The following is a 44,671-nucleotide window of genomic DNA, read 5'->3' as shown; positions in this document are numbered from 1 at the left end:
CGCCGACTGGCGCGTGGTCGCGGCCGCCGCGCACGGACCTGGCATGTACAGCGTCGACCCCGGGCCGTTCAGGGACCTCGCGACCGCCCACCTCGTCTCGGGCGCGCCCGACCTGCTGTCCGACCGCGAGGAGCGACTGCTCGTCGGGAAACTCCTCCAGGCGCGTCCCTGGGACGACTTCGCCGGCGAACTCGGCTACCACTCCACAAGTCAGGCGATGCGTGCGCTCGGGGACGCACTCCGGCCGCTCGTGGACGCGTACGGAACGCCGGCCGCGCAGGCCGAACTGAGCCGCTTCACCGAGTGAGCACCCCGTTTCGGCGGGTCACGGAGCCGGGTCGAGAACCGGAAACCCCGCCGTCGTTCGCCACACTCATGCCCGCGATCGCCGAACGCTCGACCACACAGCCGAATGAACCGCACCAGTTCCGTCGTCGTCGCCGTCGTCGCCAGCACGTTCTTCGTGGGCTTCGGCGGCGGCGTCGTCTTCCCGATTCTGCCGAACCTGGAGCAGGTGCTGGGCATCTCGCCGTTCTTCGTCGGCCTCATCCTCAGCGCGAACCGGTTCACGCGACTGCTCGCGAACGCCCCAGCGGGGTCGCTGGTCGACCGGGTCGGCACGCGGGCCCCACTGATTGCGGGCCTGTTCGTCGAAGCCGTCGCCACGGCCGGCTACGTCGTCGCGTTCAACGCGCCGCTCCCGGAGGCGTGGTTCGTCGGCGCGCGCGTCCTCTGGGGCCTCGGGAGCGCGCTCGTGTTCGCGACCGCGTACACCATCGCCGCGGACGTCAGCGACGAGGGGTCCCGGGGAACGAGCATGGGCGTCGTCCGCGGCGGCATCACGCTCGGCTTCCCCGCCGGCCTGGTGCTGGGTGGCGTCCTCAGCGACCTCTACGGCGTGACGGTGGCATTCGTCGTCGCCGCCGCCTTCGCGCTGCTCGCCAGCGTCATCGCGTACGCGCTGGTCCCCGAGACCCACGTCTCCGAGCAACGCAGCGCCGTGCGGCCGTGGGAACTGGACACCGCCGTGCCGACGCTGACAGTCGGGTTCGTGAACTTCGCGCTGTACTTCGCGTACCTCGGTGCGCTGTTCTCCACGCTCGTGTTGTTCGTCGACCTGATCGACGTCTCGGTCTGGGGGTACGGACCGCAGGGGATGTCCGGGCTACTGATGGCGGTGACGGTGCTGGCGGCCTCGGGATTCATGCTCGGCGGCGGGAGACTCAGCGACGTCCGGAGTTCCCGGCTCCCGACGCTGCTGGTGTTCCTCGCGGTGTCGTTCGCGGGATTCGTGTTGCTGGCCGCGTCGAACTCGCTGGCCCTGCTGGTGGTGGCCTGCGTCTGCATTGGCGCCGGACAAGGCGGCACCAGCGGACCCCTGATGGCGCTGCTGGGCGACTTGACCCCGGACGCGCGGATGGGGCGCGCGATGGGGACGAACAACGTCCTCGGCGACCTCGGCGGCGCCCTCGGCCCGCTCGTCACCCTCCCGCTCATCCGGACTGTCGGGTTCGCGCCGATCTACGTCGCGTGCGCGTTCGTGCCACTGGTCGCCGGCCTGGTGCTCGTCGCGGGCGTCTACGCGAGAACCGGGCGCATCAACCCGAGCACCGAACACCTGGCCGACGATTGAGAACGCGGAATCGTCGCGTGCCGGCCGCGGTCACTCCAGGACCGTGTCTACGAGACCCGCGAGGCGGTTTGCGGTCTCGTCGGTGACGGCGTTCCGGTCGATGACGAACACGCCGCGGACGTTCTTCGAACGGCAGGCGCCCACGATGGAGTCCAGGAGCCGGTAGACGCGGTCGACGTCCGCATACATCAGGAGGATGCTGACGCTGTCGACGAGCACCCAGCCCTCGTCGGGTTTGCTGTGCTGGAACGCGCGCGTGAACTGGATGCTGATGCCCGTGAAGTCCATGGGGCTGACGCGGTCCGCGACCCACATCGGGCCGTCGTAGTCGATCGACGACCCGCTGACGGGGACGACGCCGACGGACCGCGGGTTCTCGCCCTCGGCTTCGATGGCGCGCTGGATCTTCCCGGGGTTGCGGCCGACGGACAGCACTAGGAGGTTGCCGAACGCGGACTCGGGGAGGCGGCCGTAGTCGAATTTCCGGCCCGCAAGCGACACCAGTGCTTGATCTCCCGGATTCAGGTCGTCGAGCGAGGCCGACGGCCCGGTCAATGCGGCGTCGCTGTTCTCACTCATCGCCGAACCCTCCGGCGTCCCCCGAGTCGACGTCGGCGTCGATAGCGACTGTGTCACTGTCGAACTGCATGAAGTCCCTGGCGAACAGCCAGACCGCGACGAAGTGGACCGCCGCGGCGACAGTCAGCACCGCCATGCCAGCGAGATTGAGGAGTTCCGACTCGACGACGCTGCGATAATAGAGATCGGTCATGACCCAGCCGACGACGAACAGGACGGCGCTGGACCCGAGGTACAGTACTGCGCGTCGGTAGACGACCACCTGGAAGCCGCGCACGGCCGGGTAGATGAGCGCGCCGCCCGCGACCACCAGGAGCACGGTCATCGCGGCGTACAGCGCGTCCGCGAGCGTCACGTTCGGACACCTCCGGTGGCGAGGCGAGCGAGCCGGAACGACAGCAGGCTGACCGCGACGACGCCGACTCCGTAGGCACCCGCCTGGACGAGCAGCCAGTCCCCACTGCCGCCGAGGATGCCGATACCCAGCCCGATACTGAACGCCACCTCCATGACGGGCAGCGGCGAGAGCACGCGACCCCACGGCGTCCCCCGGAATCCGTAGGCTGCGAGCAGACTCAGCGGCAGCGCGGCGAACATGAACCCGGCCTGTACGTACACCAGCACGCCGAGGAGGCTCATTCTCTCTCCCCCTCGAAGCCGCCGGAGAAGCGGTCGCCCTGGTGCGGGCGTCGAACGCAGTCCCCCGTCTGGAGGCCGTCGACGGCGAGCCGCCATCCGGCGAGCACGAACGCGAGTGCTGCGGCGACGACGAAGACGGACGCCAGGGCCGGCAGGCCGGCTGTGCCCAAGACGGTGCCGAGTCCGCCAGCCGCGAGTCCGAGCCCCGCGACACCGACGGCGCGCTCGTAGAGAACCACCTCAGGATTACGGAACGCCGTCGCCGTGATGACGGCGCCGGCCAGGGCCACGACAGCGCCCTCGATACCCAGGATAACGAGGTATGCGGCGGTCACACAGACCACCGGCCCGACGTCAGGCGAACGAGTCGCGTCGCAGTACCGACCGATAATACCGCGGCGGCCCCGACGAACGTCACAGTTAGGGACTGTTTGACCGGTTCGGACACCAGCGCGAGGTCGACGAGCACCGCGGCGATGCCGAGGACCACGGTGGCCGTCAGGAGGCCGAAAACTGAAGCGAACGCCGATCCACTGCACCGCTGCGTGCTGACCGCGAACAGCGGGGCAGCCATTGCGAGCCCGACCACACCCACGAGTTCGAGTAACGACGTGCTAACCATGCTACCAATTCACGATGGGGCCGTAAGAAACTTCAGGCGGAAATCCAGGCGTCGCACGGTGACGTGACAGATCCACAAGCGTTCTGGCCCGGGACGTGCCGACCGCTCGCGGCGGTCGCTTCCCGGTTCAGGGGTGAGCGAAGTACGCCACTGACTCCGTGGCGTCGTGGCGGTCGCAGCGCGCGAACCCGACCCGTACGAACTGCACCACGGTATCGGGGTCGACGTCGCCGAAGCCGGGTTCCGCGAACCCGGTGACGTCGCCGTCCATCGTCCGGAGCCGCACGGTCACGTTGTCGTCGGCCGGCACCCACTGGACGACGTCGACGCCCTCCTCGCGCACGACGTCGATGTCCGCGTCGAGGAACGCGAAGCGCTCGCCGTCGTACCGGACCGGCCCGTAGCCCTTCAGCCAGACGCGCTCGCCGACGGCCGGGAGGTCCGACTCCTCGACGAGGACGGCGTCACCGACGGGGATGTGACGTTCGCCGCGGTCCTCGTGCTCGGGATGCACTGCCGGGTGCGCGCTGTCCGGGCCGTCGTCGACGGGAACCTCGATGGCCGCGTACGACTTGTCGGCACCCTCGGCGCGCGCGTCGAAGTCGTCGCGTACGAGGAACTGCCGGGGTGCGTCGTCGTCCACGGCGTCGCGGTTGTTCGCGTACACCGCGGACATCGCGAGGTCGACGTTGCTCGTCGACGTGCCCAGTTCCACCATCGCGTCCACGAGCGCCTGCCCGCGGATGCCGCGGCGCTGGACGCTCGGGAGCGTCGGCGCGCGCGGGTCGTCCCAGCCGTCGAGTTCGCCGGCGTCGATGAGTTCCCGGATGGTCGACGTGGACATCTTCACGTCGTAGTCGTCGACCTGCACGTGCCCCCAGTGGATGACCTCCGGATAGTCCCAGCCGAAGTAGTCGTAGACGAACTGCTGGCGCTTCGCGGAGTCCTGGAGGTCGATGCCGCGGATGATGTGCGTGACGCCCGTCAGGTGGTCGTCGACGCCCGACTGGAAGTCCAGCATCGGCCAGCACCGGTAGTCGCTGGCTTCCTCGCGCGGGTGCGGCGTGTCGATGAGGCGGAACGCCACCCAGTCGCGGAGCGCGGGGTTCTTGTGTTCGATGTCGGTCTTCACGCGCAGCACCATCTCCCCGGGGTCGTACTCGCCGTCCACCATCGCCTCGAACTCCTCGGCGACTGTCTCCGGGTCCTTCTCGCGGTGCGGGCACGCCTCGGCGTCGTTCTTCAGTTCGGAGAACTCCTCGCCCGGACAGCTACACGTGTACGCACCGCCCATCTCGACGAGGTCGCGGGCGTGCTCGTAGTACGTCTCGAGACGGTCGCTCGCGCGGTGGACCGCGGCCGGTTCGAACCCCAGGTACTCGATCTCCTCGAGGATCTCGTCGTACGCCCACAGCAGCGGGCGCTTCGTCTCCGGGTCGGTGTCGTCGAACCGCACGATGAACTCGCCGTCGTACTCCTCGGCGTAGGTGCCGATGACCGCCGGCATCCGCGCGTGGCCGATGTGCCACGGGCCGTTCGGATTCGGCGCACACCGCATCCGGATGTCGTCGTACTCCTCGGCGTTCGGCAGGTCCGGCAACACCTGGTCGTCCTCTTCGCCCTCGGCCTCGAGCTCTTCGACGCGCTCGGGCGCCAGTTCCCCGAGGCGGTCGCGCTGCTCGCCGCGGTCCATCGCGTTCACGTCCTCGATGACCGGCGCGATCACGCCGGGAATCTCGTCGCCGTGCTCTCGGAACTCGGGGTTCTCGCCCATCAGTGGTCCCATGATGGCGCCGACCTGTGCGTCGCTGTCGTGTTTGAGCGCGTTGTACAGCGCCGCCGTCTCGGCTGCGCGGCGCGCGCGCTCGGCGAGTTCGTCGTCCATTCTTGTCCAGTGGTTCGCCCGAGTACGGCAAATCCGTTGGGATTTGCGGCGAGGCCGGGTCGATTCACCCCTGGTACTGAGTACTGACTCTGTGTCTGCACCAACTGATTCCTGATCAGATACCGCCAGGCCACTGACGTGGGGTGGATTACGGCGTCGAGATTCGGGAGTCGTATTCCCGGTCGGCGGACGAGCCTACACGAGAGCAACCAGAACCGCGGCTACCCCGGTTACGCCCGACGCAACTCCGATCCCCTTCGCGACGCGGTCCCCCCAGGTGAGAACACGCTCTGCCGACAGGATCGCCGTGATGCCCGCCATCCACAGGATGTTCATCGATCCGACGACGACCAGGACTGCAAACAGCGCCCAGCAACAACCCACGCAGAAGACGCTGAATCGAAAACTCATCCGCGCTGCCCCGGACACTCCGGGTTGGTGGTACTCCATCAGGAAGCCAAGCGGCGTACGACAGTACTGCAGACACCGACGTTTGTACGGCGAAAGCTGGTAGAGCGACGCCAAAACCAGTGTTCCCCCGAGCAAGAGCATGCCGTGACCGTCGGCAACGACCGCGATCGGCACGGCTGCGTTCACGAGGAGTGGAACGACACCCGTGAGTGCCCAGATCAGGGCGTACGTTCCCAGGAATGCACTAACGCGCGTTGCTTTTTGCAGGTTCGTCGTCCCGTCGAGCGTCCGGTAGTACATTCGGAACAGCGGGACTGTGGAGGGGTACATCATTGCGACCATCATCACTCCCCACATCCCCACGTAGAGGCCCAGACCGGCGAGTCCATTCGAGAGCGCCATCGCCTCCGGGCCACCCGGGTCGGTCATCTGGAGGCCGGGAACTGAACCCGGCATGGGGAGCCAGCGTCGAACGATCGCTACCCACGCGATTACGGCAATTCCGTAGGTGACGATTGCCACGACCGGGATACGTCGGTGGTCGAACTGCCACCTGGCTGGCGTCCGCATGGTGTCTGTCGATCGGGGAATCTTGTCAGGCGTTCACGAGCTCGAAATCGCAGTAGTACGAGTTGTTCTCCGAGACGTCCCACGAGAAGTCGTCGTCGTACGAGACGGTCGCTGCTTCGGATTTCGCTGTTTTCATCTCGAGGCCTGGTCCGAGCGGATGTGGGGTGATTGTCCCTGGTTCGTCGTTGAACCCGTCTTTCGGGGTCGTCTCCATGGTCACGACGTCTCCGACCTCGACCGAGAAGTCCCCATCGTCCCTGTCGAATTCGAAGGGCGCGGTGGCGACCTCTGCAGATTCGACGTGGGTATCGGCGATGACGGCAAAGACGCCGCCAGCGTGGCCCGTGAAAATGTCCTCGATCGCCGCTTGCTGGGTTGCATCCGCCGTCTCGTCGACGAGGAGTGCCAGGTACCACCCCGTGTCTGGGGCGAACATGACGCCCTCGTCGGTGTAGATGAGCATTGCCACCCCGAGGCCGCTCAAATCCACGGTGCCGTACTGTCCTTCCTCGATCTCCCAGGCGAGCGATACCGTGCATACGTCTCCATCGGGGGGTTCGAGCCAGACGCACTGGCATGCAACCTCGCAGTTGCACGCCTCGACGTAGTCCCCCCTGATGTTCCAGTTTTCTGCCATCGGACACACCACGTTCTATGTCAACGTCTACCATACTAACTGTTTCCCCCTCAGACTCTCGTAGCGAGCCTCTACGGCGGATATTCCAGTAAGTAGGCCGTTCCTAGTAGCCCCGTTCGACGAGGTAGTCCGCGACCTGTTCGAGGCGGCGGTGGGCCTCGTTGTCCGGGACAACGTCGAGGTGGGCCTTCGCCTCCGCGACGAGGTCGTCCGCGAGGCCGCGGGCGTACTCGATGCTGCCGGCGTCCTCGAGGACGCTGACGGCCTGTTCGATCTCGTCGTCGGTGACGTGTTCGGGGTCGTCGGCGTCCAGCAGGCCTTCGACGTCGACGCCCTGGCCGCTGGCGTGCAGGGTCACGACCGTCTTCTTGTTCTCCACGAGGTCGCTGCCGCGTTGCTTGCCGAGTTGCTCGCTCGGAACGGTGAGGTCGAGGATGTCGTCGTGGATCTGGAACGCCTGACCGGCTTTCACCCCGTAGTTGTAGAGGGCTTCGACGGTCTCGTCGTCGGCGCCCAGGAGGACGGCGGGAATCGACGCGGCCGCAGCGTACAACACTGCGGTCTTCAACTCCACCATCTCCATGTACTCCTCGGGGACGACGTCGCTGCGGGTCTCGAATTCCACGTCGAGGGCCTGTCCCTCGCAGATGTGGGTGCACGTCTCCGCGAGCGTCTGCATCGCGCCCATGCCGCGTTCCGGCGGCGCGCCCGTCCGGAGCATAATCTCGAACGCCTTCGAGTACAGCGTGTCTCCCGCGAGAATCGCGGTCTCCGTGTCGTACTCGCGGTGGACCGCAGGCACCCCGCGGCGCAGGTCGTCGTCGTCCATGATGTCGTCGTGGATGAGCGTGAACGACTGGATGACCTCGATGGAGACGGCCGCGGACATCACGTCGATCGACTCCCCGGTGAGGTCCGGGAACTCGCGGTAGTCCGTGCTCCCCGGCGGCACGTCCCCTAACGCCTCGGCGGTCAACAACAGCACTGCGGGGCGGAGGCGCTTCCCGCCCGCCTTCAGGAGGTAGCGCGACGCCTCGTAGAGTCGCTCCGGCCGCTTCGAGGGGAGTTCCTCGTCGATGGCCGCGTTGACCTTCTCGCGGCGCTCGCGGACCGCGCCGAGCACCGCCTCTTCGCGAGCGTTCTTCGACATCTACTCGACGAGCTGGATGGTGTTGCCGTTCTGCGTGACGTGGAGGTCACGGCCGACCTTGTAGCCCTGACTCCGGCAGAGGTCGACGTACGGCGCGAAGCCTTTCATGTCCTGGTGGGCGGGGATGACGTGCTGGGGCTGGAGCGCGTCCAGCATCTGGTAGTGGCCTTCCTCGCGGAGGTGGCCGGACACGTGGATGTCGTCGTAGATGCGGGCGCCCTGCATCCGCAGCAGTTGCTCGCTCTGGTAGCGCTGGCCCTCGTTGGTCGGCTCGGGGATGACGCGCGCCGAGAAGATGACTTTGTCGCCGTCCTCGATGTCGTAGGGGGTCTCGCCGCGGCCCATCCGCGTCAGCATCGCGCGGGGTTCGCCCTGGTGGCCCGTGACGATGGGCAGGAAGTTCTCCTTGCCCTCGTTCATCACGCGCTTGAACGCGCGGTCGACGGACTTTCGGTGGCCGAACATCCCGAGGTCGTCCGGGAAGTTCACGCGGCCCATGCGTTCGGCGGTGCCCGAGTACTGCTCCATCGAGCGGCCGAGCAGAATCGGCTCGCGGCCGATGTCCTTCGCGAACTCCACGAGCGAGGACACGCGGGAGACGTGACTGGAGAACGTCGTGGCGACGATGCCGCCGTCGTAGTCCTCGATGCTCCGCATCGCGTCCTTGAGGTGGCGGCGCGCGACGCTCTCGGAGGGCGTACGGCCCTTCCGGCCGGCGTTCGTGCAGTCCTCGATGTAGCAGAGGACGCCGTCGCCCTCGCGGCCGATCTCGCGGAACCGCTGCATGTCGATGGGGTCCTCGAGCACGGGGTCGTGGTCCATGCGCTTGTCGAGGCCGTAGACGACGGCGCCCTCCGGCGTGTGGAGGACGGGGTTGATCGCGTCGATGATGGAGTGCGTGACGTGCACGAACTCGAGTTCGCAGCGGTCGCCGATGGCCATCGTCTCGCCGGCCTCCATCTCCACGAGGTCGTTGTCGACGCCGAACTTCTGCTCGCCCTCGATCTGCCCTTTCACGAGTTCGAGCGTGAACGGACTGGCGACGATGGGCGCGTCGTAGCGGTGGGCGAGCTTCGAGAGCGCGCCGATGTGGTCGAGGTGGCCGTGCGTCGGCACGATGGCCTTCACGTCGCCCTCGAGGTCGGACATGACGCGGTCGTCCGGAATCGCGCCCATGTCGATGAGGTCGAGGCTGTGCATCTTCTCGGTCTCGACGTTGTCGTGAATCAGGACCTGCGAGAGGTTGAGGCCCATGTCGAAGATGACAATGTCGTCACCCGCTCGGACGGCAGTCATCTGCCGGCCGACTTCTTCGTAGCCGCCAATTGTGGCAATTTCGATTTCCATGGTTTTGAGCACTGAAACCCGCTGTGCGGGAATCGTGTCTGAAACAGCCGCGGACTACCGGCGGCGAACCGGGGCGTCTTGCAGCCATCGGTCGCTACCGCGTCGCTGCCCGCGACACTGCTCTTGGACGCCGTACGTCCCGCGGTGTTAAAAACAGCGGGGATATGCACCAGCGGGGGATGACCCCGGCGCGCCGAAACACCCTTGGAGCGGGCGTCTCTGGGGCCAGTATGGCACCCGCCACGTTCCACGTGTACGAGGACCAGTCCGGACAGTACCGATGGCGACTCGTCCACGACAACGGTAACATCATCGCTGACTCCGGGGAGGGGTACGCGTCGAAACAGAAAGCCAAGCAGGGACTCCAGAGCGTCAAGGACAACGCCCCGGACGCCGACGTCGTGGAGGGCAATCCCGGTACCGAATAGGGTCGACCGCTGGCTGCCGCGGTCAGCCCTCGATTCTCGTCCCGGCGTCTTCGCCGGCGAGGAACGCCGCTAGCGCGTCCGGTCCGAAGACGAACGCGGGCGCGCCGAGGTCCAGCAGCGCCCGCACTTTCGCGGCCATCCCGCCCGTGACGTCGGTGGCCGCGCTCTCGCCGAGCGCCGCCGCGACGTCGTCGTAGTCCGTGATTTCGGGGACGACGTCGCCGTCCTCGTCGAAGACGCCGGGGACTGTCGAGCAGATGCCGACGCGGTCCGCGTCGAAGTCGTCCGCGACGTGCGTGACGATTTCGTCGCCGCTGAGGATCGTCGCGCCCTCGCCTGCGTGCGTGATGACATCCCCGTGGAGGACGGGCACGAAGCCCTCGCCGAGCATCGCCTCGAGGGCGTCGGTCGGGAACTGGAGCGTTCCGTCTTCGGTCCGGTGGCTGGCGGAACAGGGGTGGACTGGGACCGCAGGGACGCCGGCGTCGGCGAGCGCGCCGACGACCGCGTCGTTCAGGCGTTCCATCACGCCGGAGATGTCGCGAACCGCAGCGGGGTCCCGCGTGCCGGCCGTGCTGGAGGCGCCGTGCTCGGCCGCGACCGGGTGACCGAAGCTTCCGGCGCCGTGCACCACCACGAGGTCCGAGAGGTCCGCGTCCCCGATGGCAGCGGCCAGGTCCGCGAGCACGTCCTCGGCGACCGTTTCGGGGGCCGACTTGTCGGTGACGACGCTGCCCCCGAGTTTCACGACGACCGTCATTCCTCGCGGACGCCCTCCGTCGCCAGTTCGGCGCTGAACGACTCCTCGCACTCTGGCGACAGCGAGAGCGCTGTCTCCACGCCGTCGCCCTCGTCCAGCGCGACGATGCAGCCACCGCCCCCCGCGCCCGTGAGTTTGGCGCCCAGTGCGCCGCCGTCGCGGGCCGCCCACACGAGGTTGTCCAGCGACCGCGAGGACACGCCGAGCGCGGACAGCAGGCCGTGATTGAAGTTCATCAGCCGCCCCAGCGTCTCGAGGTCGCCGTCGGCCAGCGCCTGTTCGCCCTCCCTGACCAGGTCGCCGATGGCCGCGACGGTGTCGGACGCGAACCCGAACTCGTCGCGGAGCGCGCGCACCCCCGCGACGAGTTCGCCGGTGTCGTGGCTCGCGCCGTCGTACCCGACGACGAACGGCAGGTCCGGCGCCGCCATCGTCTCGCAGTCGTCGCCCTCGACGCGGACCGCACCCCCCATCGCCGAGCAGAACGTGTCCGCCCGCGACGCCTGGCCGTCCTGGACCTCGTGTTCGACCTGGTACGCGCGGTCTGCGACGTCCCTCGGGTCGAGTTCCACGCCGAGTTCCCGGGTCGCGGCGTCGATGCCCGCGACGGCGACGGCCGCGCTCGACCCGAGGCCAGCGCCCAGCGGTATCTCGCTCTCGATCTCCACGTCGAAGCCAGCGTCCGGTCGGTCCGCGGCGTCCCTGGCTTGCGCGAGCGCCTCCTCGACGTACCCCATCGCCGCCTCGATGAGCGGCGTCGGGACGTCGACGTCGGGTTTCCCGTCGCTGGAACTGCCGTACTCGACGGTGAACCCGTCCAGCGACAGGTCGTCGGCGGACACCCTGACGCGGTCGTCGTCGCGCCCCGCGACGGTGACCAGTGCGCGGCGCTCGATGGCGCACGGCACCGCCGGCTCGCCGTAGACGACGGCGTGTTCGCCGAAGAGATAGACCTTCCCCGGCGCACTCGAAGTCGTGGTCATACAGTCGCGTCTGCACCCCGTGGTTACAGAAGTTCCGGAACGTCGACGCTCGACGCACGCTGTGAGGCGTCGATGGGGACTGTCGGCGGCAGTCACGCTGGGTTGGTAGAAACGGCAGTGGGACGAGCCGGTCAGGCGGCGACCTGTCCGGGTGGCTGGGAGTGGCGAGCCCAGTAACTGGTCCGAACTATTTTGATAATTGGTACTTATGGACACGGTAGCATGCATCGACGGAGATTCATTGGCGCGGTGGTCGCGAGCGGCACGGTGGCGCTCGCCGGCTGTTCGGGTGGTGACGGTGACGGTGACGACGGGGAGAACGGCGGCGACGCCACGACGGCCCCCGAGACGACGACCGAAGCGGGGCCGGCGAACCAGGTACGGGCCGTCAACACGTCCTTCGACCCGATTCGACTCGAAGTGGACCCCGGTGCAACGGTCGTCTGGAACAACGAGGACTCCGTCCCCCACACCGTCGTGAGCACGGAGTTCACCGACCAGGCGACGACCTGGGAGTACGACAAGCGAATGACCGCAAGCGGTGGCGGCGGCGAGTTCACTTTCGAGGAGGAAGGGGTCTACGAGTACTTCTGTGACATCCACGGCGAATCATCGATGTGCGGCGCGATTCTCGTCGGCGACGTGTCGCTGGACGCCTCGCTCCCCTGCGAGGAGTAAGCCGGCCGGTAGCGCTGGGCCGTCAGTTCGCTGCCACGCGCGTCCGACTCTCCTGTATCGCGGGACGTGCTTATGTGTCCGGACGGTCAAGCACTCGGCATGCGCCCCGTCATCGACCACGTCCCGTTCGCTGCAAGCGACCTGGACGCCATCGTCGAACGCTTCGAATCCGCGGGGTTCGCCCCGACGTACGGCGGCGAACACCCCGACGCGGGCACCGAGATGGCGGCGCTCGTGCTCCCCGACGGCTCCTACCTCGAACTCGTCGCGCCCACCCGGGAGGACCCCGCGTGGTGGGGCGAGTTCTTCGACTACGCCGACCCGATCGGCGGTCCCAGCGACTGGTGCGTCGAGACCGGGAGCGTCCACGCGGAGTGTCAGCGAGTCATCGACCACGACGTGGAAGTCCACGGGCCGTCGTACGGCAGCCGCGAACGACCCGACGGCACGCTCGTCGAGTGGGACAACGCGTTCCTCGGTCCGCCCGACGAGCACGTGCTGCCGTTCGTCGTCAGCGATCGGACGCCGCGGGAGTTCCGCGTCCCCGACAGCGACCTCTACGGGTCGCCGGTGTCGGGGATCGCGTGGGTGGTCCTCGCGACTGACGACCTGGACACGACCGTCGAGCGCTTCGAGCGCCTCTACCGGTTCCCGTCCCCGGAGTACGACTACGACGACGAGTTCGGCGAACTCGCGCGTTTCCCCGGGCAGGACGTCGTCGTCTGCGAGCCCAGCAACGGGCGCGTCGCGGAGCGCGTCGACGAGTTCGGGCCGTGCCCGGCCGCCGTCCTCCTGACCGCGAACATCGACGACGCCCGCCACCAGCACCCGCTGACCGACGGCCGCGAGTGGTTCGGGCGACGCGTGCGGTGGGTCGACGGCCTCGACGGCTACCTCGGCCTCGCAGAACGGTAGCACAGCGCCGAGAGCGGTCGACCAGACCGGGGTCGGTTTTTTGCCGCGGACAGCCGAACTGGTTCGTGATGGAGGGCGTCCTCTGGTACCTGCTGGCCGGCGCGCGCGGCGGCCCGAACCGCTGTCGCATCCTGCGCGCGCTGTCTGACCGGCCGCGCAACGCCAACCAGCTCGCCGAGGACCTCGACCTCGACTACACGACCGTCCGCCACCACCTCGACTTGCTCCTCGAGCACGACCTCGTGGACGCCGAGGGCGACGGCTACGGGACGGTGTACCTGCTCTCGGACCGCGTCGAGGACGACTGGGAGACCGTGGAGGGCGTCATCCAGGAGGTGAACTGAATGCAGGGCTACGCTACCCACGCGCGTTCGCACGGAGGGACAGGCAGATGACGGTCTGGTTCGACGTCACTCGCGTCGTCACAGCGCTGAACCTCGTTGTCGTGCTCTCACTGAGCGCCGTCTGGGTGCGCAACTACCGCCGGTATCGCTCCCGATACCTGCTGGGATTCCTCGCATTCGGCGGGTTCCTGCTGGGGCAGAACGCGTACGCGTTCAACCTCTACGTCCTGGACCCGACGACCAGCGGCTGGTTCGCGGAGATTCCGCCGCGGTACAACTTCGCCATCGCAGTCCTCACCGTCCTGGAGTTCGCGGCGCTGGCGGCGCTCGCGTGGGTGACCCGGCAGTAAGCCACAGAACTCCGGAACGTGTAGATTTTGGAGAGATTCTGGCGAGTTTTCGGAAAATCACTTTCTCGGAGCCGATCGCACGTGCAGACGGGATGCACCGCAGACGCTTTCTCGCCGCCACCGCGGGCCTGGTCGCGCTCGCCGGCTGCACGACCGGCTCCGACGGCGGCCAACAGGACACGACCACCGATGCCACGAAGACCACGGCGCAAGCGGGGACGACGGCGGAGTCGGAGACCACGGAGGCGACCGAATCGGATGCGACAACCACCGAGGCGATGGCCGACGGCCCCACCGTCGCTGTCGGGTCGACCGACGAGCACGGCGACGTCCTCGTGGACAGCGAGGGCATGAGTCTCTACCTGTTCACGCAGGACGAGGAGGGCACCTCGACGTGTTACGGGGACTGCGAGGACGCCTGGCCGCCGCTGACCGTCGAGGGCGACCCGTCCGCCGGCAGCGACGTCACCGCGTCGCTCGGAACCGCGGAACGCGACGACGGGTCGATGCAGGTGACCGCCGAGGGCTGGCCGCTGTACTACTACGCCGCCGACAGCGAACCCGGCGACACCGAGGGTCAGGGCGTCGGCGACGTCTGGTTCCTCCTGACGCCGGACGGCACACAGGTCGAGGGCGGGGAGGGGTCGGCGACGACGACGACGGACGACGGCAGTGGTGGCGGCGGCTACTGACGCTCGATTTCAGCGCCCGGTGTCCGTCGGCGACGCGCTCCCGCTCGGCCGCCCGACCCAGCGGTCGGGAAGCGACTCGCTACGCGTCGAGTCCCGTACACCCACAGGAAAGTACAGCGTCGAAGTCGAAAGGCCGGGTTAGAGGCCGTCCTCGAAGTCCTCGAGGGCGTACGTCGGCTCCGCGCCGCGGCGGTCCAGCGTCTCGTTGGCCAGCAGCCAGTAGACGACGGACAGCGCGCGACGCCCCTTGTTGTTCGTCGGGACGACGAGGTCGACGTTGCTCGTCTGGTTGTTCGAGTCGCACATCGCGATCACGGGAATGCCGACCGTGATGGCTTCCTTGACGGCCTGCGCGTCACCGATGGGGTCGGTGACCACGAGGACGTCCGGCTCGATGTAGCCGTCGTACTGCGGGTTCGTCAGCGTCCCCGGGATGAACCGGCCGGTCCGGGCGCGCGCGCCGACCGCGTCCGCGAACTTCTCCGCGGGGAAGCGGCCGTACTGGCGGCTGGACGTGACCAGGATCTGCTCGGGGTCGTAGTTCGCAAGGAAGTTCGCGGCCGTGCGGATGCGCTCGTCCGTCTTCGAGACGTCGAGCACGTACAGGCCGTCGGTGCGGACGCGGTGGATGAACCGGTCCATGTCGTTGGTCTTCTGCTGGGTACCGATGTGGACACCGGCACCGAGGTAGTCGTCGACCGGAATCAGGAGGTCGGCCTCGTCGGCGGACATGACGTCCTCCGTCGCCGTCTCCTCGGGGTCCGGCTCTTCAGCAGGCTGTTCGTCTGTCTGGACCTCGCTCTCGGCGCCCTCCTCGGCGGCAGGTTCCTCCTGCGCTGCCTCGGCGGCGTCCTCGAGTTCGGCCTCTGTGTCGGATTCGTTCTCGCTCATGCTTCGTCTGCGATGCGGATGAGTTCGTTCAGCTTTGCAGTGCGCTCGCCGCCGACCGTGCCCGTCTTGATGAACGGGGCGTCGACCGCCACGGCGAGGTGTGCGATTGTGGTGTCTTCGGTCTCGCCGCTGCGGTGGGAGACCACGGCGTCGTAGCCGTTCCGGGTCGCCAGTTCGATCGCGTCGACCGCGTCCGAGAGCGTCCCGATCTGGTTGGGCTTCACGAGGATGCTGTTCGCGGCGCCCGCCGCGATGCCGTCGCGGAGGCGCTCGACGTTCGTCACGAACAGGTCGTCGCCACAGACCAGCGTCTGGTCGCCGACCCGTTCGGTGAGGTCCGCGAACCCCTCGTAGTCGTTCTCGTCGAGGGGGTCCTCGACGTACGCGAGGTCGTACTCGTCGACGAGGCCGGCGACGTAGTCGATCTGCTCCGCGGTGGAGCGGACCTCGTCGCCGAAGACGTACTCGCCATCGCCGGACGACGTCCGGCTGTTCGAGGACCCCTGTTCCTCGCTGTCCTCGTAGCACTCAGCAGCGGCCATGTCGAGGCCGAACCGGACGTCGAAGCCGAACTCGTCGGCCACGTCGTCGACCGCCTCGTCGACGATTTCGAACGCGGCGGCGTCCTCGATGGACGGCGCCCACGCGCCCTCGTCGCCCTTCGCGGCGGCTTCGCCGCGCTCCGAGAGGAGTTCGCCGACCCGCTCGTGCACGGCGGCGTTCGCGAACACCGCCTGCCGGACGCTCGGCGCGCCGACGGGTGCCGCGAGGAACTCCTGGATCGCGGTGGCGTCAGCGGCGTGTTCGCCGCCGCCGACGACGTTCCCCAGCGGCACCGGGAAGTTCCGGCCGCGGAACGCGCCACCGAGGTGCTGGTAGAGCGGCGCACCGAGTACGTCCGTGGCGGCTTTCGCGGCCGCCATGCTCGTCGCGACGGCGCTGTTCGCGCCGACGTCGGAGAAGTTCTCCGTGCCGTCGGCCGCGTGGATGGCGGCGTCGACGCCGCGCTGGTCGGCCGCGAACTCGCGGCCTTCGAGGCGCGGGGCGACGTGTTCGCGGGCCGCCGCGATCGCCTCCTCGACGGGCAGTTCGACGGCCTCGTACTCGCCCGTGCTCGCGCCCGACGGCGCGGCGGCACGACCGAACCCGCCGTCTTCGGTCACGACCTCGGCCTCCACGGTCTTGTTGCCGCGGGAGTCCAGAATCGGTCGGTACCGGACGGACTCGATGCGCGTCATTCAGTTGTCCCTCCGCACCGTGAACGGGAGCGCGTCCGCGTCGTACTCCTCGGCCGCGATGAGGATCGGCTCCGACTGGTTCGTGTCGACCAGGACGGGCGCGCCGTACGACACCTGCAGCGCTCGCGCACCGATGATGCGAGCCTTCTCGTACCGATTGAAGTGCTGTGACTCGCTCATTGGTATGGGGAGACTACGTCCACGAGGTCCTGGTGGGAGATCAGCATGCGTCGACAGCAGTGCCGGTCCACGCCGAGGTCGTCCAGCACGTCCGCTGGGTCCTCGTCGCCGTCGTGGGTTTCGGCGCGTGCCTTGAACTCTTCCCAGTATTCGCCGACGACGTTACCGCACGTGAAACACCGGACTGGTACCATCATGCTTTGATCACCTCAGCGGTAGGACTTCTGGTAGCGGGCGCGGGCACCGGGGCCGCCCCACTTCTTGGATTCGGACTGCCGGACGTCGTTGACCAGCAGGCTCCGGTCGAATTCGCGGTAGGCGTCGCGGAGCTCCGCGTCGCTGTAGTGCTCGACGAGCCCGCGCGCGATTGCGGTGCGGACGGCGTCGGCCTGGCCCGCGAACCCGCCGCCGGAGACGTCGATGTCGACGTCCACGCCGTCGCGGAGGTCCTCGCCGGCGATGCGGAACGGCTCCAGCATCTTCAGGCGAGCCATCTCCGGTTCGACGAGTTCGACGGGCGTGGAGTTGATTCGCACTCGACCCTGGCCGTCGCTCACGGTGGCGCGAGCGACGGCGGTCTTCTTCTTGCCGGACGTGTTAGTTACCATGTGACGTTTGCCCCCAGTTCTTCGGAGACTTCGCCGAGGGTGACGAAGCGGATGGTCGAGAGTCGGTCCAGCGACGTTCCCTCGAGCACCTCGCCATCCTCGTCCATCTGGTTGCCCACGTAGACGCGGATGTTCTCGAACGCCTCGCGGCCGTCCTGCTGCTTGTACGGCAGCATGCCGCGGATGGCGCGCTTGAAGATGCCGTCGGGCCGCTTCGGGAAGTACGGACCGCTGTCGGAGCCGAGCTCCGCGCGCTTGTTGTACGTCCCGAAGACGTCTTCTTTCGTGCCGGTGATGACCGCCTGCTCGGCGTTCACGACGGCGACGGTGTCGCCAGCGAGCGCTCGCTCTGCGACGTTGCTCGCCACGCGACCCATGATGCAGTCCCGGGCGTCGACGACCACGTCGGCGTCGAACTCTGCGAGACTCATCGGATCACCCGCACGTCGGTCCCGTCGGGGTTCTGTTCGATTGCCTGTTCGAGATGGACGGCCTCGCCGTCGGCGTGCTCGATTTTGGTCTCCGCGCTGCCGGAGAAATCCACGGCAGCGACGGTGACGGACTTACGGAGCGCGCCGGACCCCAGCACCTTGCCGGGGACGACGACGGTTTCGTCCTCGTTCGCGTATCGTTCGATGCGACTCAGGTTCACCTCGGCGTGCGTGCGGCGCGGCTTCTCCAGCCGCCCAGCGACGTCACCCCAGACGTCCGCACCCGAATCACGGGATGCGGACTTCAGTTCGGCGATGAGACTGCTGAGTCTCGGACTTGTCTTACTCATACTCGTGCTCCTGGAAAGTTGTGAGAAGTCGAGTGCAGGGAGCAGGATTTGAACCTGCGAACCCCTACGGGACAGCGCCCTGAACGCTGCGCCTTTGGCCTAACTTGGCTATCCCTGCACGGCCGCAGTACGGCTTCACTTCTCAGTTGCCCCCGACCCTTCTTACCCATTTCGATTGCCGGTCCCGTGACTCCCGGGGCAGGAGCGGACGCCGGAGCGGTGCGAAGAGTCGGATTGGACATTGGTGTTACAGTTGAACTGCCTGTTCGAGTTCGTCCGCGCGGTCGACCAGGGAGTCGACTGCTCGGAGAACTAGCTCGCTAACGGGCATCGAGCCGTCGGATTCCACGTGGAAGACGAACGCGCCGGAGACGTCCTCGACGTCGACCTCCTTGCCGGGGTACCGGTTCGTGAGGTCGTTGTCGAACTCGTCTGTCGGCACGAGGTCGCCGTCCTCCTCGATGACGCCGCGGAGGATTTCGGGTTCCTCGTCCTCGTACTCGGGACTGTCGCCCACGACGTTCACGCGCTGGAGGTGTCGATAGCCGACCGCGACACCACCCTGGTGTTTGGCGTGGTCGCGCCCGTAGCCGAGTTCCGCGTCGGCTTCGAGTTCGAGGCGCTGGTCGTCTTTCAGCTCGATGATGGGGATGTTCTTGTCGGCGGCCTCGACTTCGGGGTCCTGGCAGACCAGGTCTCCGGAGTACGCCGTCCCCGGGCCCTCGACGTCGAGCGCGAGCGTGACGGAGTCACCCTCCGCGAAGTCCTCGGGCGTCGTCAACGGGACGAGTCCGAGGCGCAACGCGAGCTGTTCGTCGAACATCACGCTGGAGTTCTCGACGAACCGCACGCTGTCGATGGACAGCGTCGGCACGTCGGCGAGTATCGATCGCCGGATGCCGTTCGCGAACGCCGGCGTGATGTTCCGGACGACGAACCGGGCTTCCCGGTCGTCGCGGTCGATGAATTCGACGTCGAAGTCCTGGCTCATGGCTTAGTACCCGCTGTTCTTCGGTGGGCGCGTCCCGTCGTGCGGGACGGGGGTGACGTCCTCGATGCGACCGATCTCGAGACCGGCGCGCGCGAGCGCTCGGATGGCGGCCTGCGCGCCCGGTCCGGGGCTACGCTGGAGGTTGCCACCCGGGCCGCGCACGCGAACGTGCACCTTCTCGATGCCCTGCTCCAAGACGTTCTCTGCGAGCTGTTCGGCCATCTGCATCGCGGCATACGGCGACGCCTCGTCGCGGTTCTGCTTCACCACGGAGCCACCACTGGACTTTGCGAGCGTCTCGGCGCCCGTCTCGTCAGTGACGGTCATGATGGTGTTGTTGAACGAGGCGTGGATGTGCGCGATGCCCCATTTGGTGTCGTCAGCCATATTGTGTTACTCCTGTGCACCGGCGCGAGCCGGGTGCAGTTCGTCTGTGAGGTCGCTTCGTTCGTCGAACGCGAGCGCGTCCTCCTCGGAGACGCTCACCGTGTACGACGGCTCCGTAACGCGGGCGCCGTCGACGGTGATGTGGCCGTGGGAGATGAACTGTCGGGCTTGCCCGACCGTGTTCGCGAGGCCGTCCCGGTAGACGACCGTCTGCAGGCGGCGTTCGAGGACGTCCGTCACGTCGAGCGACAGGACGTCGTCGAGGCCCTCCTGGTCGGAGAGCACGCCGATGCGCTGGAGGCGGGAGACGAACTCATCGCCGCTGGCCGCTTCCGTACGGCCGAGGAGGCGACGTGCCTCGCGGCGGAAGTTACGCAGTTCGGACTGCGCGCGCCACAGCTCCTCCTTGTTCTTCAGGCCGTACCGGGAGACGAGGTCGCTCTCCTCGGAGATGCGTTCGCCCTGGTAGGGGTGATTCGGCGTCTCGTAGAACTTGGTGTTCTCGCCTGGGAGCGCCATTATTCTTCCTCACCGCCCTCGGCTGCTGCTTCTTCCTCTGCCTGTTCTTCCTTGATCGCCTCGACGTTGACGCCGATGGTCCCTTCCGTGCGACCAGTGGACTTCGTTCGCTGACCGCGGACCTTCTGCCCGCGCTCGTGTCGGATGCCCTTGTAGGAACGGATCATCTGCATCCGGTTGATGTCCTGGCTGCGCGTCAGGTTGACGTCGTTCCCAGTGATGTGCTGGGTTTCGCCAGAGTAGAAGTCCTTCTGGCGGTTCGTGAGCCACGCCGGCGCGTTGTCGGCGAACTCGCTGACAGCAGTTTTGATGCTGTCGATGGCGTCGTCGTCGAGGTGCCCCATCGTCGCGGTGCGGTCTACGTCCGCTTGCTCCGCGACGACTCGCGCGACTCGGCGGCCGACGCCGTCGAGTTCCGCGAGGGCACGCTCGACGGTTTTGGTGCCGTCGAGGTCTGTCTGACCGATACGGACGAAGTATCGAATATCCTCGTCCGCTTCTTGTTCTTCCGAACTCATGATTGGTGTGTTGTGGAAAGGCGTCGTGGCGGGGATTTGAACCCCGGAGGCTTACGCCACAGAGTTAGCAACCCTGCGCCTTGACCAGGCTAGGCTACCACGACACGCTTTCGGGTGTATCTTCGCCCTCTCGGACTCGGGACCCGGCGCCCCTACAGTGACTGCGTTCAAAGGAAATCGCGGCCCGTACTTAAACATCACGAAAGGTCGCGGGTCCGGGCGCCGGTGCAGCGACCGCGAAACTCCGCCACGTCGCGGGGACGCCGTCCGAACTCGCTGGCTGGAGTGCTGCTTCAGTCGTCTGATTCGGCACCGCCGTCGGCGTACACCTTGATGTAGTCGTCGTTGACCTCCCAGCCGCCGTCCCCGTCCTCGACCATGTACTCGCCGTAGTACGGCACGCGGTTGTCGACGGTCTCCCGGAACGCCTCGCGAATTTCGCCCTTCGTCATGTCGCCCATCGACCGCAGGTCGTCGTTGCGGTTCAGACACCCCTTGAGGTAGCCCTCGTGCGTCACGCGAACGCGATGGCAGTTCGCACAGAACTCCTCGTTGCCGACCGGATCCACGATTTCGACCATCCCGCCCTCGGACGAGTCCGACGAGGTGTCGCTCGCATCGCTCGAGACACCGCCGTTCACCCAGTACCGGCGCCGGTCGTGCATTTCACGGTGCTCGATGCGGTCCGCGCGCTCAGCCAGCCAGTCGTGGACGTCGTCGATGTCCACGGCCCACTCCGGGTGGCCCGCGATTTCTGGCATGTACTCGATGAGCTGCAACTGGAGGCTGTCGTTCTCCGCGACGTGGTCGACCATCTCGGGCACGTAGCCGGCCGTCTTCCGGAACACCACCATATTCAGCTTGACGGGATCCAGGCCCGCGTCGACGGCCGCCCTGACGCCCTCCAGCACCTGCTCGTAGGCGCCGCTCTTGGTGAGCGCGTGGAAGTCCTCCGGGTCGAGCGCGTCCTGTGAGACGTTCACGCGTTCGAGGCCCGCGTCGACGAGTTCTTCGGCCCGCCCCGGCAGGAACGTCCCGTTCGTCGTCATGGACACCTCCATCGAATCCGGCGTCCGCTCGATGATCTCCTCGAGGTCGTCCCTGAGCATCGGCTCACCCCCAGTGAGCTTCACCTTCTCGACGTCGAACTCCTCGGCGACCTCCAGAAACCGAACGACGTCGTCCGCGGTCATCTCGTGATCCTGGGCGTCCATCGGCCCTCTCGTGTCACCCAGTCCCTCGTTGTGGCAGTAGACGCAATCGAAGTTACACCGGTCCGTGAGAGACACCCGGACGCCAGAGACCTCGCGCCCGAACGAGTCCGAGAGCATGCCAGGGAGTCACACGTACAGATGCTTAAGCCCGTGGGTGGAAACGCCGTATTCGTAACCTGAAACGGTTACACTCTCCGCGGCGCTGACACGAGTACTCGTCACAACCCTTATCGGCGCACCGCACCCTACTCGCGGCTATGAACGAAGACGACGTGCGGGACCTCCTCCGGGACGTGGAGGACCCGGCACTCGGCGACGACATCGTCTCTCTCGGCCTCGTCAACGACCTCGACGTCGACGGCGACAAGGTAACCATCTCCCTCGCACTCGGCGCGCCCTACTCGCCGACCGAGACCGACGTCGCCGGGCGCGTGCGGGAGGTGCTCGCGGACGCCGGCCTCGAGTCCGACCTCACCGCGGCCATCCCGGACCGCACCGGCGACGACGTCCTCCCCGGCGTCAAGAACGTCATCGCCGTCGCCTCCGGTAAGGGCGGCGTCGGCAAATCCACGGTCGCCGTCAACCTCGCCGCCGGCCTCGCCGACCGCGGCGCACGCGTCGGCCTCTTCGACGCCGACATCTACGGCCCGAACGTCCCCCGGATGGTCGACGCCGACGAACACCCACAGGCCACCGAGAGCGAGACCATCGTCCCGCCAGAACGTCACGGCATGAAACTCATGAGCATGGCGTTCATGGTCGGCGAGGACGACCCCGTCATCTGGCGCGGCCCGATGGTCCACAAGGTCCTCACGCAACTCATCGAGGACGTCGAATGGGGGCACCTCGACTACCTCGTCGTCGACCTCCCACCGGGCACCGGCGACACCCAGCTCACGCTCCTGCAGACCGTCCCGCTCACCGGCGCCGTTGTCGTCACCACCCCCCAAGACGTCGCCGTCGACGACGCCCGCAAGGGCCTCCGCATGTTCGGCCGCCACGACACCACTGTTCTCGGCATCACAGAGAACATGAGCACGTTCGTCTGCCCGGACTGCGGCGGCGAACACGACATCTTCGGCAGCGGCGGCGGCCGCGAGTTCGCCGACGACAACGAACTCCCGTTCCTCGGCTCCATCCCCCTCGACCCGAGCGTCCGCGAAGGCGGCGACACGGGCGCGCCCGTCGTCCTCGACGACGACAACCAGACCGGGCAGGCGTTCCGCGACTTCGTCGCCGAAACCGCCGACATGATCGGGCTCGTCCACAGGCGCAACGCCAGCCACTAATTACGCGGCGAACACACTACCGACTATGACTGACTCCGCCGACCACGAGAAGCGCGACGTCCTCCGCGATGTCGCCGACGACCTCCGCGAGCAGGACTCCGAGGAAGCCGAACGCATCGCCGCGCTCGTCCACCGCGTCAGCGACATCTACGACGAAGCCGAGGACGTCGACGCCCAGCACGTCTACCTGAACATGCGGAACATTCTCCAGATCTCCGAACAGGGCGGCATCGAGCGGTAGCCCGATTCCTATCGACGCCACCACAGCACTGCACCCACCACCAGCAGCACGGAGAGCACAGCGCCCACTCGCTTCTCGAGTGGCGACAACACGTCCTCGTCGACGTAGTCCTCGCGGTACTGTTCGGCGCTTTCGTTGCTATAGGTGTACTCGTCGACGGTTCCCGGTACCTGTTCGAAGTTGTCGTCCCAGGCGTTCGTGTCCTCGCTGGGTTTCGCTATGAACTCCTTCTGGTCGAACTTGCCGTCCGACTCCGCCCACTCGTCGAAGATTCGGACTTTCCCTGCAACTACTTCGTCGCTGGACTCCTTCAAGGGAATCGTCACCGGATGGGTTTCGTTCTCTTGGGGTGCAGCGATCGTGTATTCGCCATCCGTTCCGAATGTCTCGACTTGCACGTACATCCCGTATCCCCTCTTGGAGGGATTGTACGTCTCTACCCGTAGAGCTGTAGAGTCGTTCTCCTGGTCTCGGATCACACTCACATTTTTGATGTACGGTGACGGAACATCGGAGCTAGTTGCGTTCAGCTCTCGAGTGAAGTTGTAATAGTAGAACTCTTGATATGCTCCTAACTTGACGGTATGGTTATCTTTGACTACGTTCAGGTATTCAGTTACGTTCTTAGTGACGAGTACCGATTCACCTGGTCCTAGTATCGGACTCTCTTGTTTGAGGCCAATATTATCAGCTGAGGCGCTGAAGCCGCTAGAGGCATTCATCTCGCCCTTATTTTTGACTTTAACACAGAATTTTTCTAACTCTTCTGAGAATTGGAACTGATATTCGACGTGGAAGTCAGAAATATTACTTTTTTCAATAACTTTGTCTTTTCCAGCTCCCTTGCAGGGGTTTTCAGCGTGTGCTGTGGCTGGAAGAACAAAATGCACACTAGCTAAGGCGAGGAGTGCGATCCAAATTACCGTTAGTCCCTTACTGACCATACTTTTCAGTCATCTTCCGATCTAATATTTCTTTAATTTTTTGTTCTGTAATTAACCCTGGTTCTTCGTGCTTTACAATGACTGATTCCTCCTGAGTTCGGGAAGATGGAGTTGTCTTTGTGTCCTTTCGGGCATAATGCTGTACGAGCGTAGCCTCACTGCGACCTAATGATTTCAAAACTTCCCAACCCCTCTTCAGACTCGTAGTCGTGCCAATCTGGGTGCCTGTTTGCTTGCGGAGAATCCACTTTTTCGTCGCCGTTATGTCACTAATGCGGACATTTTCTGCTGCCGCAGCAGTTTCAGCGTGTAATTGCTCATTTACCGAATCCCGGTGTTGCCACTCGTATTCTGCACGTTCAACGAGCTCTTTGTGTTCCGCGAGATAGATTCGATCCCTGATTGTTTCTTCTTTTTCGATCTTGAACCTGTATTGTCGTTCGTATATTGGCTCTCGAATTGTTATTTGTCGACTTTGGCCCGTGTATTCGTGAGATGGACTTCGCGCTCTGGTGGACCAATAAGTGTCCTGGATGGTCCTCGACTTTGTTACCGTTCTTGTCCTGGTTTCTGTGTGATACTCAGTTTCAGTAACTGTAGTGCCAGACTGGATACAACCAAAGGAGCCACACTGCTCAGAATACTCTACATAAGTGTTCGTTGTCGTATAAGTATGCGTGTAGGTTTCTGTAGTCTGGTACTCCTCATTTTTCTCATACTGGAACTTCTTCTCCGTTTCATAGGTACCATCTTGGACGAGCTTTTGGCGCGTTTCTCCGGTGAATTCCCCATCCCCATTTCGGGTTGAGCGCCACTCTTCAACAGTCTTCGTAACTGTCTCACTTTCTATTTGAGAACCGCCATTTTCCCATTCGGTGTTTACTGTCAGAAAATCGCCAAGCCGGCCACGACTATCGAACTCAAGTTGCTCGACATCGTATTTCGCCTCATGGACCTTCACTTGTTCTTCGAGGTTGTACTTTAAACCGTTCTCACTCACCCGATGGATGTGGTATCCCGCGCTGAGGAGGTTATCACGGATCTTCTTTTCCTGTGTTTGTCGATTGGTGTACTTTGGTCGTTCTACTCTATACTTGATGGAAGATGTCTCGTTCCTGAGCTCTGTTCGAGTAGGTGAATATACGACGGGTTCTGGGAGAGCGATAGAATATTCGACCTTTGGGTGATTCGTTGGGTAGGTGGCAGCTGTTGGTGAGTCGTCAAGGAACGATCGAGCTGGAACTTCAATGTGCCATTCGTACCAATTCGACATTGATTCCGGGTCCGGATCGTTGATTTCTCCATTCTTCTCCTCAAATTTTTCTCGGCCGGTGACTTTGCCGTATTCCGAACGTAAACTGAAGGAGGTAAGGTCCTCGTAGGTATTCTTTGAGAGGTAGAATTGCTCGGACGTTATGGAAAAGGTGATTGTTTCGTTAGGATAGAATGGCCCATCTTCCTTCATTGAAGCATCTTCTAACTTTGGCGCAAACCAAGAAATCGGATTTGTTACTGTAGCTGTTTGGTTTTGACCATCCCCGACTTTTAGTCTCGCAGCATTGAAACTATTCAGTGTAATTTTTGGTGTTTCCCGGTGGCCTCCTTGTACACCATACCAATCGAATTCCGTCGGTGTGTAATCAGGGTCAAACGATTTTCTTGCATTCAGTTCCATACCCAGTCGCTGAGAGTGATCGTTCTGTGGATCAACAACTTCTATTTTGATTTCTGGTGGTGCCGGCGTCACGTGGACCCGATCCCGACTGGAATATCTCACCCCACTCTTGGGATTTATGCTGGATCTTACCTTGATATCCAGAATCTCTTTTTGATATGCATCTCTTTCTACGATTAGATACCCCTCTTTTTCGGAAGTTCTAACTTCAGATGTCCAGTCCGCATTGATGAAACGAACCTCAGTCCCAACGTTATCAGGGTCCACGCCGTTCAAGTCCACCTTGACCTGGTACGTTGCCGTATACCGAGATTCGTCGATTCTTGGATGATACTGGTCCAGCGGGCCATCGCTGACGAAGCCCGCAGAGACCACTTCTACTGGGCCAGGAACTGACACAGTTTCGACTTTCACGTCAGTCTGGCCGCGTGCGTCGCGGGCTCTAACGGTGACTACGTGGACGCCTGGCTCCAGTTCATTCAGGTATTTCATGGTGCTCAGGCTCTCCTCACTGGCGCCACCGCGAAGGTCATCGGCGGTGACAGACTCGACGACCTCGCCATCCACCCTGATCGTCAGTGAACGGAGATTCCCGTAGGCGTCTGTCGCGTGCACGTCGATTGGTACGACGCGATTCTCTTCGATGTCGACAGCCTGGAGTTCCGGAGCGGGGTCTGCGACGACGGTTCTGCTGCCGTCGGGGAACGTGGCGACGTCGTCGTCGTGGGAAGCGTAAAGCTCGTGGTCGCCCGGCTCGAACGAGAGCGTCGCCTGGTTTCCGTTGGCGACAGAGCGTCCGTTGTGCATCCAGACGGCCGACCCGCTCGTGGTTAGTTCGTAGTCACCTGCGAGTCTGCCGTCCCCAGTGACAACTTGTGGACCCGTGATAGCACCGGTCGAGTCGGCGTCTCCGGACGTTCCTCCGGACCCGGTACTGCTCCCGGAGCCAGACGACCCCGTGGAGGAGTCTGGGGCTGTGACTGCGACTGATTGCTGGTCGGCAGCACGCTGGCCGTCTTCGTCGAAAGCGACGACTGAGACGTCGTGTGTGCCGGCTGTCGGAAACCTCGTCGGTCGCGTACTGGTATCGGCGTCGCCGTCGATGGCTTCTGTCGCAATCGGCTCGCCGTCGACGCTCCAGACGAGTTCCGACAGTGGTGCTGCACCACTGTCGACGTCAGCCGTGAATCGGTTGGCGTCTCCAGTTTCGGTTCGCGTCGGTCCGGACAGCGAGACGGTCGGCGGCTCACCGGGTTCCACGGTGACGAACAGCGCGTCGGTCGCGGTCGCACCGTCGTCGTCGGTCACTTCCAGGGTGACGCGATAGGTGCCGGTGGCGTCCGCGTGGAACTGGGTGCGCTCGCACGTCTGGCACGCTGGCGACGTCGCGCTGGTGGCGTCACCGGACTCACCGGTGATCGTCCAGTTGTAGCCCTCGATCGTTCCGTCGGGGTCGCTCGAGCCGGCTCCGTCGAGGTAGACGGTCTCTCCGCGCGTGACCGTCTGGTCGAGGCCGGCGTCGGCCAGTGGGGATTCGTTTGCGGTAGCAATGCCTGGGGTCGTGGCGGCGGTCAGGACCAGGGCCGCTGCCAGCAGACACTCTGATTTCACACTACGAATAGTTGAATCCGCCAGTTACTATATAAAATTTCAGAATGAGAAATATGGTATTATGGCGGTCGCGATTTCGGCCGTTCGCCCCGAATTCCGTCGAGAGACGGCAATCTGGGGCAGTCCTTAATCATCTTCCATTGGTAATGGATGGCAAACGATTTAGTGTCGACCCCTCCAACTTCAGGTAACGGTCCGAGCACGGGCCAGAGGATACACTATGACTGATGACGAACTCATCTGGCGAGTGGCAGGGGGTTCCGGCGACGGAATCGACTCCACGAGCCAGAACTTCGCGAAGGCGTTGATGCGGTCCGGACTCGACGTCTTCACGCATCGGCACTATCCCTCCCGAATCCGCGGCGGCCACACGTACGTGGAGATTCGGGCGAAGGATGGGAACGTAACGTCGCGCGGCGACGGCTACAACTTCCTGCTCGCGCTCGGGGACTCGTTCGCTCGAAACCCCAGCGAGCACGCCGTCTACGGCGACGAGGAAGTGAAGCCGCTGTCCGAGAATCTCGACGACCTCCGCGAGGGCGGCATCATCGTCTACGACGAGGGCTTGCTGGACGTCGAAGACGTGCCGAACTTCGAGGAGCGCGTCGAGGAGAATAACTGGCACGTCTACCCGCTGGACCTCCGTGCGCTCGCGAAAGAGCACGGCCGTGAGGTCATGCGGAACACCGCGGGCGTCGGCGCCACGGCGGCGCTCGTCGACATGGACCTCGAGCACATCGAGGACCTGATGTCGGACGCGATGGGCGGCGAGATTCTCGAACAGAATCTCGAAGTCCTCCACGACGCCTACGAGCAGGTCAACGCGATGGACCAGTCCCACGACCTGACGGTTCCGACGGGCGAGCACGACGAGGAGCAGGTCCTCGTCTCGGGGAGCCACGGCATCGCGTACGCGGCCATCGACGCCGGGTGTCGGTTCATCGCCGGCTACCCGATGACGCCGTGGACGGACGCCTACACCATCATGACGAACCTCCTGCCCGACATGGGCGGGATCTCCGAGCAGGTGGAGGACGAACTCGCCGCGGCGGCGATGGCCGTGGGGGCCTCCCACGCTGGCGCGAAAGCCATGTCCGGGTCGTCCGGTGGTGGCTTCTCGCTGATGTCCGAACCGCTCGGTCTCGCCGAGATGACCGAGACGCCACTGGTGTTGCTCGAAGCGATGCGCGCCGGCCCCTCGACGGGGATGCCGACGAAGCCCGAGCAAGCAGACCTGGAGCACATCCTGTACACGAGTCAGGGTGACAGCCACCGGGTGGCGTTCGGGCCCAGCGACCCCAAGGAGTGCTACGAGCAGACCAGGACGGCGTTCGAGATCGCCTGGGAGTACCAGATCCCGGCCATCGTCGTCTACGACCAGAAGCTCTCCGGCGAGTACCGGAACGTGGACGCGTCGTTCTTCGACCGCGAGCCGAACCCGAGCCTCGGGAAGACGCTCACGGAGGCGGAGATCGAGGAGGCGGCCCACGACGCCACTGGGAAGTTCGAGCGCTACCAGCACGACGTCGAGGACGGCGTGAGTCCGCGGACGGTGCCCGGGCAGAAGGGGGGACGCTATCTCGCGTCCGGCAACGAGCACTGGCCGACCGGCCACATCGCCGAGGACCCGGACAACCGCACCGCGCAGGTCGAGCGCCGCCTCGAGAAACTCGATGCGATCCACGAGGACCTCGAGGACCGCGACCAGCAGGTCGTCTACGGGGACGAGGACGCGGACTTCGGCCTCATCGCCTGGGGCAGCCAGCAGGGCACCGTCGAGGAGGCCGTCGCACGACTCAACGACAACGGGAACAGCGTGAAGGCGCTGGGCGTCAGCGACCTCTCGCCGTTCCCCGTCGAGGAAGTCCGGGCGTTCGTCGACAGCGTCGACGAAGCCATCGTGGTGGAGATGTCCTCGACGAAGCAGTTCCGCGGCCTGATCCAGAAGGAAGTCGGGGGCGTCGCCACCAAGCTCTCGAGTCTCCTGAAGTACAACGGGAACCCCTTCGAGCCCGCGGAGATCGTCGAGGCAGTGGAGATCGAACAGAACGGCGGCGGCGAGCAGCCGACCGCGCAGACCACCCTCGAACCTGCGGCAGGTGACTAACCCATGAGTAAAGCGTTCAGCGCAATCGGCGAGGAACGGGACGTCGAGCGAGACGAATTCACGCCCGGCATCGAGCCACAGCCGACGTGGTGTCCGGGCTGCGGTGACTTCGGCGTCCTAAAGGCGCTGAAGGGCGCGATGGCGGAACTCGGCAAGGACCCAGAGGAAGTGCTTTTGTGCACTGGTATCGGGTGCTCCGGGAAGCTCAACAGCTACTTCGAGAGCTACGGGTTCCACACGATCCACGGCCGGTCGCTCCCGGTCGCTCGCGCCGCGAAGGTCGCGAACCACGACCTCGAGGTCGTGGCGGCGGGCGGGGACGGTGACGGGTACGGCATCGGCGGGAACCACTTCACGCACTCCGCCCGCGAGAACCACGACATGACGTACATCGTGTTCAACAACGAGGTCTTCGGCCTGACGAAGGGCCAGACGTCGCCGACGTCGCCGAAGGGCCACAAGTCGAAGACCCAGCCACACGGGAACGCGAAAGACCCGGTTCGGCCGCTGTCGATGAGTCTGTCCGCGGGCGCGTCCTACATCGCGCGGACGGCGGCAGTCAACCCGAACCAGGCCCAGGAGATTATCGTGGAGGCCATCGAGCACGACGGGTTCTCCCACATCGACTTCCTGACGCAGTGCCCGACCTGGAACAAGGACGCCAAGCAGTACGTCCCGTACGTCGACGTCCAGGAGTCCGACGACTACGACTTCGACGTCACCGACCGACGCGAGGCGTCGGAGATGATGTACGAGACCGAGGACAAGCTCTACGAGGGCACCGTCCTGACCGGTCGGTACTATCAGGACAGCGAGCGCAACTCCTACCAGGCGGAGAAGCAACAGCGCGGTGACATGCCCGATGAACCCCTGGCGGAGCGGTACTTCGACGAGGACTACGAGTGGGAGCGCTCGTACGACCTCATCGACCGCCACAAGTAACCCGGCCGCTGCGGGTCACCGCAGTCAGCTCGGGTCTCTGGTCCGTTCTCTCAATTTTCTCGCGTTCGCAGCGGCCGCTGTGGGCGCGTCTCTCGGTCCCGAATCGGTTGCTTTGGTAGAGCGTCTGCCACCGACCCGGTCGTTGACAACGAACACGTCGACTGTGTCTGTATCGAGCGGGCGTTTGGCGTCGCTCACGCAGTACTTACTGATTCGGAAGATATTTTTTCGCAGGCACCAAAACGGTTGGTGTGAGCACTGAATCGACGGAAGACCGAATCCTCGCCGCACTCGAGGAGGACGCGCAGGCGTCGTACGCGGACATCGCCGCTCGCGCGGACGTCTCGAAGCCCACGGTCAGGAAGTACATCGACAAACTCGAAGAGGAGGGCGTCATCGTCGGCTACTCTGCGGACGTCGACCCGAAGAAACTCTCCAGCCAGAGCATCGCACTCGTGGGCATCGACGTGGCCTCCGAGCGGTACGTGCAGGCGACGCGTCAACTGAAGGACCTCGACGCGATCCACGCGCTGTACACGTCCAGCGGCGACCACATGCTGATGGCGGAAGTTCGCGCGGGCGACGGCGACGCACTCGGCGAGGTAATCAGCGAGAAAATACAGGGTATCGAGGGTGTGACGGCCGCGCATCCGTCTTTTCTCCAGGAACGACTCAAGTAACGTCGTCGGCCGAGCCAGCGGACCGCACGTATCCGCTCAGCGACGCCGCCGGCACTTCGCTGCTCCGATCTCGCGGCCGGACGGTAATCCGCCCGGTTACGTCGTCGTCGCTTCCGCCAAGAGCGCGTCGATGCGCTCGATGGCCTCCCGGACGTCCTCGGTGCTCGTCGCGAACGACGCGCGGAGGTAGTCCTCGGCGCCGCTCCCGAAGTCGGGGCCGGGCGTCATCGCGACGCCGGCGTCCTCGAGGAAGACGTCGGCGACGTCGAAGGCGTCCCCGGGGAGGTCCGAGACGTCCAGCAGGAGGTAGTACGCGCCCTCCGGCGTGTAGCCGACGTCGAACCCCCAGCGTTCGGCGGCGTCGACGAGCAGGTCGCGGCGCTCGCGGTACTCCTCGCGGACGTCTGCGAGCCAGTCCGTCCCCTCGCGGATGGCGGCTTCCGCGCCGGCCTGCACGAACGGGGCCGCGCAGATGAACACGTTCTGGGTCATGCGGTTGACTGCGTCGACGTACTCAGGCGGGCAGACCGCCCAGCCGAGACGCCACCCGGTCATCCCGTAGCGCTTCGAGACGCCGTCGAGGACGAACGCGTCGTCGGTGTACTCCAGGACGGAGTGTTCTTCGGCGTCGAACGCGAGGCCGTGGTACACCTCGTCGGAGAGTATCGTCGTGTCCGTGTCGGCCCCGAGTTCGACGAGCGCTTCCAGTTTGTCGCCGCTCGTGACGGCGCCAGTCGGGTTCGCGGGCGAGTTCAGCAGCATCGCGGCGGTGTCGTCGTCGACCACGTCCGCGAACGCCTCGACGTTCGGTTCGAACCCGTCTTCCGGGTCCAGCGGGGCGGTGACGACGTTCCCGTCGGCCTGCCGCACGAAGTTCGGATAGCAGGCGTAGTGCGGGTCCGTGAGCACGACGTCCTCCCCGGGATCGACGGTCGCCAGCATCGCGAGCAGGAGCGCTGGCGACGACCCCGGCGTGACGATGATGCGTTCCGCCGGCACGTCGACCCCGTACGTGTCGTCGTAGTAGTCGCTGATCGCGTCCCGGAGGGACTGAATTCCCCGCGAGGAAGCGTAGTCGTCGTCGCCTGCGCGGAGCGCTGCGACCGCTGCCTCCGTTGCCGCTGCTGGCGGCCGGAAGTCGGGTTCGCCCACTTCCATGTGGACGACCCCGTCGCGTTCGCTGGCCCGTTCGAGCACATCCATCGCCGCGAAGGGCGTGGTCTGGGTCGCACGCTCCGAGGGCATACTCCGTGGGAAGGCACTCACGGGTATAACCCTTCATCGGTCGTCAACTATTGCCGACGCGGACCTGGCGCCCAATCCGGCGCGGTTCGCGCGGTTGCCAGGGACTTGTCCGTGGCTGACTGCCGTCGGAGTTTTGCGCTGTGGTCGCCAACGGGTAGTATGGCCACCTTCGAGCGGGAACTCAGAGTCGACGCGTCGCTGGCCGACGCCTGGTCGTTTCACTCCACGATCGACGGACTGCGGTCGTTGACCCCGAACTGGCTGCACCTGCGCATCGAGGCGATCGAGCGGCCCGACGGGGAGGTCGACTCGCACGTGTTGACGGCCGGAACGCGGATTCGCGCGTCCGTACGGCCGTTCGCCGTCGGACCGCGTCAGACCTGGGTGTCCCGCATCGTGGAACGCGAGGAGGGCGACGGCACCGCGTACTTCGTGGACGTGATGGAGGACGGGCCGTTCCCGGAGTGGGAGCACACCCACCTCCTGTACGGGGACGACGACGAGACGCTGATCCGGGACCACGTCGAGTACCGGACGCCGGTCGGCGGCGTCGCGGACGACGTGGCGGGACTCGTCCTCGAGCCGATGTTCCGGTTCCGGCACCGTCGAACCCGCGAGATTCTCGAGGACGCGTAGATTTATCGGCGGTCCGGCCGATAACTCGCCTATGTCACGGGTGACTGTCGTCGGCGGCGGCCCCGCCGGTTTGAGTGCCGCACTGTTCGCAGCGAAGAACGGCCTCGACACGACTGTGTTCGACACGGACGAGACGTGGATGCACAAGGCCCACCTGTTCAACTACCTCGGCGTCGAATCCAGGGACGGCACGGCGTTCGTGGAGGACGCCCGCGACCAGGTGGACGAGTTCGGGGTCACCCGCAAGCAGGGCGAGGCGGTCACGGGGGTCGCCGAGTCAGGTGAGGGGTTCACCGTCACCACCGAAGACGGCGAGTACGACGCCGACTACGTCGTGCTGGCCACGGGCGCGGACCGAAGCCTCGCCGAGGACCTTGGCGCTGACTTCGACGACGACGTCGTCGACGTGGACGTCGACATGGAGACGAGCGTCGCGGACGCCTACGCCACCGGCGCGATGGTGCGCGACCAGGAGTGGCAGGCCGTCATCTCCGCTGGCGACGGCGCCGCCGCAGCGCTGGACATCCTCTCGAAGGAGGAAGGGGAGCACTTCCACGACTTCGACACGCCGGCCGACGCCGAGTAGCCGATTCGGCGCCGAGCGGCCGCGAATACAGAATCCTCGTTCTCTGCAGTACCAGTTCCCGCAGTTCCCAATCCCGTCGCAGTGGTAGCGGTCGTCGCTGTTCAGGGCGATTAGCAGTCGTCGCGGTACAGCGGCGAGTCCTCGTTCGTGCACGCGGGACGCCCGCACACGCCGGCGTCGGCGCCAGCGGTCTCGACGCCGGCGGCGACCGACTGGATCTCCCACGTAGGGTCGTGACCGGTCTCCGCCCGGTGGGCTTGGACGGCGGCGCGCGCGTCGCCCAGCCGGTCGAAGGACTCCTCGTACTCGCAGGCGCCGCAGGTCACTGTCGCGGACTGCCCCGTCATCACGTGTCGGTAGTCGTTCAGCGGGCATAATCTCGCGGGTTCGCTGCGAGCGTGCCGGGAGCACATCCACAATTCTGCCGGCAGGCGAGTCGTCCCCGTGAGTCGACGGAAGGGTCCCGACTGTCACGGACACACCGTCGTAAAGTGGGCGCTGTAATACGTCGAGCCCAGCGGCGTCCCGGCCGGCATCCGCGTGACCGCGACCGGCCGGTCGAGCTGACTGGCGGGGGTTCGGTCGGTCGAGCTGACTGGCGAGGTTCCGGCAGGACGTTCCCCGCCACGCGGCTTTATAGTGACCGACGACAATGGTCCCGGCTGTAACTGATGGCTGACGGGAACGCTGCCCCCGACCTCCAGGACATCGTGTGCCGGGTCGACGAGCGAACGCTCACGTTGACCTTCTACAACGACGACGTCCCGCAGTCGGTGCTGGGGGCCGTCAGGTCGTACTTCGAGGTCCAGACTGTGGAGTTGCGCCGCGCCGCAACTGACGACGGGCATCCCCGGAACTTCGTCGTGCTCCACGACGACGACGAGTTCCTGGCCGCGTCGGACCTCGAATCCATCTATCGGGTGGTACGACCCGACTCGCCGCTGTTGAGCGTCTCGGACCCCGAGAACGTCGAGTACCCCGACGTGTTGCGTGAGATCGACCAGTCCGTGTTCACGAACTACGGGCGGGCGCGCATGATCACAGCGTCACGGGAAATCGAGGCGTCAGCGAGCCGGTACGGCGGCACGCTCCACTCGGGGTTCCAGCGACTGTCGAATCTCCGCCCGCAGTACTGGCTCTACGAGCGTCTCGCCGAGGCCGGCGTCGACACCCACATCTACGGCGAACCGGACTGGGACGTGTCGACGGACGCACACATCGTTCATGCGTACGACGACCCCGAGATTACGAAGACGTGGTTCGTTGTGCTGGACGCTCCGACGGACGAACACAAGCGCGCGCTGCTCGCGGAGGAACGCCACGCAGACCAGTTCTACGGGTTCTGGACGTTCGACGCCGACATCGTCGACGTGATTCTGGCACGACTCGGGGCGTTCCCGCCGACGGGATAGCGACTCCCGGCAGTGTCGAACATCGGGACCGCCGGTCCGTCCAACGGGCGCCCCGAACGGTCACGCGGTCGGACTTCCGAACGCGTCGCGCCACGCCTCGGGAATCGGGCGGCTCTCGCCAGTCTCGGGGTCCACGGTCACCTGCACGGACTCGCCCTCGAGGGCGACCGTGTCGCCGTCACGTACCTCGTAGCCCATCGTGAAACTGGTGTCGCCGACGTCTGTCACGGCGATGGCGACGTCCACCTCGTCGGCGTCCTTGACGGGCGCGCGGAAGTCGACTTCGAGGTGCGCGACGACCATGTCGATGTCGCCGAAGGACAGCCCGAGTCGCTCAGCGAAGTACGCGCTGCGGGCGTCCTCGAGGTACGTGAGGTAGACGGCGTTGTTCACGTGGCCGAGCATGTCGTAGTCCTGGTAGCGAACGTCGACGGTGTGCGTGAACCCGAACTCGGTCATCGGCGCAACGTCCGCCCGCCGCGTGGTTAACGCCCGCGGTTCAGGCGAGGTCCTCGCGCCGGTCGACGTCACGTCGGACGCCCGGGTCACCGGTCTCGACGACGGCGGCGTCGTCCGCGGACAGCAACACCTGCTTGCCGCCGACGTCGCCCTCGCGGCCGGCGAGCGCTGGGAAGTGCTGGGCGTCGAACAACACGGGGTTGCCGCGTTCGCCCGCGTAGCCAGCAGCGAGAGCCGTTCCGGCTCCGTGCTCGTAGGCGGCGACGAGCAGCTGGACGCTCTCCGGGGCGACGAACGGCATGTCCCCGAGCGCGAACACCGCCGCGTCGACCGCGAAGTCGGCGTCGCGTTCCTGGTCGGCGAGCACCCTGACACCTGCGCGAACCGAGGACGCCTGCCCGGACTCGTAGTCGGGGTTCGACGCGAACTCGACGTCCAGGCCCTCGAGGGCGTTCTGTACGCGGTCCGCCTCGTAGCCGACCACGACCAGGATTGGGTCGAGGCCCGCGTCGAGCAGGGTCTGGGCACTCTCCCGGACGACTGGGTCGCCGTTCGCGTTCGCGAGGAGTTTGTTCTCGTCGCCGAACCGCGAACTCGTCCCGGCCGCGAGCAGGACGCCGGCGACGGCCGCGTCGCCGGGCGAGTCCGCCGGCGGGTCGACGACTGGGAGCGTCATTCGACTGCGGGGTACGGGACCACCCGGACGTTCGCGTCGGCGGCCAGCTCGGACTGCGTGAGCACGAACCCGTCTGCACGCGTGGCGCGCGTGCTCGAGGAAAGCACGCTCGGGTCGAACGTGTCCTCGTACACAGACAGTGGGGAGTCGACGTGGCCCAGCGGCGTCGCTTCGCCGTCGGCGAGCGTGACGGGAATTGCGTACTCGAAGCCCTCCGGGCCCAGACCCACGTCGTGGGTCAGTGTCGCGCCGACCGTCGGGAGGTCCGTTCGGCCCGTGAAAAACGGCCGCGCGACCAGCGACGTGATGACGTGTGCGCCCACCGGCTTCCCCGGAATCGCGAACGCCGTCGCGTCGTAGTCCGGGAGGTCCGCGACGGCAATCGGCTTCCCGGGTCGCACGCGGACGCGGTGGAATCGGACGTCGCCGAGCGCGTCCAGCACGCGAATCGCGTAGTCCTTCTTCCCGACGCTCGTCCCGCCCGTCGTCACCACGACGTCGTGGGTGTCCGCGAGTTCTGCGACGCGGGCCTCGACCGTCTCGTAGTCGTCGGGGACGCTCCCCTCGAAGACCGCGTCGTGGCCCCAGGACTCCGCGAGACCCGCCAACATCGGCGAGTCGAGGTCGCTGATGGTCCCCTCGTGGATCTCGGTTCCGGTCGCGAGGACGCCCGCGGAGAATCGCTCGCGGACGTCGACTTCCTCGACGCCAAGGTCGCGCAGCAGAATCGCGTCCTTCGGGGAGAGGCGTTCGCCAGCCTCGAAGAGGCGGTCGCCGGCCGCTACGTTGCTCCCGCGCTCGTAGACGTACGTCCCCGGGTCGAGGTCGGCGCCCGTTAGTTGGTCGCCTTCCACGACGCCTTCCTCGACTTTCAGCACGGCGTTCGCCCCACGCGGTACCGGCGCACCGGTCGCAATGCGGGCGGCCTCCCCGGGTCCGATTTCGCCGGGGTCGTCCTCTGGGAACACCTCCCTGTCGACCACCTCGAAGGGGTAGTCCTCGGTTGCGTCGAACGCGAACCCGTCCATCGTCGCGTAACTGTGCGGCGGTTCGTCGTGCTGTGCGACGACGGGCTCGGCGAGGACCCGCCCCGCAATCTCGTCCAGCGGCACCGGCTCCACGCCGAGTCGCGCGAGCGCCGTCTCGCGGACGTCGAGCACGCGCTCGACTGCCTCGGCGCGCCACAGCATGTCCGCGTGGTCGTGGCTCATACCAACACGACAGGCGGCCGCGTGTTAATGTCTTGCTCTCGACCCGACCCGCGAAAAATCCGATATCGGACGTAGAGATAGTATTTCAAATTGATATTACGGATCCAGGTGGTGTAGTGTATATACAGCTGAGACGGCCTGGATAATGGCTCTATTGCACCTTTGGGCCTAAGATTCCCACAAGATTCCAGTTTCACCAACTGGGAGAGAAAATGGTGTATTAGTGGTTTTTGGGGCTTGTCTTTGCGTTTCCGAACTTCGGGCGAAGAAGCCTCGGAAAGCTAATGAACCTGGTAGTTCTAAGTTACAGTCGAGTAACTGGTACATATCCGTTACGGACGTACGGTCGTCACGACTACGAGTACGTGACGTTCAGGTCGATGACGTTCACGGCGCTGCGGACCGCCGCGGGGAGTTCCTCCCGGAAGCGGTCCTCGCGGAGCCTGGTCGTCGGGCCGGCGACGCTGATTGCGCCGAGGACCTCGCCGTTCGATCCGGTGATGGCGGCCCCCACACTCCGCAGTCCCTCGAGGCGCTCCTCGTCGTCGAACGCGATGCCCGACTCCCGCACGGCGGCGAGTTCAGCGGCGAGCTCCTCGCGGTCCGTGATGGTGTTCTCGGTGAGTGCCGGGAGGCCGTGCCGGTCGACGATCTCGTCGACGCGCTCCTCGGGGAGGTGTGCGAGAATCGCTTTCCCGAGGGCGGCGCCGTGGAGGTAGATGCGCTTCCCGGCGTAGGTGTCGACGTGAACAGCGCGTTCGCCTTTCGCGCGGTGGAGGAACACGCCGCGGCCGTGCTCCTCGACGACGACGCCCGAGAGCTCCCCGGTCTCCTCTGCGATGCGGTCGACCTCGGGACGCGCGACCTCGTAGATGGGGCGGCGGTCGCGGGCGTGCGCGCCGAGTTCGAGGAACCGACAGCCGACCCGGTACGTGTCGTCGGCTTTGACGACGTATTCGTTGCGTTCCAGGGTCTGCAGGTGGTTGTGGACGGTGCTCTTCGGGAACGACAGCGCGGACGCCAGTTCCGTGACGCCCGCGCCGCCGCGCTCGTGCAGCGCCTCGATGATGCGGAAGGCGGTCTCGACTGACTTCACCGCGGGGGTTCCGGAGTCGGTCATCGTGTGTCGTCTGTATCTCTGCGTTCATCATTGTAATTCTTACGTTCACCTGGGTAGAACGCTCGTCCTGGAACCGGGGCATAACTTGCTGTTAAATCAGTATCGCCGGACGGTGTGGTAACATGGCACAATACGCGTTCTTGCATGAAATGGCCCGTATAATCGGTCTGTCCCCCGAACGGCCGAAATGCTGGACGCGCCGGGTCTCGAAGCTGTTCAGTATCATTGAACGCCAGGGAGTGGTCGGTCGACTGCTCGTGGCCCAGTCTCGCCGACACGGCAATGATTTAAGCCGCGCGTCCTCGTGGTGGCCAACGATGAACGATGGACACGTACTCGACGGAGTGACGGTGCTGGACTTGAGCACGTTCGTCACGGGTGGCTTCTGTTCACTGATGCTCGCCAACCAGGGCGCGGACGTCATCAAAGTCGAGCGCCCCGGGGTCGGCGACGACAACCGCCACTCCGGGCCGCCGTTTGTGGACGGCGAATCCCCGTACTTCTGGACGGTGAACTACGACAAGCGTAGCGTCGAACTCAATCTCAAGAAGCCCGAGGGGCTGGCGGCGCTGTACGACCTCGCAGAGGAAGCCGACGTCTTCATCCAGAACTACCGCCCCGGGACCGCGGAGAAACTCGGCGTCGCCTACGACGACATCCGCGAGGTCAACGACGACGTCGTCTACTGCGCGATTTCGGCGTTCGGCCAGACCGGCCCGTGGAGTCAGCGACCGGGCTACGACCTCCTCATCCAGGGCATGAGCGGCATCATGTCCGTGACGGGGGAACCCGACGGCCAGCCAGTGAAAGTCGGCCTCCCGCAGACCGACCTCATCACCGCGATGTGGTCGGCGTTCGGCATCATGGGTGCGCTGTACCGCCGCGCGCGAACCGGAGAGGGCGACTACGTCGAACTCGGGATGCTGGACGCCACGCTCCCGTGGCTCACGAAGCAAGCGGGGAAGGCGTTCGTCGGCGAGGAACCCGAACGCATGGGGACGAAGGACCCCGTTCTCGCACCCTACCAGACCTTCGAGACGGCGGACGGCCACATCAACGTCGCGTGCCTCAACCAGAAGCTCTGGACCCAGTTCTGCGACGCCATCGGGCGTCCCGACCTCCTCGAGGACGACCGCTTCGAGACGAACGCGGACCGGGTCGAACAGATGGACGAACTGGAAGCGGAACTCGAGGCGGAACTCCGCGAGCGCACGACGGAGGCGTGGATGGACGCGCTCGTCGAGGAAGCCGGCATACCTGCCGGCCCCGTCTACTCCGTCGACGACGCGCTCCACAACGAGCAGACCGACGCCCGCGGCGTCGTCACCGAGATGGAGGCCCGCGGGAAGACGATTCCCGTCATCGAGCACCCGCTGAACTACGAGGACAGCGAGAGCGGCTTCGAGTCGCCGCCGCCGGAACTCGGCGAGCACAACCGCGAGGTGTTCGAGCAACTCGGCTACTCGGCCGACGAGATCGACGAACTCGCGGACGCCGGCGTGTTCGGCGAGGACTAACTCCGTTCCGGCCGTCCGGCGGTCGCGCGTTCCCCCAGAGTCAGGGTGGCGCCAGCGTCTCCGCCAGGCCGTTGGTGCCGCCTCGCTCCGCGCAAAGTCTTGGTAACATTCCGTAGTGGCCCCTGTCTGCTGCCCGATGGCCAACCGTTAAGAGGGAGACCCGCGACGGTAGGAGCATGTTGGACGGCTACGAAATGCACGATCTGACGCAGCCGTGGTGCGCTGACACGCCTGCGTGGCCGACGTACGACAACCCGAAAGTCTGGTACGAGAAGTCACTGGACACCGAGAAAGTCAACGGGCAGAAGATCGAGTTCATGAACCACACCGGCACCCACCTGGACGGCGAGAAGCACTTCGTCGCTCACGGCCGGGACATCGAGAGCATGCCGCTGGACGAACTCGTCGGCGACGCCGTGGTCGCGGACATCTCCGACAAGGTCGGCGACTACGACGTCTACACGTCGGACATGATCGAGGACGTCGTGGACGTCCAGGAGGGCGACATCCTCTTCATCCACACCGGCTACCAGAAGTACGCCTGGCACAAGGAAGACGCAGACCCCCACAAGTTCTTCTGCAAGCACCCCGGACCGAATCAGGAGTTCGCCGACTGGTGCAAGGAGAAGGGACTGAACTACCTCATCCTGGACTGCGGGAGCGCCGACCACCCGATGAACACGGTCGTCCGCGACGTCCGGCCGGAGCTCGCCGCGGAAGCCCGCGAGAAGCACGGCGTCGACGACCTCGACGAGATCTTCCCGCCGGAGGGCTACCAGCTCATGCACACCGAGCTGTTCCCGGAGGGCATCGTCCACGTCGAGAACGCGCAGGTACCCGAACACCTGCTGAACGAACGCTGCCAGATCGGGACGTTCCCGTGGCGGTTCCGGGGCGGCGAGTCCTCGGTCTCCCGGGTCGTCGCGTTCACCGAAGCATAGCGGACGCGGGCAGCAATTTTTCGCGGCGGGTCGCGGTCAGTCGTCGAGTGCTTCCTCTGGGTCCTCGCCGGCGACCGGTTCGCCGACCGGGCCTTCGCCGACCGGCGGCACTTCCTCGGGGAGCACGGCGTTCAACACGAGCGCGGCGACGCCGCCGACGATGATGCCGGACGTCGCCAGGATCTGGACGTCGTCGGGCAGCTGTGCGAGCGTGTCCGAGCGCCACTCGACGCCGACGCCGAGCACGAGGGAGGTGGCGATGATGGTGAGGTTGCGGCGGTTGAGTTCGGCGCCCCGGGAGATGATGCGGAGGCCGATGGAGATAATCATCCCGAACAGGACGATGGCTGCGCCACCGAGCACTGGGTTGGGCATCGCAGCGACGACTTCGGCGACTTTCGGCACGAGCCCGAGCACCACGAGGAAGACGCCGGCGATGGCGACGACGAACCGGCTCGCCACGCCGGTGAACGAGATGAGGCCGACGTTCTGGCTGAACGACGTGTTCGGGAACGCGTTGAACACGGCGGCGAACGCGGACATCACGCCGTCGGCGATGAGCCCGCCTTTCGTCTCGTCGGTCGTCGGGTCGCGGCCGACGGCTTCGGTGGTGCCGGAGATGTCGCCGATGGTCTCCATCGCAGTGATGACGTACGCGAACGCCACGAGGATGATGGCGCTGGGCTGGAATTCGAGGCCGTAGTTGAGCGGGGTCGGGATGGAGAACCACGCCGCGCCGGCGACGCCCGAGAGGTCTAGGAGACCCAGCGGAATCGCGGCGAGGTACCCGACGACGACGGCGACCAGCACGCTCGAGGACTGCAGGAAGCCGTCGAAGAACTGGTTTACGACGAGCGCGACGACGAGGACGAGCGCCGCGAGGCCGAGGTTCTCCATGCTCCCGAACGTCTCGGTGCCCGGGACGCCAGCGGAGTACTGCATGGCGATTGGGATGAGGGTGAGGCCGACGAGCATGACGACGATCCCCGTGACCAGCGGCGGGAAGAAGTCCTCGACGTCGTCGAAGAAGTAGCCGATGACGACTTCGACGGGAGCGGCGATGAGCACCGCGCCGAAGATTGCGGCGAGGCCGAACTCGCCGCCGATGTCGATGAGCGGCGCCACGAAGATGGCGCTGGTCCCCATGACGATGGGGAGGCGCGCGCCGACCGGCCCGATGGGGTACGCCTGCACGATGGTGGCGACGCCGGCGACCAGCAGCGCCATCTGGACGATGAACGCGGTGTCGTCGGGGCCGAGACCGATGGCGCCCGCGATGACAAGCGGCAACGCGACCGTCGACAGGAACATCGCGAGGAGGTGCTGGATGCCGAGTGGGACCGACTCTTCGAGGTCCGGTTTGTCTTCGATGCCGTACTCGACGAGCGCGCTCCCGCCGTCGGTACGTTGGTGTGCCTCGTTGTCGCGTGGCATATCGGACTCCATGGAGTTACCCTAAATAAAAATTTGTAACAAATATTAGATCGGTTTCAAGATAGAATTTTCGTCTGACGTTTCGCCGCTGTCCGAAACGCTAACTCCCCCGGCGGCAACAGTCGTGGTATGTCAACGATGGACGCAGTCGTGCTGGACGAGTGGGGTGGCGACCTGACCGTGCGGGAAGTCGAGGAACCGACGCCCGACGCCGGCGAGGTGCGCGTCGACGTCCGCGCGTGCGGCGTAACGCGCACGATCGAGAACGCGGTACAGGGCGGCCTCAGCGACGACCCGGGTCTCACCCCGCGGATTCCCGGCCACGAGTTTGCAGGCGTCGTGGACGCCGTCGGCCCCGGCGTCGCGGACGTCGAGGTCGGCGACCGCGTGCTCTCGTACTTCTACCTGACGTGCGGGCGGTGCGACCGGTGCCGGCGCGGCGACGACAACCAGTGCACGAACTTCGGCGGCTGGTTCGGCGTCCAGCGCGACGGCGCCTACGCCGAGTCCACGGTGATTCCCGCCTCGAACGTCCTGCCGCTGCCCGACGACGCTACGTTCGCCGACGGCGCAGTCGCGGCAGACGGCCTCGCGACGCCGCTGCACGTCAGCGAACGCACCGACGTCGGCGACGACGACACCGTCCTCGTCATCGGTGCGGCGGGCCGCATCGGCGTCCACCTCTCCAAACTCGCGGCCAGCAGGGGCGCTCGAGTGCTCGCGGCGGACGTCCGGGACGACAGACTCGCGCACGTCGACGCGGTGACGCCGGACGCGGTCACGCCCATCGACGCGCGCGGCGACGACTTCCCCGAGCGCATCGGCGAGGCGACCCAGCACGCCGATGGCCCGACCGTGGTCGTGGACACCGTCGGCGACGTGGACACGATTCGCGACGGCTGGGCGGCGATGGCGATGGGCGGCGACCTCGTCACGCTCACCACGCACCACGAACGGTCGTTCGCGCCGCCGCTGAAGGAGTTCGTCGTGAAGGAAGCCAGCGTCGTCGGCTCGCGGTTCGCCACGAAGGACCAGGTCGTGCGCGCGGCACGATTACTCGCCGACGGCCGGATCGAAGTCGACTACACGCAGACCGCGAGCCTCGACGAGGTTGCCGGCGTTCACGAGGCGCTGCGCTCTGGAGAGACGTTCGGCACGACGATTCTCGAACCCTGACCGGACGGCGCCGCCTCGAGCGCGCGTTCCGGGGCGATTTACGCGATTTGCTCGCCGTTGAGGTAGAGATCACGGTCGACCGGGACGGCCAGCGACGCGTGCGCGGGACAGTGCGCTTCCGCGGTCTCCGCGAGGTCGCGGATTTCGCGCGGGGTCGCGGGGCTCTCGATGCGGGTCGCCTGCTGGAGCGCGCCGTCGAACCCCGGCTCGACGTCGCCGACGCCGAGGACCCCGCGCGGGTCGACGTCGCCCTCGACCTCGACGTTCACGTCGTCGAGTTCGACGCCCGTCGCCAGCGCGTGCTTCGCAAGCAGGACCTGCTGGCAGAACGCGAACCCCGCGAGGAAGTACTCCAGCGGCCGCGGCCCGTGGTCCTCGCCTCCGGCCATCGACGCGGGTTCGTCGGACTCGAATTCGAAGTCCCGCGCCTGCCCGCGGCCGTGGTAGTTCTCGAGGAGTTCGGTTTCGACGCGGTTCTCGCCGACGGGCACGTCCTCGGCGTTTGCCAGTAGCTCGAACTCCTCCCAGACGGCGTCCTGCAGGTCCCAGTCGAGTGTCATGCAATGGGTCTGTCGTCGGACTCGGAAAACGGTTCGGCCACCGGCGGGGCTCGCGGCCGGCGGGAACTGTTTTGGCCCCCCGCGAGAGAGTCGCTGGCGTGAGCGACGAACTGCCGCGCCGCGCGCTGGCCGTGTTCGGTGTCGGGCTGCTCGGGATGGGACTCGCGGTCGGGAGCTACGGCGCTGCCGTCGCGCGCCTGCTGGCGCGCGGCGTCGACCCCGGGCTGGCCGGGTTCGGGATGACGCTGTTTTTGCTCGG

The 44,671-nt window shown here is 65.6% G+C and carries 52 protein-coding genes, 2 tRNA genes and 1 pseudogene; 19 read left to right on the top strand and 36 right to left on the bottom strand.

Features of this window, described 5'->3' with window-relative positions; translation table 11 throughout:
* Positions 1–307: pseudogene (locus GRX66_RS02505) on the top strand (tRNA(Met) cytidine acetyltransferase TmcA); the annotation flags it as partial.
* 105 nt (positions 308–412) lie between these two features.
* Positions 413–1,633 carry an MFS transporter gene (locus GRX66_RS02500; RefSeq protein ID WP_159525116.1) on the top strand — a complete coding sequence of 407 codons (1,221 nt, stop codon included), beginning with the start codon at positions 413–415 and terminating at the stop codon, positions 1,631–1,633.
* A 30-nt stretch (positions 1,634–1,663) separates the two neighbouring features.
* Here GRX66_RS02500 and GRX66_RS02495 read toward each other — a convergent pair whose 3' ends face one another.
* From GRX66_RS02495 to GRX66_RS02450, 10 genes are all read right to left on the bottom strand, one after another.
* Positions 1,664–2,212 carry a DUF7504 family protein gene (locus GRX66_RS02495; protein WP_159525115.1) on the bottom strand — a complete coding sequence of 183 codons (549 nt, stop codon included), beginning with the start codon at positions 2,210–2,212 and terminating at the stop codon, positions 1,664–1,666.
* On the bottom strand, positions 2,205–2,567 hold the full coding sequence (locus GRX66_RS02490) for a hypothetical protein (protein WP_159525114.1): 363 nt from the start codon (positions 2,565–2,567) through the stop codon (positions 2,205–2,207). The genes GRX66_RS02495 and GRX66_RS02490 overlap by 8 nt, the downstream gene beginning before the upstream one ends.
* A complete protein-coding gene (locus GRX66_RS02485; protein ID WP_159525113.1) occupies positions 2,564–2,851 on the bottom strand; it encodes a hypothetical protein in 288 nt (95 codons plus the stop codon). Before GRX66_RS02485 ends, GRX66_RS02490 begins: the two co-directional genes overlap by 4 nt.
* Positions 2,848–3,186 carry a hypothetical protein gene (locus GRX66_RS02480; RefSeq protein ID WP_159525112.1) on the bottom strand — a complete coding sequence of 113 codons (339 nt, stop codon included), beginning with the start codon at positions 3,184–3,186 and terminating at the stop codon, positions 2,848–2,850. The genes GRX66_RS02485 and GRX66_RS02480 overlap by 4 nt, the downstream gene beginning before the upstream one ends.
* Positions 3,183–3,473, bottom strand: a complete 291-nt coding sequence (locus tag GRX66_RS02475; RefSeq protein WP_159525111.1) for a hypothetical protein — start codon at positions 3,471–3,473, stop codon at positions 3,183–3,185. The genes GRX66_RS02480 and GRX66_RS02475 overlap by 4 nt, the downstream gene beginning before the upstream one ends.
* A gap of 127 nt (positions 3,474–3,600) precedes the next feature.
* Positions 3,601–5,358 (bottom strand): glutamate--tRNA ligase, encoded by a 1,758-nt coding sequence (locus GRX66_RS02470; protein ID WP_159525110.1) that lies wholly within the window; start codon positions 5,356–5,358, stop codon positions 3,601–3,603.
* A 195-nt stretch (positions 5,359–5,553) separates the two neighbouring features.
* Positions 5,554–6,339: a DUF2182 domain-containing protein gene (locus GRX66_RS02465; RefSeq protein WP_159525109.1), complete on the bottom strand. Its 786-nt coding sequence runs from the start codon at positions 6,337–6,339 to the stop codon at positions 5,554–5,556.
* A gap of 25 nt (positions 6,340–6,364) precedes the next feature.
* The gene (locus GRX66_RS02460) at positions 6,365–6,976 is read right to left on the bottom strand and encodes a DUF1326 domain-containing protein (RefSeq protein WP_159525108.1); all 612 of its coding nucleotides are present in this window, start codon (positions 6,974–6,976) and stop codon (positions 6,365–6,367) included.
* Between the two features lie 103 nt (positions 6,977–7,079).
* On the bottom strand, positions 7,080–8,126 hold the full coding sequence (gene idsA3, locus GRX66_RS02455) for a geranylfarnesyl diphosphate synthase (protein ID WP_159525107.1): 1,047 nt from the start codon (positions 8,124–8,126) through the stop codon (positions 7,080–7,082).
* The gene (locus GRX66_RS02450; RefSeq protein WP_159525106.1) at positions 8,127–9,473 is read right to left on the bottom strand and encodes a ribonuclease J; all 1,347 of its coding nucleotides are present in this window, start codon (positions 9,471–9,473) and stop codon (positions 8,127–8,129) included.
* A gap of 230 nt (positions 9,474–9,703) precedes the next feature.
* On the opposite strand from GRX66_RS02450, the gene GRX66_RS02445 reads away from it, so the two are divergent.
* Positions 9,704–9,901 (top strand): HVO_2922 family protein, encoded by a 198-nt coding sequence (locus tag GRX66_RS02445; RefSeq protein ID WP_159525105.1) that lies wholly within the window; start codon positions 9,704–9,706, stop codon positions 9,899–9,901.
* A 22-nt stretch (positions 9,902–9,923) separates the two neighbouring features.
* Here the strand turns inward: GRX66_RS02445 and GRX66_RS02440 are convergent, their stop codons facing one another.
* Positions 9,924–10,661, bottom strand: coding sequence for an isopentenyl phosphate kinase (locus GRX66_RS02440; protein ID WP_159525104.1), 738 nt, complete (start codon positions 10,659–10,661; stop codon positions 9,924–9,926).
* Positions 10,658–11,644: a mevalonate kinase gene (gene mvk / locus GRX66_RS02435; RefSeq protein WP_159525103.1), complete on the bottom strand. Its 987-nt coding sequence runs from the start codon at positions 11,642–11,644 to the stop codon at positions 10,658–10,660. Before mvk ends, GRX66_RS02440 begins: the two co-directional genes overlap by 4 nt.
* A 222-nt stretch (positions 11,645–11,866) precedes the next feature.
* Between mvk and GRX66_RS02430 the strand changes: the two genes are divergently transcribed.
* The 5 genes from GRX66_RS02430 to GRX66_RS02410 all read left to right on the top strand — a co-directional run bounded on the left by GRX66_RS02430 (position 11,867) and on the right by GRX66_RS02410 (position 14,623).
* Positions 11,867–12,322 carry a cupredoxin domain-containing protein gene (locus GRX66_RS02430; RefSeq protein ID WP_159525102.1) on the top strand — a complete coding sequence of 152 codons (456 nt, stop codon included), beginning with the start codon at positions 11,867–11,869 and terminating at the stop codon, positions 12,320–12,322.
* Between the two features lie 99 nt (positions 12,323–12,421).
* Positions 12,422–13,237: a VOC family protein gene (locus GRX66_RS02425; RefSeq protein ID WP_201292890.1), complete on the top strand. Its 816-nt coding sequence runs from the start codon at positions 12,422–12,424 to the stop codon at positions 13,235–13,237.
* A gap of 68 nt (positions 13,238–13,305) precedes the next feature.
* Positions 13,306–13,581, top strand: coding sequence for a helix-turn-helix domain-containing protein (locus GRX66_RS02420; protein ID WP_159525100.1), 276 nt, complete (start codon positions 13,306–13,308; stop codon positions 13,579–13,581).
* Between the two features lie 47 nt (positions 13,582–13,628).
* Complete coding sequence (locus GRX66_RS02415; RefSeq protein ID WP_159525099.1) at positions 13,629–13,931, top strand: hypothetical protein; 303 nt, start codon at positions 13,629–13,631, stop codon at positions 13,929–13,931.
* Positions 13,932–14,023: 92 nt separating this feature from the next.
* Positions 14,024–14,623 carry a COG4315 family predicted lipoprotein gene (locus tag GRX66_RS02410; RefSeq protein WP_201292889.1) on the top strand — a complete coding sequence of 200 codons (600 nt, stop codon included), beginning with the start codon at positions 14,024–14,026 and terminating at the stop codon, positions 14,621–14,623.
* Between the two features lie 138 nt (positions 14,624–14,761).
* Here GRX66_RS02410 and rpsB read toward each other — a convergent pair whose 3' ends face one another.
* From rpsB to moaA, 14 genes are all read right to left on the bottom strand, one after another.
* On the bottom strand, positions 14,762–15,514 hold the full coding sequence (gene rpsB, locus GRX66_RS02405) for a 30S ribosomal protein S2 (protein ID WP_159525098.1): 753 nt from the start codon (positions 15,512–15,514) through the stop codon (positions 14,762–14,764).
* Entirely contained in the window at positions 15,511–16,752 is a 1,242-nt protein-coding gene (gene eno, locus GRX66_RS02400; RefSeq protein ID WP_159525097.1) for a phosphopyruvate hydratase, read from the bottom strand. Before eno ends, rpsB begins: the two co-directional genes overlap by 4 nt.
* Positions 16,753–16,932, bottom strand: coding sequence for a DNA-directed RNA polymerase subunit K (locus GRX66_RS02395; protein ID WP_159525096.1), 180 nt, complete (start codon positions 16,930–16,932; stop codon positions 16,753–16,755).
* The gene (locus tag GRX66_RS02390) at positions 16,929–17,129 is read right to left on the bottom strand and encodes a DNA-directed RNA polymerase subunit N (protein WP_159525095.1); all 201 of its coding nucleotides are present in this window, start codon (positions 17,127–17,129) and stop codon (positions 16,929–16,931) included. The genes GRX66_RS02395 and GRX66_RS02390 overlap by 4 nt, the downstream gene beginning before the upstream one ends.
* Positions 17,130–17,141: 12 nt before the next feature.
* Positions 17,142–17,540 carry a 30S ribosomal protein S9 gene (locus GRX66_RS02385; RefSeq protein WP_159525094.1) on the bottom strand — a complete coding sequence of 133 codons (399 nt, stop codon included), beginning with the start codon at positions 17,538–17,540 and terminating at the stop codon, positions 17,142–17,144.
* On the bottom strand, positions 17,534–17,971 hold the full coding sequence (locus GRX66_RS02380; RefSeq protein ID WP_159525093.1) for a 50S ribosomal protein L13: 438 nt from the start codon (positions 17,969–17,971) through the stop codon (positions 17,534–17,536). The genes GRX66_RS02385 and GRX66_RS02380 overlap by 7 nt, the downstream gene beginning before the upstream one ends.
* Positions 17,968–18,321, bottom strand: coding sequence for a 50S ribosomal protein L18e (locus tag GRX66_RS02375; protein ID WP_159525092.1), 354 nt, complete (start codon positions 18,319–18,321; stop codon positions 17,968–17,970). The genes GRX66_RS02380 and GRX66_RS02375 overlap by 4 nt, the downstream gene beginning before the upstream one ends.
* A 33-nt stretch (positions 18,322–18,354) precedes the next feature.
* Positions 18,355–18,439, bottom strand: a tRNA-Leu gene (locus GRX66_RS02370).
* A gap of 129 nt (positions 18,440–18,568) precedes the next feature.
* Positions 18,569–19,312, bottom strand: a complete 744-nt coding sequence (locus GRX66_RS02365) for a DNA-directed RNA polymerase subunit D (protein ID WP_159525091.1) — start codon at positions 19,310–19,312, stop codon at positions 18,569–18,571.
* A gap of 3 nt (positions 19,313–19,315) precedes the next feature.
* Positions 19,316–19,699, bottom strand: coding sequence for a 30S ribosomal protein S11 (locus tag GRX66_RS02360; protein WP_159525090.1), 384 nt, complete (start codon positions 19,697–19,699; stop codon positions 19,316–19,318).
* Between the two features lie 6 nt (positions 19,700–19,705).
* On the bottom strand, positions 19,706–20,218 hold the full coding sequence (locus tag GRX66_RS02355) for a 30S ribosomal protein S4 (protein ID WP_159525089.1): 513 nt from the start codon (positions 20,216–20,218) through the stop codon (positions 19,706–19,708).
* Positions 20,218–20,736, bottom strand: a complete 519-nt coding sequence (locus GRX66_RS02350) for a 30S ribosomal protein S13 (protein WP_159525088.1) — start codon at positions 20,734–20,736, stop codon at positions 20,218–20,220. The genes GRX66_RS02355 and GRX66_RS02350 overlap by 1 nt, the downstream gene beginning before the upstream one ends.
* Before the next feature lie 21 nt (positions 20,737–20,757).
* Positions 20,758–20,840: transfer RNA gene (locus GRX66_RS02345), tRNA-Ser, on the bottom strand.
* A gap of 189 nt (positions 20,841–21,029) precedes the next feature.
* Positions 21,030–22,067, bottom strand: coding sequence for a GTP 3',8-cyclase MoaA (moaA, locus tag GRX66_RS02340; RefSeq protein WP_159525087.1), 1,038 nt, complete (start codon positions 22,065–22,067; stop codon positions 21,030–21,032).
* A gap of 140 nt (positions 22,068–22,207) precedes the next feature.
* Between moaA and GRX66_RS02335 the strand changes: the two genes are divergently transcribed.
* Both GRX66_RS02335 and GRX66_RS02330 read left to right on the top strand, forming a co-directional pair.
* Entirely contained in the window at positions 22,208–23,239 is a 1,032-nt protein-coding gene (locus GRX66_RS02335) for an Mrp/NBP35 family ATP-binding protein (protein WP_159525086.1), read from the top strand.
* Positions 23,240–23,264: 25 nt separating this feature from the next.
* Positions 23,265–23,480 (top strand): hypothetical protein, encoded by a 216-nt coding sequence (locus GRX66_RS02330; protein WP_159525085.1) that lies wholly within the window; start codon positions 23,265–23,267, stop codon positions 23,478–23,480.
* 8 nt (positions 23,481–23,488) lie between these two features.
* On the opposite strand, the gene GRX66_RS02325 is transcribed toward GRX66_RS02330, so the two are convergent.
* Both GRX66_RS02325 and GRX66_RS02320 read right to left on the bottom strand, forming a co-directional pair.
* Positions 23,489–24,424, bottom strand: coding sequence for a hypothetical protein (locus GRX66_RS02325; RefSeq protein ID WP_159525084.1), 936 nt, complete (start codon positions 24,422–24,424; stop codon positions 23,489–23,491).
* A complete protein-coding gene (locus GRX66_RS02320; protein WP_159525083.1) occupies positions 24,414–27,710 on the bottom strand; it encodes a PKD domain-containing protein in 3,297 nt (1,098 codons plus the stop codon). Before GRX66_RS02320 ends, GRX66_RS02325 begins: the two co-directional genes overlap by 11 nt.
* Positions 27,711–27,930: 220 nt before the next feature.
* Between GRX66_RS02320 and GRX66_RS02315 the strand changes: the two genes are divergently transcribed.
* The 3 genes from GRX66_RS02315 (at position 27,931) to lrpA1 (ending at position 31,439) form a co-directional block, all read left to right on the top strand.
* Positions 27,931–29,817 carry a 2-oxoacid:acceptor oxidoreductase subunit alpha gene (locus tag GRX66_RS02315; protein WP_159525082.1) on the top strand — a complete coding sequence of 629 codons (1,887 nt, stop codon included), beginning with the start codon at positions 27,931–27,933 and terminating at the stop codon, positions 29,815–29,817.
* 3 nt (positions 29,818–29,820) lie between these two features.
* Positions 29,821–30,759, top strand: a complete 939-nt coding sequence (locus tag GRX66_RS02310; RefSeq protein WP_159525081.1) for a thiamine pyrophosphate-dependent enzyme — start codon at positions 29,821–29,823, stop codon at positions 30,757–30,759.
* A gap of 251 nt (positions 30,760–31,010) precedes the next feature.
* Positions 31,011–31,439: an HTH-type transcriptional regulator LrpA1 gene (gene lrpA1 / locus GRX66_RS02305; RefSeq protein WP_325063919.1), complete on the top strand. Its 429-nt coding sequence runs from the start codon at positions 31,011–31,013 to the stop codon at positions 31,437–31,439.
* A 96-nt stretch (positions 31,440–31,535) separates the two neighbouring features.
* Here lrpA1 and GRX66_RS02300 read toward each other — a convergent pair whose 3' ends face one another.
* The gene (locus GRX66_RS02300) at positions 31,536–32,684 is read right to left on the bottom strand and encodes a pyridoxal phosphate-dependent aminotransferase (protein ID WP_159525080.1); all 1,149 of its coding nucleotides are present in this window, start codon (positions 32,682–32,684) and stop codon (positions 31,536–31,538) included.
* Between the two features lie 159 nt (positions 32,685–32,843).
* On the opposite strand from GRX66_RS02300, the gene GRX66_RS02295 reads away from it, so the two are divergent.
* The gene (locus GRX66_RS02295) at positions 32,844–33,320 is read left to right on the top strand and encodes an SRPBCC family protein (RefSeq protein WP_159525079.1); all 477 of its coding nucleotides are present in this window, start codon (positions 32,844–32,846) and stop codon (positions 33,318–33,320) included.
* 31 nt (positions 33,321–33,351) lie between these two features.
* The gene (locus GRX66_RS02290; RefSeq protein ID WP_159525078.1) at positions 33,352–33,906 is read left to right on the top strand and encodes an NAD(P)/FAD-dependent oxidoreductase; all 555 of its coding nucleotides are present in this window, start codon (positions 33,352–33,354) and stop codon (positions 33,904–33,906) included.
* A 110-nt stretch (positions 33,907–34,016) separates the two neighbouring features.
* Here GRX66_RS02290 and GRX66_RS02285 read toward each other — a convergent pair whose 3' ends face one another.
* Positions 34,017–34,253, bottom strand: coding sequence for a DUF7542 family protein (locus tag GRX66_RS02285; protein WP_159525077.1), 237 nt, complete (start codon positions 34,251–34,253; stop codon positions 34,017–34,019).
* 324 nt (positions 34,254–34,577) lie between these two features.
* Here GRX66_RS02285 and GRX66_RS02280 point away from each other — a divergent pair, with 324 nt between their 5' ends.
* Positions 34,578–35,318 carry a DICT sensory domain-containing protein gene (locus GRX66_RS02280; protein ID WP_159525076.1) on the top strand — a complete coding sequence of 247 codons (741 nt, stop codon included), beginning with the start codon at positions 34,578–34,580 and terminating at the stop codon, positions 35,316–35,318.
* A gap of 60 nt (positions 35,319–35,378) precedes the next feature.
* Here GRX66_RS02280 and GRX66_RS02275 read toward each other — a convergent pair whose 3' ends face one another.
* From GRX66_RS02275 to GRX66_RS02260, 4 genes are all read right to left on the bottom strand, one after another.
* Entirely contained in the window at positions 35,379–35,777 is a 399-nt protein-coding gene (locus GRX66_RS02275; protein WP_159525075.1) for an acyl-CoA thioesterase, read from the bottom strand.
* Positions 35,778–35,817: 40 nt separating this feature from the next.
* Positions 35,818–36,453: a nucleotidyltransferase family protein gene (locus GRX66_RS02270; RefSeq protein WP_159525074.1), complete on the bottom strand. Its 636-nt coding sequence runs from the start codon at positions 36,451–36,453 to the stop codon at positions 35,818–35,820.
* Entirely contained in the window at positions 36,450–37,664 is a 1,215-nt protein-coding gene (locus GRX66_RS02265) for a molybdopterin molybdotransferase MoeA (protein WP_159525073.1), read from the bottom strand. Before GRX66_RS02265 ends, GRX66_RS02270 begins: the two co-directional genes overlap by 4 nt.
* A gap of 355 nt (positions 37,665–38,019) precedes the next feature.
* A complete protein-coding gene (locus tag GRX66_RS02260) occupies positions 38,020–38,784 on the bottom strand; it encodes an IclR family transcriptional regulator (RefSeq protein WP_159525072.1) in 765 nt (254 codons plus the stop codon).
* Positions 38,785–39,101: 317 nt separating this feature from the next.
* Here GRX66_RS02260 and GRX66_RS02255 point away from each other — a divergent pair, with 317 nt between their 5' ends.
* Positions 39,102–40,301: a CaiB/BaiF CoA transferase family protein gene (locus tag GRX66_RS02255; protein ID WP_159525071.1), complete on the top strand. Its 1,200-nt coding sequence runs from the start codon at positions 39,102–39,104 to the stop codon at positions 40,299–40,301.
* A gap of 176 nt (positions 40,302–40,477) precedes the next feature.
* Positions 40,478–41,242, top strand: coding sequence for a cyclase family protein (locus GRX66_RS02250; protein ID WP_159525070.1), 765 nt, complete (start codon positions 40,478–40,480; stop codon positions 41,240–41,242).
* A gap of 36 nt (positions 41,243–41,278) precedes the next feature.
* On the opposite strand, the gene GRX66_RS02245 is transcribed toward GRX66_RS02250, so the two are convergent.
* Positions 41,279–42,676, bottom strand: a complete 1,398-nt coding sequence (locus tag GRX66_RS02245; protein WP_159525069.1) for a uracil-xanthine permease family protein — start codon at positions 42,674–42,676, stop codon at positions 41,279–41,281.
* A 129-nt stretch (positions 42,677–42,805) separates the two neighbouring features.
* Here GRX66_RS02245 and GRX66_RS02240 point away from each other — a divergent pair, with 129 nt between their 5' ends.
* A complete protein-coding gene (locus GRX66_RS02240) occupies positions 42,806–43,852 on the top strand; it encodes an alcohol dehydrogenase catalytic domain-containing protein (protein WP_159525068.1) in 1,047 nt (348 codons plus the stop codon).
* Between the two features lie 38 nt (positions 43,853–43,890).
* Here GRX66_RS02240 and GRX66_RS02235 read toward each other — a convergent pair whose 3' ends face one another.
* Entirely contained in the window at positions 43,891–44,412 is a 522-nt protein-coding gene (locus GRX66_RS02235) for an OsmC family protein (RefSeq protein WP_159525067.1), read from the bottom strand.
* Positions 44,413–44,671 lie beyond the last annotated feature (259 nt).

Source organism: Halobacterium bonnevillei, assembly GCF_009831555.1.
GTDB classification, from domain to species: Archaea; Halobacteriota; Halobacteria; order Halobacteriales; family Halobacteriaceae; genus Halobacterium; species Halobacterium bonnevillei.
The sequence above is the reverse complement of the archived record's forward strand: the minus strand, read 5'-3'. Positions and strand labels throughout refer to the sequence as shown.

Bases quoted from the DNA above. Each gene is read 5' to 3' on its own strand.
- GRX66_RS02430 (WP_159525102.1), top strand. From the start codon at position 11,867: ATGCATCGACGGAGATTCATTGGCGCGGTGGTCGCGAGCGGCACGGTG.
- GRX66_RS02500 (WP_159525116.1), top strand. From the start codon at position 413: ATGAACCGCACCAGTTCCGTCGTCGTCGCCGTCGTCGCCAGCACGTTC.
- GRX66_RS02495 (WP_159525115.1), bottom strand. From the start codon at position 2,212: ATGAGTGAGAACAGCGACGCCGCATTGACCGGGCCGTCGGCCTCGCTC.
- GRX66_RS02325 (WP_159525084.1), bottom strand. From the start codon at position 24,424: ATGGTCAGTAAGGGACTAACGGTAATTTGGATCGCACTCCTCGCCTTA.
- idsA3 (WP_159525107.1), bottom strand. From the start codon at position 8,126: ATGTCGAAGAACGCTCGCGAAGAGGCGGTGCTCGGCGCGGTCCGCGAG.
- GRX66_RS02300 (WP_159525080.1), bottom strand. From the start codon at position 32,684: ATGCCCTCGGAGCGTGCGACCCAGACCACGCCCTTCGCGGCGATGGAT.
- GRX66_RS02330 (WP_159525085.1), top strand. From the start codon at position 23,265: ATGACTGACTCCGCCGACCACGAGAAGCGCGACGTCCTCCGCGATGTC.
- GRX66_RS02290 (WP_159525078.1), top strand. From the start codon at position 33,352: ATGTCACGGGTGACTGTCGTCGGCGGCGGCCCCGCCGGTTTGAGTGCC.
- GRX66_RS02275 (WP_159525075.1), bottom strand. From the start codon at position 35,777: ATGACCGAGTTCGGGTTCACGCACACCGTCGACGTTCGCTACCAGGAC.
- GRX66_RS02265 (WP_159525073.1), bottom strand. From the start codon at position 37,664: ATGAGCCACGACCACGCGGACATGCTGTGGCGCGCCGAGGCAGTCGAG.
- GRX66_RS02465 (WP_159525109.1), bottom strand. From the start codon at position 6,339: ATGCGGACGCCAGCCAGGTGGCAGTTCGACCACCGACGTATCCCGGTC.
- GRX66_RS02440 (WP_159525104.1), bottom strand. From the start codon at position 10,661: ATGACGGTCGTCGTGAAACTCGGGGGCAGCGTCGTCACCGACAAGTCG.
- GRX66_RS02375 (WP_159525092.1), bottom strand. From the start codon at position 18,321: ATGAGTAAGACAAGTCCGAGACTCAGCAGTCTCATCGCCGAACTGAAG.
- GRX66_RS02385 (WP_159525094.1), bottom strand. From the start codon at position 17,540: ATGGTAACTAACACGTCCGGCAAGAAGAAGACCGCCGTCGCTCGCGCC.
- GRX66_RS02260 (WP_159525072.1), bottom strand. From the start codon at position 38,784: ATGACCGACTCCGGAACCCCCGCGGTGAAGTCAGTCGAGACCGCCTTC.
- eno (WP_159525097.1), bottom strand. From the start codon at position 16,752: ATGACGCGCATCGAGTCCGTCCGGTACCGACCGATTCTGGACTCCCGC.
- GRX66_RS02280 (WP_159525076.1), top strand. From the start codon at position 34,578: ATGGCTGACGGGAACGCTGCCCCCGACCTCCAGGACATCGTGTGCCGG.
- GRX66_RS02270 (WP_159525074.1), bottom strand. From the start codon at position 36,453: ATGACGCTCCCAGTCGTCGACCCGCCGGCGGACTCGCCCGGCGACGCG.
- GRX66_RS02240 (WP_159525068.1), top strand. From the start codon at position 42,806: ATGTCAACGATGGACGCAGTCGTGCTGGACGAGTGGGGTGGCGACCTG.
- GRX66_RS02250 (WP_159525070.1), top strand. From the start codon at position 40,478: ATGTTGGACGGCTACGAAATGCACGATCTGACGCAGCCGTGGTGCGCT.
- GRX66_RS02335 (WP_159525086.1), top strand. From the start codon at position 22,208: ATGAACGAAGACGACGTGCGGGACCTCCTCCGGGACGTGGAGGACCCG.
- GRX66_RS02360 (WP_159525090.1), bottom strand. From the start codon at position 19,699: ATGGCTGACGACACCAAATGGGGCATCGCGCACATCCACGCCTCGTTC.
- moaA (WP_159525087.1), bottom strand. From the start codon at position 22,067: ATGCTCTCGGACTCGTTCGGGCGCGAGGTCTCTGGCGTCCGGGTGTCT.
- GRX66_RS02295 (WP_159525079.1), top strand. From the start codon at position 32,844: ATGGCCACCTTCGAGCGGGAACTCAGAGTCGACGCGTCGCTGGCCGAC.
- GRX66_RS02365 (WP_159525091.1), bottom strand. From the start codon at position 19,312: ATGAGCCAGGACTTCGACGTCGAATTCATCGACCGCGACGACCGGGAA.
- GRX66_RS02355 (WP_159525089.1), bottom strand. From the start codon at position 20,218: ATGGCGCTCCCAGGCGAGAACACCAAGTTCTACGAGACGCCGAATCAC.
- GRX66_RS02420 (WP_159525100.1), top strand. From the start codon at position 13,306: ATGGAGGGCGTCCTCTGGTACCTGCTGGCCGGCGCGCGCGGCGGCCCG.
- GRX66_RS02410 (WP_201292889.1), top strand. From the start codon at position 14,024: ATGCACCGCAGACGCTTTCTCGCCGCCACCGCGGGCCTGGTCGCGCTC.
- GRX66_RS02310 (WP_159525081.1), top strand. From the start codon at position 29,821: ATGAGTAAAGCGTTCAGCGCAATCGGCGAGGAACGGGACGTCGAGCGA.
- GRX66_RS02390 (WP_159525095.1), bottom strand. From the start codon at position 17,129: ATGATGGTACCAGTCCGGTGTTTCACGTGCGGTAACGTCGTCGGCGAA.
- GRX66_RS02245 (WP_159525069.1), bottom strand. From the start codon at position 42,676: ATGCCACGCGACAACGAGGCACACCAACGTACCGACGGCGGGAGCGCG.
- GRX66_RS02285 (WP_159525077.1), bottom strand. From the start codon at position 34,253: ATGACGGGGCAGTCCGCGACAGTGACCTGCGGCGCCTGCGAGTACGAG.
- GRX66_RS02255 (WP_159525071.1), top strand. From the start codon at position 39,102: ATGAACGATGGACACGTACTCGACGGAGTGACGGTGCTGGACTTGAGC.
- GRX66_RS02475 (WP_159525111.1), bottom strand. From the start codon at position 3,473: ATGGTTAGCACGTCGTTACTCGAACTCGTGGGTGTGGTCGGGCTCGCA.
- GRX66_RS02445 (WP_159525105.1), top strand. From the start codon at position 9,704: ATGGCACCCGCCACGTTCCACGTGTACGAGGACCAGTCCGGACAGTAC.
- GRX66_RS02235 (WP_159525067.1), bottom strand. From the start codon at position 44,412: ATGACACTCGACTGGGACCTGCAGGACGCCGTCTGGGAGGAGTTCGAG.
- GRX66_RS02460 (WP_159525108.1), bottom strand. From the start codon at position 6,976: ATGGCAGAAAACTGGAACATCAGGGGGGACTACGTCGAGGCGTGCAAC.
- mvk (WP_159525103.1), bottom strand. From the start codon at position 11,644: ATGACCACGACTTCGAGTGCGCCGGGGAAGGTCTATCTCTTCGGCGAA.
- GRX66_RS02450 (WP_159525106.1), bottom strand. From the start codon at position 9,473: ATGGAAATCGAAATTGCCACAATTGGCGGCTACGAAGAAGTCGGCCGG.
- GRX66_RS02350 (WP_159525088.1), bottom strand. From the start codon at position 20,736: ATGAGTTCGGAAGAACAAGAAGCGGACGAGGATATTCGATACTTCGTC.
- GRX66_RS02425 (WP_201292890.1), top strand. From the start codon at position 12,422: ATGCGCCCCGTCATCGACCACGTCCCGTTCGCTGCAAGCGACCTGGAC.
- GRX66_RS02415 (WP_159525099.1), top strand. From the start codon at position 13,629: ATGACGGTCTGGTTCGACGTCACTCGCGTCGTCACAGCGCTGAACCTC.
- GRX66_RS02380 (WP_159525093.1), bottom strand. From the start codon at position 17,971: ATGAGTCTCGCAGAGTTCGACGCCGACGTGGTCGTCGACGCCCGGGAC.
- GRX66_RS02395 (WP_159525096.1), bottom strand. From the start codon at position 16,932: ATGAGCGAGTCACAGCACTTCAATCGGTACGAGAAGGCTCGCATCATC.
- GRX66_RS02470 (WP_159525110.1), bottom strand. From the start codon at position 5,358: ATGGACGACGAACTCGCCGAGCGCGCGCGCCGCGCAGCCGAGACGGCG.
- GRX66_RS02485 (WP_159525113.1), bottom strand. From the start codon at position 2,851: ATGAGCCTCCTCGGCGTGCTGGTGTACGTACAGGCCGGGTTCATGTTC.
- rpsB (WP_159525098.1), bottom strand. From the start codon at position 15,514: ATGAGCGAGAACGAATCCGACACAGAGGCCGAACTCGAGGACGCCGCC.
- GRX66_RS02315 (WP_159525082.1), top strand. From the start codon at position 27,931: ATGACTGATGACGAACTCATCTGGCGAGTGGCAGGGGGTTCCGGCGAC.